The sequence below is a fragment of the Roseospirillum parvum genome (genome assembly GCF_900100455.1).
Lineage (GTDB): Bacteria > Pseudomonadota > Alphaproteobacteria > Rhodospirillales > Rhodospirillaceae > Roseospirillum > Roseospirillum parvum.
Genome location: NZ_FNCV01000001.1, coordinates 113670 through 164763, shown reverse-complemented (window position 1 = coordinate 164763; position 51094 = coordinate 113670). Strand labels below are relative to the sequence as shown.

The following is a 51094-nucleotide window of genomic DNA, read 5'->3' as shown; positions in this document are numbered from 1 at the left end:
GTCGGACGGCCAGGGCGGCACCGACACCGCCACCACCACCGTCACCGTGACCGGCAGCAATGACGGCCCGGTGGCCGAGATGGCCAGCCTGACCGCCGGCGAGGATGCGGGCAGCGTCAGCGGCCAGTTGTCGGCCAGCGACATCGATGGCGACAGCCTCACCTTTGCCCTGGTCGACGGCCCGGCCGAAGGCGCGGTCACCGTCAACGCCGATGGCTCCTACAGCTTCACCCCGGGCGAGGATTTCCAGGACCTGGGAGTCGGCGAAAGCCGCGAGGTGAGCTTCACCTATGAAGTCTCCGACGGCCAGGGCGGCACCGACACCGCCACCGCCACCATCACCGTGACCGGCAGCAATGACGGCCCGGTGGCCGAGGCCGCCACCCTGAACGCCCTTGAGGACGGCGACGCCGTCAGCGGCCAGCTCGCGGCCAGCGACGTGGAGGGCGACAGCCTGACCTTCGCCCTGGTCGACGGCCCGGCCGAAGGCGCCGTCACCGTCAACGCCGATGGCTCGTTCACCTTCGAGCCGGGCGACGACTTCCAGGACCTGGGAGTGGGCGAAACCCGCGAGGTGTCGTTCACCTACCAGGTCTCCGACGGCCACGGCGGCAGCGACACGGCCAGCGCCACCATCACCGTGACCGGCGCCAACGACGGCCCGGTGATCAGCCAGGACGCCAGCGCCGCAACCCGCCAGGGCACCCCCGTCTCCGGCAAGATCAAGGCCAACGACCCCGATGGCGACACCCTGTCCTACGGCCTGGCCGAGGGCGGCCGGGCGGCCCATGGCTCGGTGATCGTCACCCAGGACGGCGGCTACACCTACACCCCGGAACCCGGCTTCAGCGGCCAGGACAGCTTCGTCATCGAGGTGTCGGACGGCCACGGTGGCACCACCACCGAAACCGTCGAGGTCAGCGTCGCCCCGGCCGCCCAGCCGGTCAGCGGCATGACCTTCATCGTCGACAACGCGGCGACCATGACCCCGACCTACGATGGCGACAAGGCCTTCACCATCGATGAAAGCGGTGATTACAGCCGCTGGGGCGCCACCATCACCGCCGACACCGAAGGCGATGGCGGCACCGGCATCGCGGTCGACAAGTGGAACGCCGCCAAGAGCGTGCTGGCCCAGGGCGAAGGCGGCTCGGACGTCACCATCGACAACTTCGTGCGGGCCGACGTCTCGCTGGGTGACGGCGGCGACAGTCAGGTGACCATCGACGCCGCCAAGCGCGGCACCGTGGCCACCGGCGACGGCAACGACACCATCGACATCGACGCCGACACCAACGGCGCCGGCTGGGACAACACCTTCACCGTCAACAGCGGCGCCGGCGACGACACCATCGAGGTGACCGGCGACAAGGGCGTCACCGACATCGTCGCCGATGGCGGCGAGGGCAACGACAGCATCACCGTGGACGGCAACTACAACAGCGCCATCCTCGACGGCGGCGCCGGGGACGACACCCTGACCGGCGGCAACGCCGACGATGTGCTGACCGGCGGCACGGGCAACGACACCCTCTCTGGTGGCGCCGGGGACGACACCCTGTCCGGCGGCCTGGGCGACGACACCCTCTCCGGCGGCGACGGCGACGACCTGCTGCTGTTCGACTTCGGCCACGACACCATCGACGGTGGCGGCGGCGGCTGGACCGACACCCTGGACATCAGCGCCGCCATCGAGGGGCTGGCCGCCGCCGGCGGCGACTGGACGGTGGAGGTCACGGTCGACGGTCAGACCACCCAGATCACCGCCGACACCCCGGAAGGCACCATGGCGCTGGGCGACAACGCCGAGGGCACCATCACCTTCGACGATGGCAGCCAGGTCGACTTCAACAACATGGAAAACCTGGTCTGGTAGCCCGGACCGGCAGAGCCAGGGCGGGGCGGGCCTTGTTCGAGCATGGCCGGCCCGCTCCGCCCGCCGCCATCGGCGCGGCGCGGCGCGTCAGCGCAACTTGATCAGCGCAACTGGCGCAGGAACTCGATGATGTCGGCCCGATCCCCGGGATCGGGGATCTTGTAGGTCATCTTGCTGCGGGCCTCCTTGCGGCCCAGGCGCTGGCGCAGGAACAGGGTCGGATCGCGGATGTAGGCATCCAGGGTCTGCCCGGTCCACTGCCACGGGTTGAGGGCCATCGCCTGCTTGAAGTCCTCGCCATAGGGGTACGAGTCGTTGGCCGGCCCGGGGCCGGCGGCGCCGCTGCCCGGCGGCCGGTTCGTCACCCCGACCAGCCCGGGGCCAATGTCGCTGTTGCCCAGTTCGGGGGTCAGATAGTGGCAGCGGGCACAGTGCTCGGCGGCCAGCCGGGCGCCGCGCGCCGCGTCCTGGGCCAGGGCCCCGGATGTGCTCACCGGGGCGACCGTGGCCAGTGTGCCCACGATCAGCGTGGCGGTGACCATCATCACCGCTCCCGACACCGGCTCCGGGTATGCTTTCGCCGGGTATGCTTTCGGATGCTGGCACACGGCGGGCCGGCGGCGAACCGCGGACATCCCTTCTCCCTGGGTCGGAATAGGCATCGCTGGGCACGGTCCATCGCATGGCGGCTGAGGCAGGCCCGGAGCGCCCGGACCGGTCCTCCGTGGAGCGCCGCGAACAAGCGCTGGAGGGCCAGCACAGACTCTCGCCGGGGAATATGGCGAAGATATGGCGCCTGGGCCAAGCCCTTGATTTTCAAGACATCAGCACCCCGCCGCCCAACCCGCCCCGGGCCTCGGCGCCCCCTCTCGGCGGCCGGTGATCCAAACCGCGCCGCCGGACGTAGATTCAACTGATTCGAAAAAAGCTGCTCCCCGGCCGCCACAGGGCGGCACCGCCCCCCCCTCACCCCCCGAAGCCTCAACATGCTGTGAATCTTAACTAATTGAAAGACTCGGCTTTTAATCTTGACCATATCGGTCCCGGTATGCTCCCCTCAGTCAACACCGCGATGGGGGCGGAAGGCGGGAAGCGCCAACCCAACCACTGAGAGCCCAAGGAGGCCCGAAATGCGCAGCGCGAGCATTCCCATGGTCAGCGGCGAGAATGGTCTGTCGGCCTACATGGAACGCATCAAGCAGTATCCGCTGCTCACTGCCGACGAGGAATTCATGCTGTCCAAGCGCTACCTGGAGCATGACGACTCCGAGGCCGCGCACCGTCTGGTGACCAGCCACCTGCGTCTGGTGGCCAAGATCGCCATGGGCTATCGCTACTACGGCCTGCCGGTCAGCGACCTGATCAGCGAGGGCAACCTCGGCCTGATGCGGGCGGTGAAGAAGTTCGAGCCCGACCGCGGCTTCCGGCTGGCCACCTACGCCATGTGGTGGATCAAGGCGGCGATCAACGAGTACATCCTGAACTCCTGGTCGCTGGTCAAGGTCGGCACCGTGGCGGCGCAGAAGAAGCTGTTCTTCAACCTGCGCAAGCTGAAGGCCCAGCTCGGCGCCTACGAGGACACCGATCTGTCGCCCGAGCACGCCGGCCAGATCGCCCACCGGCTCGGCGTCAACGAGCGCGAGGTGGTCGAGATGAACCGCCGCCTGTCGCGCGCCGACTCGTCGCTCAACGTGACCGTCGGCGAGGACGGCGAGATGCAGCGCCAGGACCTGCTGGTCGACGACACCCCGGACCAGGAAAGCCGCCTGGGCGACCGCGAGGAGCGCGACCTGGGTCGCCGCCTGCTGGCCGAGGCCCTGGATACCCTGAACGACCGCGAGCGGCACATCATCGTCGAGCGCCGGCTGACCGAAAACCCGGTCACCCTGGAGGAACTGGGCACCCAGTATGGGATCAGCCGCGAACGGGTCCGCCAGATCGAAAGCCGCGCCTTCGAGAAGCTGCAAAGCGCCGTGCGCAAGGCCGCCAACGCCCTGGAGCGCGGCACCGAAGCGGCCCTGCTGGCCCGCGCCTGAGCGGTTGCGGCCGGCTGACCGGCGCCCTCCCCGAACCAAAGCAGCCGCGCCCCGGGCAGACCAGGGCGCGGCTGTCCTTTTGCCCCTCTCCTTTGCGCGCCCGGGGGCGCTGTGCTTCAATCACCTTCCGACTGCGCCCTGTGTCACAGGCGCCGGACTGCATCTTGGTGTAGGATGGGTCGGGGAATGGCGTTCACGCCGCCCCCGGAGGGACGTCCACGAGAGGGGTGGACGGCGCCCGCCCCTTGATAAAGAGCCCCGCAAACGGAGGGGGAAGCATGCTGAAGCATCCGGGCGCCAGACTGCGCCAAGCGGCCGGTCGGCTGGCCCGCCGGCTGGCCGGCGACGAGGACGCCGCGACGACCATCGAGTACGGCCTGATCGTCACCGGCATCGCCATGGCCCTGGTGGTCATCGTGTTCACCATGGGCGACGAGCTGGAAAACTTCTACACCGACATCCAGACCCAGATCGCCGACCGCAACGACTGAGGCCGGGGCACCGCCCCTTTCGGGCCGGACGGTCAGGGCGACGCTCAGGAGCCGAGGATCTTGCCGCGCAGCAGGTCGTTGACCATCTGCGGGTTGGCCTTGCCCTGGGTCGCCTTCATCACCTGACCGGTGAACCAGCCGAGCAGCTTTTCCTTGCCCGCCTTGACCTCGGCCACCTTGTCCGGGTTGGCGGCCATCACCTGCTCGATGGCGGCCTCGATGGCGCCGCTGTCGGTGACCTGTTTCAGGCCCCGTTCCTCGACGATGGCCGCCGGGTCCTGGCCGCTCTCCAGCATGATCTCGAAGACATCCTTGGCCAGCCGGCCGGACAGCACGCCCTCGGCCTCAAGGTCCAGCAGGCGGCCCAGGTTGGCGGCGCTGACCGGACTTTCAGCAATCGACAGGCCAAGCCGGTTCAAGGCCCCGAACAGGTTGGTGATGACCCAGTTGGCGGCCTTCTTGGCGTCGCGCCCGGCGGCCACCTGTTCGAAGTAGTCGGCGGTCTCGCGCTCCACCACCAGCACCGCGGCGTCGTAGGCGGACAGGCCCAGATCGCTCATGAAGCGGTGCTTCTTGGCGTCGGGCAACTCGGGCAGCTCGGCCCGGATGGCCTCGACAAAGGCCTCGTCGAAGGTCAGCGGCAACAGGTCCGGGCAGGGGAAGTAGCGGTAGTCGTGCGCCTCTTCCTTCGAGCGCATGGACCGCGTCTCGCCCTTGGCGGGGTCGAACAGGCGGGTTTCCTGCGCCACCTTGCCGCCGCCCTCGTAGATCGACACCTGGCGCTTGGCCTCGTGCTCGATGGCCTGCATGACGAAGCGCACCGAGTTGACGTTCTTGATCTCGCAGCGGGTGCGCAACCCCTCGCCCGGGCGCCGCACCGAGACGTTGACGTCGCAACGCAGGCTGCCTTCCTCCATGTTGCCGTCGCAGGTGCCGAGGTAGCGCAGGATGGCGCGCAGCTTGCGCACATAGGCCCCGGCCTCTTCCGGGCTGCGCATGTCGGGCTTGGAGACGATCTCCATCAGCGCCACGCCGGCCCGGTTGAGGTCGATGAACGACTTGCTGGGGTGCTGGTCGTGGATCGACTTGCCGGCGTCCTGCTCGAGGTGCAGCCGCTCGATGCCGACCATGCTGGAGGAACCGTCGGGCAGGTCGATCTCCACCTCGCCCACCCCGACGATGGGCAGTTCGTACTGGCTGATCTGGTAGCCCGCCGGCAGGTCGGCATAGAAGTAGTTCTTGCGCGCGAACACGCTGCGCCGGTTGATCTGGGCCTTGAGGCCAAGCCCCGTCTTCACCGCCTGACGCACGCAGGCGGCGTTGATCACCGGCAGCATGCCGGGGAAGGCCGCGTCGACAAAGCTGACCTGGCTGTTGGGCCCCGCCCCGAAGGCGGTCGAGGCACCGGAGAACAGCTTGGCCTGGCTGATCACCTGGGCATGGACCTCCAGCCCGATGACCACTTCCCAGTCGCCGCTTTCGCCCGAGATGAGATAGGCCATGACCTCAGCCCTCCCCGGCCAGCAGGGTGGGCAGGGGGGCGGGGCCGGCGGCCTCCTCCAGCACCCGGCCGGCGGCAAGCACGGTTTCCTCGTCGAACGGGCGGCCGATCAGTTGCAGGCCGAGCGGCAGCCCCTCGCCGCTGAGCCCGGCCGGGACGCTCATCCCCGGCAGCCCGGCCAGCGAGGTGGGCACGGTGAAGACGTCGTTCAGATACATGGTGACGGGATCGTCCTGCGGGGCGTTCTTGGGGAAGGCGGCGCTCGGCGCGGTCGGCGTCAGGATGACGTCGACCTCCTTGAAGGCGTTGTGGAAGTCGTCGGCAATCAGGCGGCGCACCTTCTGGGCCTTCAGGTAGTAGGCATCGTAGTAGCCGGCCGACAGCACATAGGTGCCGATCAGCACCCGGCGCTGCACCTCGCGCCCGAAGCCGGCGGCCCGGGTCTTGCGGTACATCTCGTTGAGGTCGCTGCCCTCGACCCGAAGGCCGAAGCGCACCCCGTCGTAGCGGGCCAGATTGGACGACGCCTCGGCCGGGGCGACGACGTAGTAGGTGGCCAGGGCGTGGTCGGTGTGGGGCAGGGAAATCTCCACCGGCTCGGCGCCGGCGGCCTTCAGCCACGCCAGGCCCTGGTCCCACAGCGCGGTGATTTCCGGGCTCAGGCCATCGGGGCGGTACTCCCGGGGCACGCCGACCTTGAGGCCCTTCACACCGCGCCCCACGGCGGCGGCGAAATCGGGCACCGGCCGCGGGGCGCTGGTCGCGTCCTTGGGGTCGTGGCCGGCCATGGCGCCCAGCATCAGGGCGGCGTCCATCACCGAGCGGGTCATCGGCCCGGCCTGATCGAGCGAACTGGCGAAGGCGACGATGCCCCAGCGCGAGCAGCGCCCGTAGGTCGGCTTCAGGCCGACCAGACCGCAGAAGCTGGCCGGCTGGCGGATCGAGCCGCCGGTGTCGGTGCCGGTGGCGCCCAGGGCGAGGCGTGCCGCCACCGCCGCCGCCGAGCCGCCGGAGCTGCCGCCGGGGACCAGATCAAGCTCGCTGCCCTGGGCCCGCCAGGGGCTGGTCACCGAGCCGTAATAGCTGGTCAGGTTGGACGAGCCCATGGCGAACTCATCGAGGTTGGTCTTGCCCAGGAAGACCGCCCCGGCCGCCTTCAGGTTGGCGCTGACGGTGCTTTCATAGGGCGGCACGAAGCCTTCCAGGATGTGCGAGCCGGCGGTGGTCTCCACCCCCTCGGTGCAGAACAGGTCCTTGATGGCCAGCGGAATGCCGGCCAGCGGCCCGGCCGAGCCGTCGGCCAGCACCTGATCGGCCGCCTCGGCGGCGGCCAGGGCGGCCTCGGCGGTTTCGGTGATGTAGGCGTTCAGCCCCCGGTGGCGCTCCATGGCCTGGACGTGGGCGGCGACCAGCTCGCGCGACGAGAAGCGGCGGGCGGTCAGGCCGTCGCGGGCCTCGGCGATGGTCAGGCGGGTCAGCTCACTCATCTATTCAACCACCTTGGGCACGGTGAAGAAGTGGTCGGTGGGATCGGGCGCGCCGCCCACCACCTTGTCCGGATAGCCGCCGTCGGTCACCGCGTCGTCGCGCCAGGCCATGGTCATGTCGACCACGCTGGCGATCGGCGCCACGCCGTCGGTATCCACCGCCGACAGTTGCTCGACCCAGGTCAGGATGCCCTGAAGCTCCCGGGCCAGGCCGTCGAGGTCGCTGTCGGGAACCTCGATGCGGGCCAGATTGGCGATGCTGCGGACCGTACTCTTGTCAAGCGACATGGATGTATGGCTCTTGGGAATGAAGGGGCGGAAGCGGCGCGGCACAGGCGCGGCCAGGTTCCTCCTGTTTTATTGATCGCCCGGGCGGCTGGCAACCATCCAGGCCCGCTTTGCCGGAACCACCGCCATGATCCTCGACGCCCTGGCCGACCTGCCCGCCGCCGCCCCGCGCGGCCGCTCCCTGATGGGACTGGACCTCGGCACGCGGACCATTGGCCTGGCCGTCTCCGATCCCGACTGGCGCATCGCCTCGCCGCTGGACACCATCCGGCGGCGCCGCCTGGCCGCCGACCTCGACGCCCTGCTGGCCGCCATGGACAGCCGCCAGGTGGGCGGACTGGTGCTCGGCTGGCCGGTCGAGATGGATGGCCGGCCGGGCAAGCGCTGTCAGGCCACCCGCCAGTTCGCCCGCGATCTGCTGACCCACCGCGAGGTGCCCATCGCCCTGTGGGACGAACGGCTGTCCACCGCCGCCGTGGAACGGGTGATGATCGCCGACATGGACCTCAGCCGCCGTCGCCGGGCCGGCAAGGTGGACCAGAGCGCCGCCGCCTGGATCCTGCAAGGGGCGCTGGACGCCCTCGGCCGCCTGCCGTGAGCCCGGAGGGCCTCCGGCCACTGCTCCAGCGCCTGCACCGACTCCAGGCGGCCGACACCCGGCACCGTCTGGCCAGGGGGCGCGACGCCGCCGCCCTGGCCCGCCTGCTGGCCGCCGCCGGGCGCCGCGCCGGGGCCGGCATCGCCGCCGCCGAAACCATCCTGCCACCCCCCGCCCCGGTGGCCTGCGGGCCGGCCTGCCCCTTCTGCTGCCACGTCCCGGTGACCGCCGCGGTGGCCGAGGTGATCATCATCGCCCGCCACCTGGACCCCACCCTGGCCCCCGAGGCACGGCGCCGGCTGGCCCGCCGGCTGGCCAACCTGACCGCCGCCGGGGCCGGCCTGGACGGCGACGCGCGCAGCCGCCAGCGCCTGCCCTGCCCGCTGCTCGACGGGGCCAGTTGCCGGGTCCATCCCCTGCGGCCGCTGGTCTGCCGGGCCGTCGCCTCGGTCGAGGTGGCCGCCTGCCGGGCCGCCCACGCCAGCCACATGGTCGAAGGCGTGCCCCAGGTCAGGGCCCACCTGCTGGCGGTAAACGCCGTCGCCGCCGGGCTGGAGGCGGGGCTTGCCGAGGCCGGCCTGGGCGGCGACATCGACCTTGCCCTGGGGCTGGCCGTGTGCCTGCTCGACCCCGGGGCGGCCACCGCCTGGCTGGCCGGCGAGCCCTCGCCGCTGGCCGACCTCGCGCGGCCCCCCCAACTGGTGGCCCCTCAACTGGACGGTTGACCCGGCGCCCCGGCCGGGGTCATCTCGACCTTTCCCTCCCCACCAACCATCCAGCCCGCCATGTCCACCGCCACCCCAGAGTCCCGCGCCGCCTTCGCCCGCCGTCTGGGCCAGGCCATCAAAAGCGGCCGCCCCCTGGGCGACACCCGCAACCAGACCGTCCTGCGCACCTGGGTGGCCATCGTCGCCCCGTTGTCCGAGGCCGACGCCCTCACCCTGGTCCCGGCCACCCTGCGCCACCTGTGGCGCGACCCGGCGATGCGCCCGGCGATGTCGGCAGCCGGCCTGCCCGACACCCCGCCGACCCGCTACGACACCCTGGGCGCCGCCGTGGCCTCGTACATCAAGCACCTGGCTGGCCTGCGCGACGACACCGGCAAGAGCGTCCTGGGCAGCGTGCAGGGCGATCTGGCCCGCCTGGAAAGGCGCACCCGCGAGCTGGAAACCGCCCTGGCCGAGATCAGCCAGACCGCCTGCGCCCTGGAAGAGGAGCGCGAACGCCAGGAAAAGCGCATCCGCGTCCTGGAAGGCGAACTGGTCCGGGTGCAGGAGATGCTGCGCGCCGAAACCCGCGAGGCAGCCAACCATCTGGCCAGACTGCTGGCCCAGGGCATCAACGACCCCAACGCCAGCGCCCTGGTCGAGGCGCGGGCCCGGCTGCGCCAGATGGTCGGCCTGATGGGCCAGGCCGGGCTGGCCGACGACGTGCCGGAGCTGACCCGGCCGGCCTCGTGACAGCGGCGCGCCCCCATCCCGGCTTCCCCAAGGACCCGTCATGCAGCCCTGGCTTTTTCTCGCCATCGCCATCGTGAGCGAGGTGATTGGCACCCAGAGCAAATCCCGAGCGATCCGGAACGGATCGCGACGACGATTTGCGGCAACACCAAGAATCTAGAGCGTTTTTCGTGCTCTATCGAGTCACGAAAAACGCTCGGGGGCCCTGAAAGCGGCCGAGGGGTTCACCCGCCCCGGACCCTCAGCGGTGGTGCTGGTCGCCTACGGGGTGGCCTTCTACTTCCTGTCGCTGACCCTGAAGAGCATCCCCATCGGCATCGCCTATGCAATATGGGCCGGGGTCGGGGTGGCCCTGATCGCCCTGGTCGGCTGGCTGGTCCACGGCCAGCGCCTGGATGCCCCGGCGCTGATCGGCCTCGGGCTGATCGTCGCCGGGGTGGTGGTGCTCAACCTGTTCTCGAAAAGCCTGCCCCACTAGAGCACGTCGTCGACGTGCTCTAAATCGTTGAATTTGCTCTCGCCTCCGCTCGGCCGGGTCAGGCTCCCAGCAGGTCCTGCAGGGCGGGGATCAGCGGTTCGTCGGCCGGCGGCATGGGATAGTCGCGCAGGCGCTGCGGGCGCACCCAGGCGATCTCCTGGCCTTCCTGCGGGGCGAGGGTGCCGCGCCAGCGGCGGCAGGCGAACAGCGGCATCATCAGATGGAAGGTGGGGTAGGCGTGGCTGGCGAAACCGATCGGGGCCAGACAGCCGGGCAGCACCTTGATCGCCAATTCCTCGGCCAGTTCGCGGATCAGCGCCTCTTCCGGCGGCTCGCCGGGGTCGAGCTTGCCGCCCGGGAACTCCCACAGCCCGGCCATGCTCTTGCCCGGCGGGCGGCGGCACAGCAGCACCCGCCCGTCGTCGTCGATCAGCGCCCCGGCGGCCACCATGACCAGCGGCCGGCGGGCCCGCTCGGCGGCCAGGAAGGCCTCGGCGGAGAGGCCGTAGCGCAGGCTTTCGATGGTCGTGCCACGGGCCGGGGCGGCCACCCGGGCCGGCCCCAGGTAGGTCATGCCCAGGCGCTGCACCACGGTCAGCGAGGCCCGGTTCTCGGCCATCAGGCGGGCCTCGACGAAGCCCACCCCAAGGTCGCGCACGGCGTGGCCGATCAGGGCGCGGGCCATCTCGACGGCGTAGCCCTGGCCCCAGTGGGCGCGCGCCACCCAATAGCCGATCTCGATGCGCGGCGCCGCGTCGTCGGGGTCGCGCTCGGTGAGCAGCCCGACGCAGCCCACCGGCGGCGCCTGGGGATGGTCGCGGCGCCGGGCGACCAGCACCAGTTCCTTGCCCTCGGCCATGCGGGCCAGGGTCTGCTCGACCCAGGCGACGGCCGTTTCCGGGGCATAGGGGTGGGGAATGTTGGCGGTGAAGCGGACCATCGCCGGGTCGTCGACCAGGGCGCGGATGGCCTCGGCCTCGGCCGGGGTCAGGCGCTCCAGGGTCAAGCGGTCGGTGGTCAGCGGGTAGACCCGGGCGCAGCCCTCGCCCGAGGCCGCCGCCAGATCGGGCACCGCCGCCCGGCGCTCAGGTCCGGTAGTCGGCATTGATGTCGATGTAGCCGTGGGTGAGGTCGCAGGTCCACACGGTGAAGGCCCCCCGGCCCAGGCCGCAATCAACCTCGATCCGGATCTCCTGGCCCTGCATGTGGGCCGCCACCGGGGCTTCGTCGTAGCCCGCCACGGGGGCCCCGTTGTCGGTGATCAGGTGGCCGCCGATGGCGATTTTCAGGCGGTCGCGCTCGACCCGCTGGCCCGACTTGCCGACCGCCATGACGATGCGCCCCCAGTTGGCGTCGGCCCCGGCGATGGCCGTCTTGACCAGCGGCGAGTTGGCGATGGCAAGGCCGATGGCCTTGGCCGCCCCCTGGCTGGTGGCGCCGCGCACCCGGATCTCGACGAACTTGGTGGCCCCCTCGCCATCGCGCACCACCTGGTGGGCGAGGTCCTTCAGAAGGTCGTCCAGCGCCGCCCGGAAGCCCTTCAGGCGACGGTCGCGGGGGTCCTCGACCGGGGCGTTGCCGGCCGCCCCGGTGGCGAACAGCATCAGGCTGTCCGAGGTCGAGGTGTCGCTGTCCACGGTGATGGCGTTGAACGAGGTGGCCACCCCGCGCTTGAGGAGGGCCTCCAGCACCGGCGCCGGCAGGGCCGCATCGGTGACCACGTAGGCCAGCATGGTCGCCATGTCCGGGGCGATCATGCCCGACCCCTTGGCGATGCCATTGATCCGCACCGGCACGCCATCGATGGCGCAGGTGCGGGTGGCCCCCTTGGGGAAGGTGTCGGTGGTGCCGATGGCGGTGGCGGCGGCCCGGTAGTCGGCGCTGCCCAGACGCCCGGCCAGCCCCTCGACGGCGGCCACGATGCGCGGCGCCGGCAGCGGCTCGCCGATGGTCCCGGTGGAGGCCACGTGGACCGCCTGGGGCGCACAGTCGAGCACCTTGGCCACGGCCTCGACACAGGTCGTCACCGCCGCCTCGCCGGCCGCCCCGGTGAAGGCGTTGGCGTTGCCGGCGTTGACCAGCAGGCCACGCGCCGCCCCCGCGCCCTCGGCCAGGGCACGGCGGCACCACAGCACCGGCGCGGCGGCGGTCTTCGAGCGGGTGAACACCCCGGCCGCCGTGGTTCCGGGATCGAAGGCGGCGAGCAGGACGTCATCGCGCCCCTGGTAGCGCACCCCGGCGGCGGCCACGGCCAGGCGCGCGCCGGCCACCGGGGGCAGGTCGGGAAAGCCGGCCGGGGCCAGCGGCGAGGGTTTGAGGCTCATCGGCGTGCGCGGCTCCGGGCGGCTACTGGGCCAGGCCCTCCGGCGGATCGAGGCGCTCCACCTTGGCCGCCTCGACCAGCTCGGCCACCACGTCGCGGTAGACCTGCCCGGTCAGCTCGCCCTTGATGCGGGCCCGCAGGCGGTTGTCCAGCTTGGGCGGCTCGGACATGCGGCGCTCGTCGACCTTGATGACATGCCAGCCGAACTGGGTCTTCACCGGCTCGCCGGTGAACTGGCCGGGCTCCAGGGCGAAGGCGGCGGCGGCGAACTCGGGCACCATCTCGCCCTGGCCGAAGAAGCCCAGGTCGCCGCCCCGGCTGGCCGAGGGGCCGGTCGAGTGTTCCTCGGCCAGGGTGGCGAAGTCGGCGCCGCCGTTCAGCTCCTCGATCAGGGCGCGGGCATCGGCCTCGGTCTCGACCAGGATGTGGCGGGCCTTCACCTCGGGCGCCGGCGGGTTGTTCTTCTTGTAGGCCTCGAAACGCTCCTGGATCATCTCCTCGGTGATCCGCGCCTCGAGCTGGCGGTCGATCCACACCCGGCCGGCCAACTGGCGCTCAATCTCGGCCAGACGCTCGGTCACCTCGGGTTCCTCGTTGACCTTCTCGGCCAGCGCCTTCTCGGCCACCGCGGTGTTGGCGATGGCCTGCTCCAGCAGGTCGCCGTAGATCTGGCCCATCGGCACCTGCTGAAGCTGCGGCAGGCTGCCCTTCAGGTCCTCGAGGTCGGACAGGTGAACCTCGCTGTCGTTGACCCGGGCGACCACCGGATCATCCTCGGCGCCGGCCGGCTGGGCGGCAAGCGGCAGGGCCAGGGCACCGGCGAGAAGAACGGCACGGAAGGAGCGCGGCATGGAAGGTCCTTACCTTGATCAAGGGGAGCGGGCGGGCGAATTGGGGCTAACAGATCATATCCCCCCCGCCCCGGCAAGGGGGCGCGCAGGGACGGGAAGCCCGTCCGGGGTGGTGCGTTGACAGCCGGACGGGTGGCGCCTATGTCTGTCCCCCTGCCGATCCCGGGGGCTTTTTTCGGGCCCGATCCGTGCCGTGCGCCCGAACTTGCCGCCGTCTTGTCCCCCTGCTGCCGCCCCCGCCCGCAACATCAAGGACCGCGCCATGTTCCGCGCCATCTCCCGGGGCCTGTTCGGCTCCGCCAACGACCGCATCCTGAAGGCCCAGAAGAAGCGCATCGCCGCCATCAACGCCCTGGAGCCCGAGATGGAGGCGCTCTCGGACCAGGCGCTGAAGGACCAGACGGCCCGCTTCCGCGACCGGCTGGCGGCCGGCGAGACGCTCGACGACCTGCTGGTGGAAGCCTTCGCCACGGTGCGCGAGGCGGCCAAGCGCACTCTCGGCCAGCGCCACTTCGACGTCCAGATGATGGGCGGCATCATCCTGCACCAGGGACGCATCTCCGAGATGAAGACCGGCGAGGGCAAGACCCTGGTCTCGACCCTGCCGGTCTACCTCAACGCGCTGTCCGGCGACGGCGTGCACGTGGTCACGGTGAACGACTATCTGGCCCGCCGCGATTCCCAGTGGATGGGCGAGGTCCACCGTTTCCTCGGCCTTTCGGTCGGCTGCATCCTGCACGAGATGCGCGACGACGAGCGCCGCGCCGCCTACGCCTGTGACATCACCTATGGCACCAACAACGAGTTCGGCTTCGACTACCTGCGCGACAACATGAAGTTCCGGCTGACCGAGATGGTGCAGCGCCCCTTCAACTTCGCCATCGTCGACGAGGTGGACAGCATCCTGATCGACGAGGCGCGCACCCCGCTGATCATCTCCGGCCCGGCCGAGGACAGCTCGGCCCTCTACATGGCGGTCGACTCGGTGATGCCGCAGCTCACCGACGAGGACTACGAGAAGGACGAGAAGCAGCGCTCGGTGACCTTCACCGAGGAGGGCATCGAGCACCTGGAAGAGCTGCTGCGCGGCATCGGCCTGCTTGAAGACGGCGGCAGCCTCTTCGACCACCAGAACGTCTCGCTGGTCCACCACGCCAACCAGGCGCTGAAGGCCCACATGCTGTTCGCCCGCGACAAGGACTACATCGTCAAGGCCGACAAGGTGGTCATCATCGACGAGTTCACCGGCCGCATGATGGAAGGCCGGCGCTACTCCGAGGGCCTGCATCAGGCCCTGGAGGCCAAGGAGAAGGTGACCATCCAGCCGGAAAACCAGACCCTGGCCTCGATCACCTTCCAGAACTACTTCCGCCTCTACCCCAAGCTGGCCGGCATGACCGGCACGGCGATGACCGAGGCCACCGAGTTCGCCCAGATCTATGGCCTGGAGGTGGTCACCGTGCCGACCAACCGGCCGATGGTGCGCAAGGACCACGACGACGAGGTCTATCGCAGCGGCACCGAGAAGTTCGCCGCCATCGTCGAGCAGATCGTCGAGTGCCAGAAGCGCGGCCAGCCGATCCTGGTCGGCACCACCTCGATCGAGAAGAGCGAGGTGCTGGCCAGCATGGTGGAAAAGGAAACCGGCATCGCCCCGCAGGTGCTGAACGCCCGCTATCACGAGCAGGAAGCCTACATCATCTCGCAGGCCGGGGTGCCCGGGGCGGTGACCATCGCCACCAACATGGCCGGCCGGGGCACCGACATCCAGCTTGGCGGCAACCTGGAAATGCGCCTCGCCCGCGAGCTGGCCGAGCTGCCCGAGGGACCCGAACGCGAAGCCAAGGCGGCCGAGATCAAGGCCGACGTCGAGGCCAGGAAGAAGATCGCGCTTGAGGCCGGCGGGCTGTTCGTGCTGGGCACCGAGCGTCACGAAAGCCGGCGCATCGACAACCAGTTGCGCGGCCGCTCCGGGCGCCAGGGCGACCCCGGCGCGTCGAAGTTCTACCTGTCGCTGGAAGATGACCTGATGCGCATCTTCGGCACCCAGCGCATGGACGGCATGCTCAAGCGCCTGGGCCTTCAGGAGGGCGAGGCGATCGTCCACCCATGGATCAACAAGGCGCTGGAAAAGGCCCAGCAGAAGGTCGAGGCGCGCAACTTCGAGATCCGAAAGAACCTTTTGCGCTTCGACGACGTGATGAACGACCAGCGCAAGGTGATCTACGAACAGCGCCGCGAGCTGATGGCCGCCGAGAGCGTGCACGACACCATCGCCGACATGCGCGACGAGGCCATCGACGCCATCGTGCTGAAGGCCATGCCGCCCAAGGCGGTGCACGAGCAGTGGGACATCGAGGGCCTGACCCGCGAGGTCGCCGAGCTTCTGACCGAGGAGTTGCCGATCGCCCAGTGGGCCGCCGAGGACGGCATCGCCGAGCCGGAAATGGCCGAGCGGGTCAAGACCCGGGCCCGCGAGAAGGCCGCCGAAATGGCCGCCGAGATGGGCCCGGACACCTTCCGTCAGGTGGAAAAGTGGCTGCTGCTCCAGGTGCTCGACCAGATCTGGAAGGAGCACCTTCTGCACCTCGACCATCTGCGCCAGGGCATCGGCCTGCGCGCCTACGCCCAGCGCGACCCGCTGAACGAGTATAAGTCGGAAGCCTTCGCCCTGTTCGAGGCGATGCTGGCCGATCTGCGCCACCGCATGACCGGGATGCTCTACCGGGTGCGCGTGGAAATGCCGCCGGCGCCGCCGGAAAGCCCCGACGACTCGAGCCTCGACGCGCACCACGACACGCCCCGCCCGGCCATCGGGGGCGGTGCCCCGGCCAGCCCCGCCGCCCAACCGGTGCCCCAGCCGGCAACCTCCACCACCACGTCGTCCACCACCCCTTCGTCCACCACCACGTCGGGCGGCGAAATCGACCCCAACAACCCCGCCACCTGGGGCAAGGTCAGCCGCAACGCCCCGTGCCCCTGCGGGTCGGGCAAGAAGTACAAGCACTGCCACGGGGCCTTCTGACAACCCCGCCGACTCCGCAGGGTTGAACACCGCGCCGGAAATTCGACCGCCCCCCTTTGCGAATCGGTTCCGGGCGCGCTATATTGGGGGTCCATGCCCGGACAGGAAGTCCGGGCCGTTGGCGCACAGAATTTGCGGGAGCCCTGTCATGATCGACGCGACCACCGGCGCCGCCACAGCCGTCGCCTTCAGCCAGACCGAAACGCAGCAGTCGGCCGGCACCGCCGCCCTCAAGTCCTCGCTCGAGACCGAGCAGGCGTCGGCCGAGGTCCTGGCCCAGGGGGCCGAGCAGACCGCCGCCTCCAACGACCAGGCCCAGCAGGCCAGCGTTGGCGGCGACAGCCGCGACAGCGCTCAGCCGTCCCCGCAGCCGGCCAGCGAGCCCGGCCGGGGCGAGAACCTCGACCTCTCGGCCTGACGCGCCCCAAGAACCGCGCCCCAAGAACCGCGCCCAAGAACCCCGGTGCGTCCCCTCGCGCGCCCCGCCACGCGACAGCGCCGTGGCGGGCGTCGTATGGTGCCTCCGAATCGGTAACGAGTCGGAGAGCCTTGCCGTGGTGACCGAACCACCCCCCGAACCACCCCCCGAACCACAACGCTTCAAGCGGCGCATTCCCGAGGGCGACGACCGCGAACGCGCCGTCTGCCAGCGCTGCGGCTTCATCGCCTACGACAATCCGCGCCTGATCGTCGGCGCGGTGTGCCTGTGGGAGGACCGCATCCTGCTCGCCCGGCGGGCCATCGCGCCGCGCCAGGGTTTCTGGACGGTGCCCGCCGGCTTCATGGAAAACGGCGAGACGCCGGCCCAGGGCGCCGCCCGGGAAGTGCGCGAGGAGGCCCTGGCCGAAGTCGAGATCGGCCCGCTGATCGGCCTCTACCCGCTGGCCCCGATCGATCAGGTGCACATGATCTATCGCGCCCGCATGACCAGCCCCCGGCACGCCCCCGGCCCGGAAAGCCTGGAAACCGCCCTGGTCGCCTGGGCCGACATTCCGTGGGACGAGCTGGCCTTCCCGTCGATCCACTGGGCCCTTGGGGACCACGCCCGGACCGCCGGTTCGACCGCCTTCCAGCCCGGCACCACCCCGCCCGACTGGGTCCCCACCCCGCTGCGCTGACCTGCCACCGCCCTTGATCCGTCGCCGGCCGGGGGCAATCATGCGCCCGTCCCGTTTCGCGTTCCCCATCCCGGAGTTGTTGCATGGAATATCGTCCCCTCGGTCGCACCGGCCTTACGGTCAGCGCGTTGTCGCTCGGCACCATGACCTTCGGCGAACAGAACAGCCAGGACGAGGCCTTCGCCCAGCTCGACATGGCGCGCGACGCCGGCATCAACTTCATCGACGCGGCCGAGCTTTATCCCATCTCGCCCAAGGCCGAGACCCAGGGCCGCACCGAGGAGATCATCGGCAACTGGCTGAAAAGCCGGGGCAGGCCCGATGACTGGGTGATCGCCACCAAGGTGGTCGGCCCCAGCCCCGCCATGCCGTGGTTCCGGGGCCCCGACCACAGCCTGGGCCGGGCCGACATCGAGGCCGCCGTGGACGCCTCGCTGCGGCGCCTCGGGGTGGAGGCCATCGACCTCTATTATCTGCACTGGCCGGCCCGCCAGACCAACACCTTCGGCCGCCTGGGCTACACCCCGGGCGACGATGCCGACGCCGTGCCCCTGGCCGACAGCCTCGCCGTGCTGGGCGAGCTGGTGCGGGCCGGCAAGATCCGCCACGTCGCACTGTCCAACGAAACGCCGTGGGGCCTGATGACGGCGCTGAAACTGGCCGAGCAGAGCGGCCTGCCGCGCCCGGCCTGCATCCAGAACCCCTACAGCCTGGTCAACCGCAGCTTCGAGGTCGGGCTGGCCGAGATCGCCTGCCGCGAGGCGGTGGGCCTCGCCGCCTATTCGCCGCTGGCCGGCGGGGTGCTGAGCGGCAAGTACCTGGATGGCGGCCAGCCGCCGGGGGCGCGGCTGACCCTGTGGCCCGGGCGCTACGGCCGCTACACCAAGCCGGCCGGCGTCGCCGCCACCCGCGACTACGTGGGGCTGGCCCGCCGGCACGGCCTCGACCCCTGCGCCATGGCCCTGGCCTATGTGATGTCGCGCCCCTTCGTGACCAGCGCCATCGCCGGGGCCACCAGCACCGACCAGTTGGCCGGCCACCTCGCCGCCTGCGAGCTGACCCTGCCCGAGGAGGTGCTGGCCGGCATCGAGGACATCCAGAGCCTGAACTCGAACCCCTGCCCGTGAAGGCGCCGCGCGGCTTCCCCGGGCGTCGTTGACGCCCGCCGCGCCGCCCCCCTACCATCGGCGGGCAGACCGCGTCCCCGGTTGCGGCCGGGAGAGACGCCTGAAGGCCGGGAAAGCTGTCCCGGAGGATCGATCCGGGAGCCCCATGCCGCCTGCCAGCCCGCCTGCCATCCTGAACTTGCGCCAGGCCCTGGACCGCCTTGAGGGCGGCGGCGTGGCCCTGCTCTCGCTCGATCTGTTCGAGACCCTGCTGTGCCGCCAGGTGGCCCAGCCGGCCGACCTGTTCACCGTGCTCGGCCGGCGCCTGGCCGAGGACCACCCCGGGCTAGAGCCGAGAGCGAAAAATCGGAACCACTTGGTGGTTCCCGATTTTTCGCTCAGATCGGCTCTACACCTGAAATCGAGAGCAGATCGTGCGAAATCTGAAGCGCTCCGCGATTCACATTTCGCACGATCTGCTCTAGAGCCGGTCTGGTTCGCCACCCTGCGCCAACAGGCCCAGGGGCGGGCACAGTGGGTTTCGGCCCACACCCGGGGTCACGCCGAGGTGACCCTGGCCGAGATCTACCACCACCTGCCCCCCTCGGCCCTGCCCGGCAACCCGACCCCCACCGCCCTGGCCGCCGCCGAGTGGGCCTGCGAGCGCGACCTGTGCCGGCCCAATCGCGAACTGGCGCCCCTCCTCGCGCGGGCCGGCGAGCTGGGCATTGCCGTCGCCGTGGTCAGCGACACCTGGCATTCGGCCGACCGGCTGGCCGACCTGCTGGCCCATCACTGGCCCGATCTCGCGCCGGCCTTCATCCTGGCCTCCTGCGACCACGGGCGCAGCAAGGCCCACGGCCTGCTCGATCTGGCCCTGCGCCGGGCCGGGGTGGGGCCGGAGGAGGCCCTGCATGTGGGCGACGATCCACGCACCGACGGCGCCGGGGCCGCGGCCAGCGGCATCCCTTTCGTCTCGCTGGCCACCCCCGGGATCGATGACCTGATCGCCAGCGAACGGCGCCCCGACTCCCATCCCGACCTGGGCGGCGGCGACGGTGGCCTGAGTTTGGCCCGCCGCCGGGCCGCCCGCGACAGCGCCGGCGATGGCTGGTTCCACCGCCACGGGGCCACCGTCCTTGGCCCGGTGGTCGGCCCCTTCCTGGCCTGGGTGGCGGCCCGGCTGACGGCGCTCGGGGTTGATCGGGTCGGCCTCTTGATGCGCGAGGGCCGGGTGCTGGGCCGGCTGGCGGCGCCCTTCCTCGATTCCGCCCTGCGCCCGGTGGAGGTCTGGGTCAGCCGCCACGCCGTTGGGCTGGCCGGCCTCGCCCCCGGTGACGGCGATGCCCTGTGGCGCTACCTGAACCGCTACACGCCGATCTCCGGGACCCAGGCCTGTCAGGAACTGGGCCTTGAGCCGCCACCGGCCGACGCCCCCCACCTCGATCAGCCGCTGACCCCGGAGCGCCTGCCGGAGTTCATCGCCTTCCTCCTCCGGCCGGCCCTCAACGCCCGGGTCATGGCGCGCGCCGAGGCCGCCCGGCAGGCCCTGCTGGCCCACCTCGAGCCGCTGCTCGACGGGGTGGCCGAGGGCGGCACCGTGGCCCTGCTCGACCTGGGCTACAACGGCACCATCCAGGCCGGCCTTCAGGCGGCGCTCGATCAGGCCGGGCGGCGGGTCCGCCTGCATGGCCTGTACCTGGCCACCACCCCCGAGGCGGCCCGTCACCAGAGGCGCGGCGGCAGCTATGAGGGCTGGCTGATGAACCTGGGCGCCGGCCCCGATCCCATGGCCTGGTTCCTGCGCGGCCCCGAGGTGCTGGAAATCGCCTGCCTGCCGGCCGATGGCGTCGGCTCGGTGCGCGGCCACCGGGCCGACGGCACCCCGATCCTCGCCGAAAGCCATCTTCCGGCCGGCCAGTTGGCCCAGATGCGGGCGGTTCAGGACGGCATGGCGCACTTCATCCGGGTGTGGCGCGAGATGGCCGGGCCCGACCCGACGGCGCCCCTCGATCCCGCCCTGACCGACTGGAGCCGGGCCATCCTCAAGCGCCTGCTGTTGCGCCCGACGGCCGAGGAAGCCCGCCACCTGGGCGACTGGCTGAACGAGGAGAACGTCGGCGCCGACCACCTGCACCCGCTGACCGAGCCGCCCCATCTGGACCGCGCCCTGCTCGCCGCCCTGCCGGCGGCGGGCTGGCTGGGCCTGCCGGCGCGCCAGGTCTACTGGCTGTTCGGCTGCGCCCGCCGGCAACGCGGCGCCGCCTTCGCCGAGCGGCTGGCCGAACTGACCGAGGGCCACCCGGCGCCGGCGGAAACGCCCCTGCCGCCGCTCACCCTGACCCCCATCGGCCCGCACGGCCCGCTGTCCGACCAGCCCCTGGCCTGGACCCGGGAAAGCGCCACCGACCTGCTGGCAACGGTCGAGGTGCGCTTCCCCGAGGGGCTGCTCGGGGTGGTCCTGGGCGGTTTTCCGGTGGGCAGCCTGATCCGCGTCAAGGGGCTGCTGCTGCGCGCCGGCGACTGGCGCCACGACCTGATGGACGCCGCCTGGCTGGACTCGCTGAGGGTCAGCGAGGGGGCCCGCCTGATCGCCCCCGGGGTGGCCCTGATCGACACCGCCGACGCCCTGCTCACCCTGCCCACCCCGCCCCTGGCGCGGGCCCAGGGGGCGGTGCTCGCCCATCCCTGGCTGGCCGTGCTGGTGGCGGACGGGTGACATCCGCCGGGCGGCATTCACCCTTCCTTCACCTTGCCGGGGTAGGGATTGGCTGTTGACCTCCCCGACGTGGACCGCCGCCGACCGCCACGCCAAGGATGCGCCGTGAGCCACCACCCAGCAGACGACCTCGACCCCGCCGATCTCGGTGCCGCGCCGCGTCGCCGGCTGGAAAAGCTGATCGACAGCGGTCGTTTCGACGTGCTGTCGCTGGATGTCTTCGACACCCTGTTGTGGCGCCGCGTCCCTGAACCCCACGACGCCTTTCACGCCATGGGCGAGCGGCTGCTCGCCGACTGGCCCCAGGCACCGCCCGATGCCGCCAGCCTGTTCGCCACCGAGCGCCGGCTGTGCGAGATCCGGGCCCGCTATTCGGTCAGTGGCGGCGAGTGCCGGCTGGGCCCGGTCTACGCCTTGATGCCCCGGGCGCTGTTCCGCGACGACGCCGGCGACCATCCCGACCTGGCCCGGGCGATCGACAACGAGATCGCGGTCGAGCGCCAGGTCTGCCAGACCGACCCCGACGTCGAGGCCCTGGCCGAGCGGGCCCGGGCTCGCGGCATGAAGGTGATCCTGGTCTCCGACACCTACTTCACGGCCGAACAGGTGGCCCAGGTGGTGGCGCCCTTCACGGCCGACGGCATCGCCACCTCGGCGGACGCCGGATGCAGCAAGGCCAACGGCCTTCTGGAGCGCGCCGTCACCGCGCTCGGGGTCGAGCCGCGCCGGGTCCTGCATGTGGGCGACACCCCGGAGCGGGACCGGGTGGGGGCCACCCGGGCCGGCACCGAGTTCGCACCCTGGCCCTACGCCACCGCGCTGATGGAGCGCATCCTCGAGGCCGAGTTGCCGCTCGGCACCTACCAGCGGCGGGGGCACCTCAACGGGGCCGGCCAGGACCTTGGCCTGACCCGTCTGCGCCGCCGTCTGGCGGCCCATCTGGAGGCTCACGGCGCCGGCTTCCATCGCCAGTACGGGGCGACCGTGCTGGGCCCGGTGCTGGCCGGCTTCTTCGAATGGCTGCTGGAGCGCCTGGACGGGGTGAAGGACGTCTTCTTCCTGCTCCGCGAAGGGCAGGTGCTGGCCGACCTGATGGCCCCGCTCGCCCCGCCCTTCCGCATCCATCTGTTGCCGGCCAGCCGTTATCTGGCGGTCAAGGCGGCCTTCGACGGCAGCGACGACGCCTGGCTTGAATACTTCATGCGCCAGCAGACCCCGGTAAGCATGGCCAAGGTGTGCCGCCAGTTCGGCATTCCGCCGGTCTATGCCCGGCTTTTTCCGCCCGGCCCCGATCAGCCGATCCAGGGCGAGGCGGCCATCCTCGAGGCCATCGGCTACCTGTGCCAGCCGAAAATCTCGATGCTGGTCGAAGCCGAGGCGGCGCACACCCGGCGCTGCCTGATCGAGCGCCTGTCGCAACATGTCGACCTGTCGGCGACCGAGGAGCTGGTGGTGGTCGACCTTGGCTATTCGGGCACCATCCAGCGGCTGTACCAACGCGCCCTGCGCCTGGAGGGCTTCGATGTCCGTTTTCGCGGCCTGTACACCCTGACCTTTGTCGGCGGCGCCGGGGTGAACCTGGAAGGCGGGCGGATCGAGGGCTTCCTGAGCGACATCGGCCAGCCGGAAAGCGAGTTGTGCGCCTTCTACCGCAGCCCCGAGGTGCTCGAGCAGGTGCTGATGCCCGACGGCATCGGCAGTTGCCTGGGCTTCGATGGCAACGGCCGACTGCTGGAGGGCCGCCTGCCCGAGGAACTGGGGCCCAACCAGCAGACCCAGCGGCAGGCCATCGCCGCCATCAAACAAGGCATCACCGATTTCCTCCTGGCTTGGCGGGCCCATCGTCCGGAGCACGGCCCGGGCCTGGCCGACCCCACCCTGCGCCGCCACCTGAGGGCCATCCTGGAGCGCTCGGTGGCCCACCCCGAGGCCGAGGAGGTCGAGCACTTCCGCCACTGGCAGCACGACCAGAACATGGGCAGCGACGACAGCGACGCGCTGATCTCGCCCGACGGCCTGGAGGAAGCCCGCTGGCTGTCGCCGGCCGCCCTCTCCGGTCTGGGGCGCGGCACGCTGTACTGGCCGCATGGCGCCGCCACCCTGATTGGCCCGTCCCACCGACGCGACCTGCACCGCGCCCTGCGCCGGACCGCCGTAACCGCCAGACCGTGCCCGGAAACCGACTGGACCGCCCAGGTCCTGTGGAACGATGGCCAGGGCTTCGGGCACCCACGACTGGTCTCGCTGCGCCACGACCTGAACATGCTGGGGCGGGCCCGCCTCTCATTCACCCTGGAACTGGACAGTGGGCTGGCCGGACTGGCCCTGTCCCTGGGTCATGCCGATGTGGTCGAGCTGTGCCGCGTGTTGGTCCGCCACCCGTCGCGCACCCTGGAGTTGGCCGGCGATGAGTTGACCGACCGGCTGACCGGCGACGGCATGACGCGGCTGGACGGCCTCCTGTGGCGCAGCCAGCGGCCCGACCTGCCGCTGCTGGTGGTGCCGCTGCCGGAAACCGCCAGCCTCCCCGGCGCCTTCGATCTGGCCTTCTACATCCGGGTGCTGCCGCGATGACCGCCCCCACCCACGATCACCGCGACCTTGACGGGCGCCGCGCCGCCGCCGCCGCCCTGGCCGAGGGTCTGTGCCAGCAGATCGCCCGAACCTCGCGCCAGGTCGCGCTGCCGCCGGCCATCCTTCAGGATCTCCACCGGTCGCTGCGCCAGACCCCCTGGCTGGCCCCCCTGGCCCTGGTCCATCTCGACCGCCAACCCGCCCCGGCCGACCCCTGGAGCCGTGATCTGGCGCTGGCCGAAATCCTCCTCGCCGCCGGCCAGACCGATCAGGCCGCCCCCCTGGCCGAGGCCTGCCACGCCGCCGATCCGGGCGACCTCAAGGCCCAGGACACGGTGTTCCGCCTGGAACACACGCGCCGCCACGGCCCGCCCGACCCCGATCGGGTGGGGCACGAGTTGGCCGGACAGTATTGCCCGCACCCGTGGAGCAAGATGGACTTCCAGGTCGATGGCGCGGTCACCCTGTGCTGCTCGGCCTGGATGCCGGCCAGCGTCGGCGACCTGTTCACCGACAGCGTCGAGAGGCTGTGGAACGGCCCGCTGGCCCAGGACATCCGGCGCACCGTGGCCGATGGCTCCTATCGCTACTGCGGCAAGCTGGCCTGCTCGTTCATCACCGGGCGCAAGCTGAAAACGCCGCCGCCGGACGGCCCGCCGCCGCCGCGACGCCAGAGCGGCCCGAGCATCGTCAACCTGTCCTTCGACAAGACCTGCAACCTGGCCTGCCCCAGTTGCCGCCCCCACCCCATCGCCGCCCGCGAGGACGAGCGGACACGCTATGACCAGGTGGTGGAAGAGAAGATCCTGCCGCTGCTTGCCGAGGCCCGGCGGGTCGAGATCACCGGCTCCGGCGACCCCTTCGCCAGCAAGACCTTCCGCCGCCTGCTGCGCCGCCTGGACGGCCCGGAACACGCCAACCTGGACATCATCCTGATGACCAACGGCGTCCTCGCCACCGAGCGCGAATGGGGCCGGCTGGGCACGGTCCGCCAGCGCATCGCCGAGGTCAACGTCTCGGTCGACGCGGCGCGGCGCGAGACCTACGATCTGCTGCGCCGGGGCGGCGATTTCGCGGCGCTCGGCCACAACCTGCGCCACATGGCCGGGCTGCGCGCCGCCGGCGAGCTGCGCCACCTGCGCCTGTGCTTCGTGGTCCAGGCCGCCAACTTCCGCGAAATGCCCGACTTCGTGCGCTGGGCCGAGGACCTGGGGGTCGACGCGGTTCACTTCCAGACCCTGCTCGACTGGGGATCGATGCCGCCCCAGGCCTATCGCGCCACCGCCATCCACCTGCCCGACCACCCGGAGCACGCCGCCTTCCTGGAGGTGCTCGCCGACCCCGCCCTGGCCCGCCCGATGGCCCGCGCGCTGGCCTGGGAATTCGCCCATCTGGTCCCCTGACCGCCGTTTCCTGCCCGAGGATTCCATGACCCCCGAGAGCCGTATCTACGTCGCCGGACACCGTGGCCTGGTCGGCAGCGCCATCGTGCGCCGCCTGAAGGCCGAGGGCTTCCATAACCTGGTGCTGCGCACCTCGGCCGAGCTGGACCTGACCGATCAGGCGGCGGTCGACGCCTTCCTGGCCGCCGAGCGCCCCGAGTACGTCTTCCTGTGCGCCGCCATGGTCGGCGGCATCCACGCCAACGACACCTATCCGGCCGACTTCATCGCCCGCAACCTGATGATAGAGACCAACGTCATCGACGGCGCCTATCGGCACGGGGCGAAAAAACTGCTGTTCATGGGCTCGGGCTGCATCTATCCGCGCGACTGCGCACAGCCGATCCGCGAGGACGCCCTGCTCACCGGGCCGCTGGAAAAGACCAACGAGTGGTACGCCGTGGCCAAGATCGCCGGCCTCAAGATGTGCCAGGCCTACCGCCTGCAACACGGCTTCGACGCGATCAGCGTGATGCCGGCCAACCTCTATGGCCCGGGCGACAACTTCGATCTGGAGACCGCCCACGTCCTGCCCGCGCTGTTGCGCAAGTTCCAGCACGCGGCCGAAACCGGGGCGCCGACGGTGACCGTGTGGGGCAGCGGCACGCCGCGCCGCGAGTTCCTGTTCATCGACGATCTGGCCGATGCCTCGCTGTTCCTGATGCGCCACTACAGCGCGCTTGAGCACATCAACATCGGCCTGGGCGAGGACATCACCATCCTTGAGCTGTGCCGGCGTCTGGCCGCCGTCACCGGGTTCAAGGGCGAGATCGTGCACGACCGCGACAAGCCCGACGGCACGCCGCGCAAGCTGCTCGACAGCCGCCGCCTGTTCGAGCTGGGCTGGCGGCCCAAGGTCAGCCTGGACGAGGGGCTACGGCAAACCCACGCGTGGTTCCTCGCCCACCGCGACAGCCTGCGCGAAGTGCGCCCGGCCTAAGACCCGGACACCGCACCGCGCCACACCCCAGGAGACCGCACCATGTCCCGCCCGTCTCCCCCCCGGGCCCTGATCACCGGCATCACCGGCATGGTCGGCTCGCATCTGGCCGAGTTCCTGCTGGCCGAGACCGACTGGGACATCCACGGCCTGTGCCGCTGGCGCAGCCCGCTCGACAATCTGGCCGGGCTGACCGGCGCCATCGACCGCGGCGAGCGGGTGTTCCTGCACTACGCCGACCTGCGCGACACTCTGGGGGTCGATCAGGTGGTCGCCGAGACCACCCCCGACGTGGTCTTTCACCTGGCCGCCCAGAGCTTCCCCAAGACCAGCTTCAGCAACCCGCTCGACACCCTCGACACCAACATCGAGGGCACCGCCCGGGTGCTCGAGGCGCTGCGCCGCCATGCCCCACAGGCGGTGATCCACGTCTGCTCGTCGTCCGAGGTGTTCGGCCGGGTGCCCCGCGACCGGCTGCCGATCGACGAGGACTGCCCGTTCCATCCGGCCTCGCCCTACGCCATCTCCAAGGTCGGCACCGACCTGCTCGGCCGCCACTACGCCGAGGCCTATGGCATGACGGTGATGACCACCCGCATGTTCACCCACACCGGCCCCCGGCGCGGCGACGTGTTCGCCGAATCCTCGTTCGCCAAGCAGATCGCCCTGATCGAGGCCGACCGCCAGCCGCCGGTGATCAAGGTCGGCAACCTCAAGTCCCTGCGCACGGTGGCCGATGTGCGCGACGCGGTGCGCGCCTACTATCTGCTGGTCACCGTCAACCCGGTGCCCGGCGCCGCCTACAACATCGGCGGCACCCATTCCTGCACGGTGGGCGACATCCTCGACGCCCTGCTCGCCCTGTCGCCGCGGCGCGACGACATCCGGATCGAGGTCGACCCGGCCCGCCTGCGCCCCATCGACGCCGACCTCCAGGTGCCCGACACCCGCCGCTTCACCGCCCACACCGGCTGGACGCCGCGCTACACCTTCGCCCAGACCATGCACGACCTGCTCGAGGACTGGCGGGCCCGGGTCCGCGCCGGGGTCCCCGTCATCAACCGCTGAGGCCCACCATGATCGTCCGCGCCCGCGCCCCCTTGCGCCTTTCCTTCGGCGGTGGCGGCACCGAACTCAGCCCCTACATGGAGCGCCACGGCGGGCTGGTGCTGAACGCCACCATCAACCTGCACGCCTCGGCCATCCTGGGCGCCGCGCCGCCGGGCGAGGTGCATCTGATCGCCGGCGACCGCGGCCACCACCAAACCCTGCCGGCCCGCCTGCCGCTGGACGAGGCCGGCCCGCTGCCCCTGCACGCCGGGGTCTACAACCACATCATGGAAACCTTCTGCGGCGGCGAGGCCCTGCCGCTGACCCTGACCACCCATTCCGAGGCCCCGGTGGGCTCGGGCCTGGGCGCTTCCTCGACCCTCACCGTGGCCATGCTGAAGGCCTTCGACGAGTACCTCAACCTGGCCCTGGGCGAGTACGAGCTGGCCCGCGCCGCCTATCAGGTGGAACGCGGCCGGCTGGGCCTGAAGGGCGGCCGCCAGGACCAGTACGCGGCGGCCTTCGGCGGCTTCAACCTGATCGAGTTCCACCGCGATGACCGGGTCATCGTCAACCCCCTGCGCATCCGCAACTGGATCGTCTCCGAGCTGGAAGCCTCGCTGATCCTCTATTTCACCGGCCTCAGCCACCAGTCGGGCGACATCATCGTCGAGCAGACCCGGCGCATGGACGACCCCGACGGCGCCATCACCCGGCACATGCACCGCATCAAGGAGCTGGCGGTGGTCATGAAGGAGGCCCTGCTCAAGGGCCGGATCGCCGATCTGGCCGGCCACCTGAACGCCAGTTGGGCCGAGAAGCGGGCCACCGCCGGCGCCGTCTCCACCGCCGGCATCGACGCCCTCTACGAGCAGATGCGCGGCCTCGGCGTGCTCGGCGGCAAGCTTTCCGGGGCCGGCGGCGGCGGCTTCATGATGCTGCTCTGCCCGCCGGAGCGCCGGGCCCGCGTCGAAGCCGCCCTGGCCGAGGCCGGGGGCCGGGTGTTCAGCGCCAAGTTCACCAGCATCGGGGCGGAAAGCTGGCGCGTCGCCGACAGTCCCTTCGCCGATCTGGCCGACCCGGCGCGGCGCACCGCCGATGGCCGGGTGCTGCCCGCCGCCCCGACCTCGGCAGCGGACGGGGGCGCGCCATGAGCCACGCCACCCCGCGGCAGGCGGTGTTCCTGGTCGGCGGCAAGGGCAGCCGGCTGGGCGACGCCGTGCGCGACCTGCCCAAGCCCCTGCTGCCGGTGGCCGGGCGCCCGTTCCTCGACCATCTGCTGGACCGCGCCGTGGCCGCCGGCTGCACCGACCTGTTGCTGCTGACCGGGCAACTGGGCGAGCTGGTGGCCGAGCGCTATGATGACCGCGCCTGGGCCGGGGCCCGGGTTCGCTGCCGGCAAGAGGCGACGCCGCTGGGCACCGGCGGTGCGGTCCGGGCGGCGCTGGACGCGCTTGAGGAGAGCTTCCTGCTGTTCAACGGCGATTCCCTGCTCACGGTCGATCTGGCGCGGCTGGCCGCCGCCCTGACCGAGACGGTCGAGATGGCCCTGGCCGTGGTCCGGGTCGACGACGGCGGGCGTTACGGCACGGTCCAGGTCGACAACGGCCGCGCCATCCGCTTTGCCGAAAAGTCCGCCGACGCCGGTCCGGGGCTGATCAACGGCGGCGTCTACGCGGTGCGTCGGAGGGCCGTGGCACGGCTGCCGGAGGGGCCGTCGTCGCTGGAGCACGACCTGCTCACCCCGCTCGCCGCCGCCGGCCGGCTGGCCGCCTGCCCCGCCGACGGCCCGTTCATCGACATCGGCACCCCGGACGATCTGGCCCGGGCCGACGCCGTGGTGAGCGCCATCGCCCCCCTCATCCCCACTCCCTCGGCCGGCAAAGGAGCCGCCCAGTGACCAACGAGTTGACCAACGAGTTGACCGCCGAGTTGACCGACGACTCCCTGCCCTTGGTGACCATCATCATGATCGACGGGCGCTTCCGCGAACGCTTCGACACCATCGACAACGTGGCGGCGCTGGACTACCCGACCGACCGTTACGAGGCGCTGTGGATCGACTATTTCGAGGTGGCCGGGGAAGCCGCCCGCCGCGCCGCGCCCCACCCCCATGTCGAGGCCATCTCGCTGGGCCATCAGGGGGTCTACCATTCCTCCTACTGCTTCAACGCCGGCATCGCCCGGGCCCGCGGCGAGATCCTGGTCATCCTCGACGCCGACGTGATGGTCGAGGCCGATTTCCTGCGCCAGGTGGTGGCCAGCCACGCCGCCTGTCCCGATCTGGCCATGTACATCCGCCGCCTCGATCAGCCGCAGAACCGCTATGTGCCGGGCTCGGAAAGCGACCTCGACCTGTTGCGCCGGACCTGCGCCCTGGTCGATCCCAGCAACTTCGGCGGCTGCCTGACCGTGCGCAAACGCTGGATGGAGGCCTTGAACGGCTACGAGCAGCACTTCATCTTCGGTACCGGCTTCCACGCCAACGGGCGGGACGTGAACGTGCGCCTGAAGAACCTGGGGCTGTGCGTGAAGTGGCACCCCGAGCTGGTGCTCTATCACGCCTGGCACCCGCTCACCCTGACCCCCAACCCGATCCACGACATCCAGAAGAAGCTGATCCGCTGGCGCGAGCTTCACCTCAACACCCGCGCCTTCGTCGGCCTGGCGCGCCAGACCACCCCCCTGCCGCCGGCCCTGGAAGCCGAAATCCTGGCCGACGTGGCACGCCACGGACTCTGAACCGACCCCCGCGAAGCCCCCCACGAGGACCCTGCCCGCCATGGCCAACGTCGCCGTCATCACCCGGACCAAGGACCGCCCCCTGCTGCTGCCCCGGGCGATCCTGAGCGTCGCCACCCAGACCTACGGCGACCTTGAGCACGTCATCGTCAACGACGGCGGCGACCCGGCCCCGGTGGAGGCCCTGATCGACGGCCAGCCGGACCCGGTGCGACGGCGCATCCGCATCATCCACAACGCCGAGAGCCGGGGCATGGAGCGCGCCTCGAACATCGGCATCGCCGCCTCGGACAGCCGCCATCTGGTGATCCACGACGACGACGACAGTTGGGACCCCAAGTTCCTGGCCCGCATGGTGCCGTGCCTTGAGGAAGCCACCTGGCCCAGCCTCGCCGGCGCCGTCTGCCACAGCGCCCGGGTCGAGGAGCGGGTGATCGACGGCCCCGAGGGACCCAGCGTCAAGACCGACAACGTGGCCGGCTGGAACACCGCCCTCAAGACCGTCGGCCTGATGGACATGCTGGCCTGGAACCAGTTCCCGCCGATCTCCTTTCTCTTCGAGCGCCGGGCCCTGGACCAGGTCGGCCCCTACCGCGAGGACCTGCCGGTGCTCGGCGACTGGGAGTTCAACGTGCGCTTCCTGAGCGCCTTCGACATCCTGGTGGTGCCCCAGGTGCTGGCCCGCTACCACCACCGCCTGACCGGCCCGCCGGGCCAAGAAACCATCTACGACAACACGGTGACGGTCGGCGCCGATCGCCACCAGTTCTACGAGACCCTGCTGCGCAACGAGTGGCTGCGGGCCGACCTCAAGGCCGGGCGCCTGGGCCTGGGGATGGCCGCCAACGTGGCCCGACAGGTGGTCGGGGCGCCCAAGATCGGCTGAGCGCCGCCCACACACCCCGCCGCTGGAAGACGAGCCATGGCACTGACCTTTCCCTCCCTGGGCCTGGCCTATTTCCCGGTCCCCAAGGTGGCCTGCGACAGCCTGAAGCAGGCCCTCTACGAACGCGACACGGGACGCCCCTTCCAGCCCTTCCAGGGGCCGAAGGGGCCGATCACCGACATCCATCAGGTGCTGACCAGCGTGCCCTTCCACCCCTCGCACCTGGAGGGCTTGTACCACTACGCCCGTTTCGCCGTGGTCCGCGACCCGGTGGAACGGCTGCTGTCGTGCTATCGCCACCGGGTGGTCGAGCTGGGCGAACTGGCCCCGGGACGCCACCCGGACTCGGTGAGCGCCGCCGCCCTGGCCGAGGCCGGGCTGCCCGCCACGCCCGATCTCAAGACCTTCATCCAGCGGCTGCCGGCCTACCGGGCGGTCTCGGTCAGCATCCGCCACCACACCGACTCGCTGGTCGCCTACCTGGGGGCCGACCCGGGGGTGTTCGACCTTCTGGTGCCGCTGTCCAGGATCGATCAGGTGGCCGACCTGATCGCCGCGCGCAGCGGCCGCGACGATCCGCTGCCGCGCAGCCACCGCTCGGCCGGCGGGGTCGATCTCGGCGACCTGGACGACGACGATCTGGCCACCGTGCTCGGCTACTATCAGGCCGACTACAAGGTTTTCGCGGCCCACATCAGCGTGCCCGGGATCATCACCGCCCACCGCTTCGCGCGGGCCGAAAAGGGCCTGTCGTAGAGGCCATTCACCAGGGCCAGTCAGAGGGGGTAAGGGCCATGAGCGCCATCCTGGTCACCGGCGGCGCCGGCTACATCGGCAGCCATGTCTGCAAGGCGCTGGCCCGGGCCGGACACCTGCCGGTCAGCCTCGACAACCTGTCGCGCGGGCACCGCGATCTGGTGCGCTTCGGGCCGCTGGTGACGGCCGACCTGGACGACCGCGCGGCGCTGCGGCACACCCTGGCCGAGCACCCCATCGCCGCCGTGGTCCATCTGGCCGGCTACACCTACCTGGGCGAGTCGGTGCGCCAGCCCGGCCTGTACTACCGCAACAACGTGGGCGGCGCGCTGGCCCTGCTGGAAACCCTGGTCGAGGATGCGGCGCAGGCCCCGCCACCGCTGGTCTTCTCCAGCACCTGCGCGGTCTACGGCACGCCCGAGCGGATGCCCCTGGACGAGACCCCGCCCCCGGCGCCGATCAACCCCTACGGCCGGGGCAAGTGGATGATCGAGCAGATGATGGCCGACTTCCGGGCCGCCCATGGCCTGGCCTTCACCGCCCTGCGCTACTTCAACGCCGCCGGCGCCGACCCGGAAGGCGAAACCGGCGAGCGCCACGACCCGGAAACCCACCTCATCCCCCTGGCCATCGCCGCCGCCCTGGGGCGTGGCCCCGGCCTCTCGGTGTTCGGCGACGACTACCCGACGCCCGACGGCACGGCGGTGCGCGACTACGTCCACGTCAGCGATCTGGCGGCGGCCCATGTGCAGGCCGTCGAGGCTTTGCTGGGCGGGGCGCCGGGGGGCGTGTTCAACCTGGGCAGCGGCCAGGGGGCCTCGGTACGGCAGGTAATCGCCGCCGTCGCGGCGGCCACCGGCTGCCCGGTGCCGGCCACCGTCACCGGGCGCCGGCCGGGCGACCCGCCGGTGCTGGTCGCCGACAGCACCCGGGCGCGGCGCGAGCTGGGCTGGCAACCGGCCCGCTCCGACCTGCCGACGGTGGTCGCCGATGCCGTTTCCTGGCACCGGCGGGACTGGGGCTGACCCGACGGCCGACTCAGCCGGCGACCTCGAGGTCCCTCAGATAGCGCTCGGCGCGGGCCAGTTGGCGCCCCAGCAGCGCCTGATGGTCGGCCGGATCGAGGCCGGCGGCCAGCCGCCGCCGCCACGCCTCGGGGCGGAACTCGTTGAGCAGGATCAGGCACCACAGCCCCACGTACAGCGGCATCAGGGCCTCAAGACGGGCGGCGAAGGTGGCATCGTCGGCGCCGTACAGCGCGATCAGGTCCGCCTTCAGGCGGGCCCGTTGGGCGGGCTGGAAGGCGCTGCCCGGGTGCAGCAGGGTGTCGCTGACCAGCTTCACCGGATCGTCGCGCCCGAAATACTCGAAATCCAGGAAGCGGGGCGCCCCCTCGGCCCCGACCAGCATGTTGTGCAGCCCCACGTCGGACGGGCTGAGGGTACTCAGGTGCGCCGGCAAGGGGGCCTGTGGATCGAAGCCGAGCTGGCTGATCCGCGCCTCGGCCTGGTCCAGCCGCGGCGCCAGCACCGCCTCCACGCGGTCGAGGAAGGCGCCCAGCGACGCGGCCCAGCAGTCATCGGGCGGCCGGCAATCGCGCAGGGCGCCCAGGCGCCCGGCCAGCCGCGCCCGGGGGGCCAGCGGCACCAACCCGGACTCGGCGGCCGGCGGCAGGGCGGCGGCCTCGGGATGATGGCGCAACCCGTGCAGGCGGGCCAGAAAGTCGACCAGCCAGCCCTCCGCCACCGCCCGCGCCGCCATCGCGGCATCGGGCGGGGCGCCGTCCAGCCAGCTGTAGGCGGCCCAGCGCCGCCGGGGCTCGCGGAGCAGCGGCCGGGGCACCGCCGCCACCCCCTGGGCGGCGAGAAAGGACAAGGCCCGCCACTCGTGGTCCAGACGGTCGCAGGGCCCGGCCTGGGCCGGCGGATAGACCTTGACCGCCACCCGACGCCCGACCCCCTCGGCCCGGAAGACGGCGTTGTTGCGGCCGCGCAGGATCGGCACCAGCCGCACCGATCCAAGCTCGAGGCCGGCCGCCAGCCAGTCGCTCAGCCCGGCCGGCGGGGCGGCGTCGGAGGAACTCACCGCCCCACCTCCGCCAACCCCAGCCACGCCCCGACCTCGGCCCAGGAGGTCGCCACCGCCACCCCGGGCGGCGGCGCACGGCCCGGCGCCGGCTGGAAGAGCAGCCGGCGGGTGGCGGCGGGGAAGGCCGGATGGGTCAGCACCTCCGGCAGGTCGTCGACGAACACCGCCGGCCCGAGGGCGGCGATTTGGGCGATCTTCCCGTCCCGGCTGTCGGCGAAGTGCAGGGCGTCGTCGGCCAGCGGACCGCCGCCGGCCGCCAGTCCGCCATGTTCGGTCAAAAAGGCGCGGGCGGCGGCGCGCAGGTCCACCCGGTCGGGGTCGAAGTGGCCGGTCGGCGTCTTGTGGCTGACGATGACCAGTCGGTGCCCGGCCTCCCGGGCCGCCCGCAGCACCGCCAGCGCCCCATCGAACAGCCGGGCCCGCCCGATCTCGGCCCCGTAGACCCGGCCCTGAAGGCGCATCCAGGCGGCCTCGCCGCCCGGGCCGGCGCGCAGCGTTTGGCGCACCTCGGCCTTGCCGCCGGCAAAGTCGGCCGGCAGCCAGCCGAGATCCACCGCCAGGGTGCGAAAGGCGGCGTCGTAGTCGATCAGGGTGTTGTCCAGGTCAAGGCCGATCAGCACGTGGGGACGATCCAGTGGCGGCGAGGGCCAGAGGCGCGGGGCTCAGGCCAGGAACCAGGGATTGCGCTCGGTATAGGTTTCCGACAACCGGAACCCGGGCAGGGCGCCGGTGCTGTACCAGGCCCGCCAACGGTCGATGTAGCGCCCCGGCGCGAAGCGTTCCGGATCGTAGAACAGCCTGACATGCTCGGCCAGCGCCTGGGCCTTGAAACGCTGCTGGACAGGGCGTTCCGGCGCCGCCGTCATGTCTGGCCCCAGGCCCAGAAACTCCTCGGTGATGGCCACCATCTCCTCGTCCGCCAGGGGGTGAACCTCAAGCCCCAGGCTGGCGAACTGCTGGTTGGTCTGCTGGTGGTAGATGCTGATATCGAGCAGTTCCTGATGGCTCAGGCAGCGCCCCCGGGCCGGCGAGAAGTACTTCAGGTAGGTGGTGAAATCGAGGCGCACCGGCGAGCGGTTATAGTGGAAGGTCCCGTTCAGGATCAGCAACGGCTTGTGAAAGAACCAACCAAGGGAACTGGGCCCGGAGTCGGTGACCACCATGAACTCGCTGCGCCACACCGCATAGGCATCGAGCACCGGGTCGTACAGCGGGCAATAGGGCAGATCAATGATCCGATGGCTCGGGTGGACCAGCATCGGCATCGGCCTGCGGCCAAGACGGATAATCCAGTAGTCGTTGGCCAGCAGGGTTTCCAGAGCTGGCAGGAACTGGTTGATCGAGCTGTTGCGGTGGGCCTGTCCCGGATTTGCCTCCCGCACATGCAGGGTAACCAGCCGGGCGTCATCCGGCACACCGAGGCGGCGCAGGATGTCATGCGCCGCCTCGGCCTGGGCCGGCGGGATGGCCAGCCGCTCGGTCAGCCCGTCGCCGAGCAGCATCTGATGGATCAGGTAGGGCGGATAGGTCTCGTCGCAGAGCAGGAAATCCACCCCCCGGTGGTGGATCAGGCCGACGTTGACCCGGGCCAGGGCGAGCAGCCGGGGGTCCTCGCTGACCACCTGATGCCAACCGGCCATGGCCATGTCGTAGACCGCCGGATTCTGGGCCACCTGGCGCGGCCGGGTCAGCATCACCCGGTGGCTGTAATGCCGGCCGAAGGCCCGGGAGACAGCCCACGGCTCGCGGATCAGGTTGCCGAACAGGTGGGCCCGATCGAACGGCCAGACCAGCAGCCGCCCGCCGCCCCGCGCCGCCTCGGCGGCGGCCGGCGGCAGTTGGGCCAGAAGCAGATCGAGCCACGGCCCCAACCGATCCGACCAATAGGTCTGCCACGCCGCCCCCGCGACGCCGGCGGCGCGGGCCTGTTCGATCTCGCGGCCGAACACCTGATGGCACAGGCGCGGCTGGAAGGGCTCCAGGGCGCCGGCCTGGGCGAGGGCGGAAAGCAGCGGGGTGGACGCCATATCAAATCCGACGCTGGAGCAGGCAGGACATGCCGATCAGAACCTCACCCGGCCCAGCTTGTCGGGGGCGGTGGCGGTCAGGCGCACGTACTGGGCCAGGGCGTGGAGCAGCGACAGGTGGGCGTCCTCGATCAGCCCGTAGTTGGTCGCCGGAACGTGCAGGTTGACCTCGGCCAGGGTGGCGGCGCGGCCACCCGAGAAGCCGGTCAGGGCCAGGGTCGACAGGCCGTTCTCGACGGCCCAGGACAGGGCCCGCACCACGTTTTCCGAATCGCCGGACGAGCTGATGGTGACCAGCACGTCCCCCGGATCGGCCAGCGACTGCAACTGATAGACAAAGATGTTTTCGTAGCCCAGGTCGTTGGCGATGGTGGTCAGGACCTGGGTGTTGGCGGCCAGACTGTGGGTGCGCGGGGCAAGGTCGGTTTCGGTGCGCACGCATTTCAGGAAATCGTTGGCGCCATGGCCGGCCAGGGCGCTGGAGCCCCCGTTGCCGCAGTAGAACAGGGTCCGCCGCTCGCGCACCGCCCGCCCGAGCAGGGTTGCGGCGGCCTCGAAGCGGGCGGCATCGACGCCGGCCAGGGCGGCGGCCAGGGCGCCCTGGTAGTCGGCCAGGAAGTCGGCCGGCGCGGCGTAGGGGCGGTCGGGAAACAGCGGCGGTGTGGCGGGCATGACGGTCCCTCCCCGGCTCAGGCGTCGACCATGGGGGGCGCCTCTTCGCACCACGCCAGGACCCGCTTGACGTTGAAATAGCGCGCGTCGTTCAGGGCATCGGGCAGCCGGCCGTCCTTCAGCGCCGCGGCCAGCTCGGCCACCGCCTGACGGATGGTGTGGTTGGCGGTGAAGCCCAGGTCGCGGGCGATGCGGGCCGAGGAGACGTGGTACGAGCGCAGATCGTCGGTCGGCTCGACGTCGATCGGCAGGGCGGGATCGACCTCGGCGCGCACCGCCTCGGCCAGTTCCATCAGCGAGTGGTTCTCGTAGCCCACGTTCCAGATGCCACCGTCGATCTTCTCCGGTGGCTGGGCCAGCAGGTGCAGGTAGGCCCGCGCCATGTCGCGGATGTGGATGTTGGGGCGCAACTGGCTGCCCCCGAACACCCGGATGCGCCGGTTGTTGACCGCGTGGTTGGTCAGGATGTTGACGATCACGTCCAGCCGCTGGCGCGGCGCGTAGCCACACACCGTGGCCGGGCGGATCACCGAGGCGACGAAGCCGGGTCGGCGGGCGGCCATCAGCTCTTCCTCGCACAGCGCCTTGAAGCGCGAATAGTCGGTCAGCGGCTCCAGCGGCAGGTCCTCGGTCACCTCGACCCCTTCCTTGATGCCGTAGACCGACGACGACGAGGCATAGATGAAGCGCCCCACCCCGGCCGCCCGCGCCGCCTCGACCAGGGGCAGAAAGCAGGTGTGGTTGATCTCGCGGCCCAGGGTCGGGTTCAGCTCGAAGGACGGGTCGTTGGAGATGCAGGCCAGATGGATCACCGTGTCGCACCCGGCCAGCGCCTGCGCCACCGTCTCCGGATGGCGGATGTCGCCCTCGATCAGGCGCAGACCGGGATGGCTGTCGAGCCCGGGAAAGACATCATGGCCAAACAGGAACAGGTCGAGCACCGTCACCCGGTGGCCGGCGGCCAGCAGCTCGGGCACCAGGACGCTGCCGACATAGCCGGCGCCGCCGGTCACCAGGACATGGGAAGGCGAGGAAGTGGTCACGACGGGCCTCCGGGTGGGGTCTCGTTTCGGGGGTCTTATTTCAACAGGGTGGTCATGTACTTCATCAACGCCACCTTCTCCACCGACTGGCGATGGCCGACGATGCCGACCTTTATGGCGCCGGCCGCGTTGCCGACGAAGACCAGGTCCTCCATGGCCGCACCGGCGGCGGCAAAGGGGGCGGTGACGGTGAAAAAGGCGTCGCCGGCGCCGACCGTGTCGACCACCGAGCGGGTGAAGGCCGGAGCGTGGGCGATCTCCTCGCCGCGTTCCAGGCCGTAGGAGCCCTTGTGGCCGTGGGTGACGACGAAGCGCGGGCAGTCGATGCGACCGGGCAGCACGTCGGACATCAGCTCGGCCACCGGGCGGCGACGGTCGGCGGTGGCCAGCCGGGCCTCCGGGGCATCGATGCAGACATAGTCGGCCCGGCGGTACTTGGTGATCAGGTTGAAGCCGGCGTTGGCGCTGTTGGTCTGGGTGTTGACGGCCAGGAAGACGCCGCTGTCCTCGACCGCCCGGACCAGTTCGGGCCCCATCAGGCCGTGCCCGAAGTCGGTGACGATCAAAAGGTCGGCGCCGGCCAGCCGCTCCTTGAGGATGGCGTGGACCCGGGCCTCGATGTCGTCCGACACCGGCCGGTCGTCCATGTGATAGACCTCGAACAGCTTGCGCATGTACGATTCGTCGATGAACCGGGTCTTGCGGGTGGTCGGCGTCCCCGGGCGCTCGATGGCGTGCAGGGTGACGTTGTCCTTCAACTGCGCGCCGGCATGCTCCATGTGCGGGCACTCGGCCCCGACCACGGTGATCAGGTCGACCTCGCGGCACAGCCCGGCGACATGGTTGGCGGCGGCGAACACCCCACCGGCGAACAGTTCGCTCGACTGGTGCAGGGTGGCGATGATGTTCTCCTTGGCCGACTTGCCGAGCGGCGAGACGTAGATGTACTCGTCGAGGATGGCATCGCCCAGGATGACCACCCGGCTGTCGGCGATGCGCTCGGCGAACTCGGTCAGGCGGTTCAGGGTGCCGCGCCCGGCGACCCCCTCCAGGTAGCGCTGCAACTGCGGGTCATGGACCCCCAGGTGGCGATTGATCAGCGAGGTCGAGGAGAAGGTGATGTCGTCGATGAAGGCCAGCTCGCCGCCGTTGGCCTCCACCGCCCCGGCCTCCAGGGTGATGCCGCCGGTGATGTCCTTGTCGGCCTCGCGATACTCCGCCCCCTTGACATAGAGGGCCGGCTTGACCGCCTCGATGGCCGGCACCGCCAGCGAGGCATGGACCACCGCCACGTGGTCCACGCAGTCCAGCCCGGCCAGCATCTCGGCCCGCATGTCCTCGGGGAAGACCGGCCGTCCCGGCCCCCGGTTGACGTAGCTGTCGGCGGTCAGGGTGACGATCAGCAGGGTGCCCAGGGCGCGGGCCTGACGCAGGTAGCGCAGATGACCGATGTGCAGCAGATCGAAGGTGCCGTGGGCCAGCACCACCCGGCCGCCGCGCGCCCGCTCGGCCTCGGCGATATCGACCAGATCGCGCAACTTGCGGATCTTGCCGCCGGGGACCTTGGCGGGGGCGCTCATGGCTGGCCTCCCGCGCCCTCGGCCCGGCCCAGGTGGTTGAACCAGGTGCGGGTCGCCTCGGCGATGCTCTCCGGGGTCCACAGCGGGGCGTCGCGCCAGGCCTCGATGTGGGCCAGCATCTCGGCCACCCCCTCGGCGAAGGGCACCTGGGCCCGCCAGCCCAGCCGGGCCTCGATGCGCCGGGTGTCGGCAAAGGTGCAATCGGGCTCGCCGGGCCGCTTGGGCACGTGGACCACCGGCCCGTCGAGCAACTCGACCAGCCGGTTGACGCTTTCCGTGCGCCCCGACCCGACGTTCATCACCTCGCCCACAAGGTCCGATTGGGCGGCCCGCACGAAGGCATCGGCGACATCGGTGACATAGGTGAAGTCGCGCGTCTGGGTGCCGTCGCCGACCACGGTGAACGGCTCGCCGGCCAGCTTCTGGGCCATGAACACCCCGAACACCGCGCCGTAGGTGCCGCGCGTGCGGACCCGGGGACCGTAGACGTTGAACAGGCGCAGGCACACCGTGGGCAGGCCATAGACCCGGTGCCAGTGGTTGACGTACTGCTCGCCCACCGTCTTGGTCAGGGCATAGGGGTACATCGGGCGGATCGGCGCCTCTTCCGGGGTTGGCACCACGTCGGGCAGGCCGTAGCAGGACGACGAGGCGGCGTACAGGAAGCGGCGCACGCCGGCCGCGCGGGCCGCCTCCAGCACCCTCAGGGTGCCTTCCACATTGGCCTGATGATAGGCCATCGGCTGCTCGATGGAGGGCACGATGTCGGCCAGCGCCGCCAGATGGAAGACCCACTCGGCGCCTTCCATCAGGGGGCCCAGGGCGGTGGCGTCGGTGACGTCGACCTGATGCACGGCGAGCCGGGGGTCCTCCCGGTGCTGCGCCAGATTGGCCGGCGAGCCGCAGGCGAAGTTGTCGATCACCCGCACCCGGTGGCCATCGGCCAGCAGCCGGTCGACCAGATGGCTGCCGATGAAACCGGCGCCACCGGTGACCACGGCGAGACCCGGGGAAGCTTGACGGATCGACACGGCCTGAACGCCCTTTCCTTACCTGTTAAAAATTTGTCAGACGACACACGTCGGCAACAGGACGTGGGCCGCCCCGGCCAGCTTGGCGGTGATCGGCCGGGCGCCGTCCGGGGCGGTGACCAGGACCCGGGCGGCGGCCAGATCGGGCAGCTCCGAGGTCGGCCGGATGGAGGGCGCCAGGCCGGGATAGCGCAGCCCGGCGCGGGCCGGGTTGTCGTCGTGGATGGCCGCCAGCATGGCCAGATCGCTGTCCAGGTGCCAGGCCAGGGTGGGCACCATCTGGCCGGCCCCGTAGCCGATCAGTGGCAGCTCGGCGGGCGCCGCCAGCAGCTCGGCCAGGGCGGCCATGCGGGCCTTGAAGGCGGCCACGGCGCGGCGCGTCTCGTCCGGGGTCGGCGGCGGCGCAACCGGCTCTTGGGCCGCGCCCTTCCCGCCACCCGGGCCGCGCCGGAAGGCGATGGTCACCGAGCCGCCCCAGTTGCGCGGATTGACCGCGTGGCCCAGCCAGCGGCCGCCGGCCTCGGCCACCATCCGCCGCAGCGAGGCCAGGGTGAAGTAATGGAAATGCTGGTGGAAGACCTGATCGAAGCGGCCGTGGCGGATCATCGTCGCGGCGTCCGGCACCTCGATGACGAACAGGGCATCCTCGGCCGCCAGCTCCAGCAGACCGGCGATCACCCCCACCGGGTCGGCCAGATGTTCCAGGTTGTGGGTCGAGTAGACCAGATCGGGCGCCCCGGGCAGGGCCGCCGGATCGAGCTCCTCGATCATGCCCGGGATGACCTCCACATTGGCCGGCGGATCGGTCGGCGCCCCGTGGCGCCACACCGGGTCGACCCCCACCGCGCGCTCGACCATGGGGGCGATCAGGCCCATCAGGACCAGATCGTTGCAGCCGATCTCCAGGGCCAGCCGGGGCCGCCGCCCGCCCAGCCAGCCGGCGATCCGCTCGGCCACGAAGCGGGCCGCCGGCGGCGCCAGATGCGAGGCCGAGGAGCGGTGGGCATAGGCCGGGTCGTACATCAGCTCGGGATCGAGGAAGCCGGTCAACTGGCCGTGCCCGCAGGCCGGGCAGACCCGATAGCCCTGGTCCCAGACATCCGCCGGCCGGGGCTCGGCGACGAAGATGCCGGTCAGCGGGAAGCGCGGCAGGTCGAGGACCGGCTCGGTTTCAGTCCCGCAGACGCGGCAGGCGGTGCCCTGCCAGATGCGGTCGCCGCTCATCCTTTGTCCCCCGACCCGCCCGCCGGCCTGAGCACCGTCGCCACGTAGTCGGCCAGGGCCTCCTCCCAGGACCTAAGGGGTGGCCGGCGCTCGCTGGCCAGGGCGTTGCGCAGCGGCTTGACCGGGGCCAGCCCCGGGAACTCGGCCTCGCGGGCCGGGGCCAGCGGCGCCGTGCTGCCAATCAAGGCGCGCAGCCGCTCGATGAAGGCGTGGTAGCTGGTCATGCCGCTGTTGGCCAGATGGTAGATGCCGCCCGGCTCGCGGTTTTCCAGCAGGTCGAGCAGGGCGCGGGCGGCGTCCAGGGCCCAGGTCGGGCTGTCCAGCTTGTCGGCCGGCACCCGGCACGGCTGCCCGGCCTCTAGCCGGGCCAGCATCTTGTCGACGAAGCCCGGAGCCTCGTTCATCCGCCGGCCGTACATGGTCGGGAAGCGGACCACGTAGGCCCCGGGACAGCGGTGCAGGGCCAACTGCTCGCCGGCAAGCTTGCTGACCCCGTAGACGTGGCCGCAGCCGGCCGGATCACTTTCCACATAGGGCGTCGGCTTGAAGCCGTCGAAGACGGCGTGGGTCGAGGTCTGGACCAGCGGAATGCCAAGGGCGCGACAGGTATCGGCCAGCCCCAGGGTGGCGCTGACGTGCAACTCAAGGCAGCCGGCCGGGTCTTCCTCGCAGGGATTGATGCCGACCACGGCGGTGGCGTTGATCACCGCGTCGGGGCACAGGTCGCGGATGGCGGCGGCGCTGGCCGCCCGGTCGGTGACATCCACCGTGGCCCGCCCGGGGGCCTCCAGGTGGTGGCCCCGCTCGGCGGCGGCGTGGGCCAGCTCGGTACCCAGACAGCCCCGTCCGCCAAAAACAAGCAGCTTCATGTCGCTCTCGCGGCCTTCATCGCCGCGCCTTTCACCACCGGATCAGATGAAGTTGATGTGGTCGGGCCGGTCGCCCAGCCTGTCCAGGAAGCGGTTGATGTAGTGCTGGCGGCAGTTGCTTTCGCAGTCGTGGTTGACGTTCACCGTCTGCACCCGCTGCTGGACCTCCCAATAGCGCTCGCTTTTCACGATCTCGGCGAAGGGGGTCTCGATGACGTTGCCCATCAGGAACTCGTCGCTGCGGTGATCGAACCAGTGGCCGCACGGGAAGACGTTGCCGTTGCCGCTGATCGCCATCAGGAACTGGGTGCCGAAGCAGACCGGGTAGTCCTTCCAGCCGGCGTTGTCCATTTTCACCCACTTGACGATGACCCGATAGCCGTCGGTCGACTGGGCCTCGGCCTGGCGCATCAGGTCGGCCATGTCGCGGTAGCCCTGATGGGGCGCTCCCAGGGTGCCGTCGTAGGTGTCCGAGCACGGCTTGATGACCAGATAGTCGACCCCCAGCTCGGCGCCGATGCGGGCCAGGGGCACCATGTCGTCCACGTTGTCGGCGGTCAGCACCATTTGCAGGCCGATGGTGGTGGCGAAGCCCTTCTCGCGCTTGCGGGCGAGAAGGGCGCGCACGTTGCCCAGCACGCGCTCGAAATGGCCGCTCTTGTGGATGCGCTGGAAGGAGTCGGGATTGCTGGCCGAGATGTTGACGCGCAGCCAGACCAGCCCGCCGAGCAGGGCGTCGAGGTCGGCCGGCTCGGGGCTGATGCGGATGCCGTTGGTGGCCAGACTGAGGTCGAGCCCGATCGATCGGCCATGCTCCAGGGCATCGGTCAGGTGCGGGTTGAGGGTGTTCTCGCCCTCGCCGATGAGGGCGATCGAGCGCACCCCGCTGTCCTTGGCGCCGCTGAAGGTGTCGAGGATGGCCTGGCGGGGCATGTGGAACACCCCCTTCTTGTCGGTGCCGTAGCCGGAGCGCCCCTGGATCACGCCATAACAGTAGGTGCAGGCCATGTTGCACCCGGTGACGATCCCCATGTCGATGTGCAACGGGGCGATCCGCTCGCCCTGCTGCCAGGCGTGCACCCGGTCCAGGTGCCAGTACAGCTTGTGGCCGTCCATGTTGAAGCGGTCGCCGCCGGTGCGCGGCGCCTGGGCGGCATCGCCGGCGGGGGGGGGTGGTGTCAGCTTGTTCACCGGTCGCGTCTCCTTGTTCGCAAGGGATCGGTGGGGGCGGCGACTTCTTCGCCGTCCGGTGGGACCACGGGCGGCCCCAACCTGCCTGATGTAAGGTGCCCTGGATACTTTGCCAAAGACTTAACGGCGGCGGCGCCGGGCCCCGGTTAACCGTTCCTTATGACCCTCATGGTAGCCAGGGCATCGACTGCCCTCGCCGGCCGGCCCGCCGGCCCCGACCGAAGCCCCACCAAGGGTCCGCCCGTGACGCGTCCTATTCCCGCCTCGCCGCCGCTGGATGCCCGCTCGCTGCACTTGCGCGCCCTGGCCATGCGCGGCCTGCTCGCCGCCGACCGCGGTCATGTCGGCTCGACCCTGTCGCTGATCGAGATCCTGCGCGTCCTTTATGACCGGATCATGCGCCACGACCCGGCCCACCCGGAATGGCCCGACCGCGACCGCTTCATCCTCAGCAAGGGGCACGGCTGTCTGGCCCTGTATGCCATCCTGGCCGACCACGGCTACTTCCCGCCGGCCGACCTGGACACCTTCTGCCGCAAGGATTCGCCCTTCGGCGGCCATCCGCCGTGCCACGGCATTCCCGGCGTCGAGGCGGCCACCGGGGCGCTCGGCCACGGCCTGTCGCTGGGCATCGGGCGGGCCCGGGCGCTGAAGCTGGCCGGATCGACAAGCCGGGTGTTCGTGGTCTGCGGCGACGGCGAGATCAACGAGGGCGCCATCTGGGAAGGGGCGATGAGCGCCGGCCGCACCGGGCTGGACAATCTGTGGGTGCTGATCGACTACAACAAGGTGCAGTCCTACGGCCCGACCGCCGAGGTGCTGGACCTGGAACCGCTGGCCGACAAGTGGGCCAGCTTCGGCTTCACCGTCGATGAGGTCGACGGCCACGACTGCGCGGCGCTGGAACAGGTGCTGTCGCGCCCCCCCAACATCGGCCGGCCGAGCGCCCTGATCTGCCACACCGTCAAGGGACGCGGCCTGGCCGAGGCCGAGGCCGACCCCACCGCCTGGCACCACAAGAGCCGCCTGGGCGAGGCCCGGGAGGTGATCGAGGCCGCCTTCGCCGCGGCGCCCCCCCAGGGCGCCCCCTGAGCCGCCCGCCGCCAAGGATCGTCCCCGCCCATGCGCCGCACCGCCCTCGACATGGTCCACGAGTTGGCCCGCCGTGATTCCCGGGTGGTCTATGTCGGCTCCGACCCGGCCCCCGGCACGCTGGCCGCCATGCAGGCCGAAATGCCCGGCCGGGTGATGATCGAGGGCATCGCCGAACAGCACGTTGTGGGCATGGCCGCCGGGCTGGCCATGGAAGGTCTGGTTCCCTACGTCAACACCATCGCCACTTTCCTGACCCGGCGCTGCTACGAGCAGAACGTCCTCGACCTCGGCCTGCACCGCACCCCGGTGCGCCTGATCGCCAACGGCGGCGGGCTGGTCTACGCCCCGCTGGGGCCGACCCACACCGCCATCGAGGACATCGCCATCATGCGCGCCATCCCCGGCATGGCCGTGCTCTGCCCCAGCGACGCCGAGGAAATGCGCCGCCTGATGCCACTCACCCTGGACTGGCCGGGGCCGATCTACATCCGGCTCGGCAAGGGTGGCGACCCGGTGGTCAGCCAGCCGGACGACGCGCCGGCCATCGGCCGCGCCCTGGTCCGCCGGCCGCCCGGCGTGGCAACCATCATCAGCACCGGCATCATGACCGCCCACGCCCTGGCCGCCGCCGAGCGGCTGGGCCAACAGGGCATCGATTGCGGGGTGATCCACCTGCCCGGCGTGGCGCCGATGGACGACGCGGCCATCGAGGCGGCGAGCCGCCACAGCCGCTTGCTGGTCACCCTTGACGAGCACATCGCCAGCGGCGGCCTGGGCTCGGCGGTGCTGGAATCGCTGAACCGGACGCGCCCCTTGAGCCCCTGCCCGGTGCTGCGCCGCGCCCTGCCCGACGACTTCGTCCACCTGCACGGTTCGCAGAACGAGCTTCTGTCCCACTTCGGCCTCGACGCTCCGGCGCTGGCCGAGGCCATCGCCCGCGCCCTGGCCGAGCTGGCCGGCGACTGACCCCTTGCCCGCGCCGGGCCCGGGCCCGCACGGGATCGATCAGGAGACACCTCCCCCATGCTGGTCTGGCTGGCCTCCTACCCGCGCTCCGGCAACACCATGCTGCGCAGCACCAACCTCTTGGCAGGCGCGGAGACCCCCTAGGATATGGATAATTTCGCCAAGCAAGCTCCGCCCGATGGAGTCAACATCCCACCAGCCGCTCGTCGCGCCCGCTTGGCCGGTTTGTTGCGAGGTCTGCCCGGAATTGGCTCCGACTTGGCAGACTTCCTGGAGAGTCCGGGCCTTCGGGGCGCTTCATGGGCCGAGGACGATTTCGCCTGGACGGTTATCCCAGTTGCCTCACGCCTTTACACCTATCGTCCGGAACCACCGCCAGATGCCCCGGCGGCCCTGTTCATGGCCAAAACCCCGGCTGTGGGAGACTTGGCCTATGAACTGCTCGGGTTGGCCGCCCAAAAAGCCCTGGAGCCGAATCTGGCCACGTTCGCGCTGCTCGACATCGACACCTATCACAAGGCGGCGCTGCTCACCCTGTGCCCCTTCATTGACTATCTGGTGGTAGCCAAACCGACAGCTTCCCTGACACTCTTCCAGTCCGCTTTCTGGCACGAAGGTACCCCTCCCGGCCCGTGGGCAGAGCGACTGCGCACGCTGGACCGGGTGTTGCTGATGGAAACGCTGGAACGCCTGGACATTCGCCTCAGGGATCTGGCCGAAAGAACGGCCTCTCCGGCATTGTTTGATGTGCCGGACTTGGAACGGCCCAAGCTTTGGAAGACGCTGAGCGATGCCGGGCTCGAGCCCGACCGATGGTTCGTCACGCTGCACGTGCGCCAGAACGCGTATCGACCGCTTCCAGGAGGGATCGCCCACCGATCAATCGAGCACCTGGAACGCTACGAAGCGCTGGTACACCACATCATCGACCATCAGGGTGGTCAGGTGGTCCTGCTCGGCGACCCTGGCATGCGATTTCCGCCCACCCTGGAACGCCCCGGCGTGGTGCCATTGTACCGCCATGCGGACAGCTTCCTGGCCCAGATGCTGGCCCTGTCAGCCTGCCGCTACATGGTCAACACCGAAAGCGGCCCGAACATTCTGGGCCTGGGGTATGACGTCCCGATGGCGATGACCAACTATGTGTCACTGCTGCCAATTGAATGGGCCGAGCATCACCTTTTCCTGACCAAGCGCATGGCCTTGGGCAGTCAATGGGTCTGCGACCGCGAGGCATTGGACATCGGTCTTCTGAGGCGCGTCCCCGACAAGGAGGTAATCAAGCTTTTCAGGCGGGGTGTCATCCGCCTGGACGAGCGGGATGCCAGCGAATTGATTGCCGCCGCCGACTGGATGCACCGCAGGACCGCCGGCCTGAAGACCGGCAAGCCGCGACCGTCACTGTTCAATCCTGACGCCCCGCCCATTGGGCAGAAGCGCCAGGCGCGCCCCACCGACTACCGCTTTCTGGGCGACGCTCTGGCCGCCGAAAAAACCGACAAAGGTGTTGCCATGCCCACGGTGCGCTCCCTCCCCGACCCCCTCGCCTGGCAAGCCATTGGCGAAGCCCACCAACGCCTTGTCATCTGCGCCACGCAGTCCTCGGGCTCCAAGATGTTGTGCAACATGCTCAAGGCCAGCGGCGTCGCTGGAGCGCCAGAGGAACACCTTTATTGGTGGATCAGGGAAAAAACATCGCTTCAAGAGGCGGTGGAGAATGGAACTCAAGATGGCGTCTTTGGCGTCAAGGTGATGGCCAGTTATGTTAGCATGCTAAGCCGACGGCTGGGCGAAATTGGCGTTCCCTGTACGGGTGGCGATCCGTTCTTTTCGATTTTCCAGAATTCTGCCTGGATCTACCTGCTGCGTAGAGATTCTCTGCGCCAAGCGATTTCCCGCTTCACCAATCGGATTTCCCGGGCCAAGGACATCGACCTCTACGACTTCTCGTCCAAGGACCGGGCGGTCACCTTCGACCATCCGACCATCTACGCCATCATCCACTTCGAGCTGGATCTGGAACGGCTGTTCTGGGACCTCTGGTTCCGGCGTCACGGCATCGCGCCGGTGGTCCTGGTCTACGAGGACATCTGCCGCGAGCCGGCGCTGATCGAACAGGCCATGGTCCGCCTCGGCCTGCCCGCGACCACCCTGCCGGCGCCGGAAACGCGGCTCGAATCCTCGCCCCTCAACGACTGGTTCCACGACCTTTATCGGGCCGTCGAGGCGCTGAAGGACACCCCGCCGGCCACCCCGGCCGCCGCCCGCGCCGCCCTTGAAGCCACCCTTGAAGCGCCCCCCCGCGACCTGCCGGCCGACCTGATCGCGCGCGACCTCGAGGCCGCCGCCGCCAATCTGATGGACCACAAGCGCCGCTGGGCCTCGCCCCAGCGGCCATGGAGTTTCTTCATGGCCGACTTCGTTCCCGCCCTGGCCGAGCTGATGGCCTGGGCCCAAACGCCGTCCCGGTCGTGAGATCGACCCCGATCACCCCCACGGTCAGCATCATCATCCCGGCCTACCGGGCGGTCGATCACCTGGGGCGCGCGGTGGGCTCGGTGGCAGCCAGTTGGGCGCGGGCCCGCCAGATGCTGGGCGCCGGGCTAAGCGGCGAATTGATCGTGGTCGACGACGCCTCGCCCGACGCCACCCGCCAGGTGGCCGACAGCGCCCTGGCCGAGCTGCCCGAGGGTCTCGCCGGGCGCCTCGTCGCCCTCGACCGCAACCGTGGCCCGGGCGGAGCACGCAACGCCGGGGCGGACGCCGCCGGCACCGCCAACCTGATGTTCCTCGACGCCGACGACCTGTTCCTGCCCGATCACATCGGGCTGTGCCTGAAAGCCCTCGGCACCCACCCGGAAGCCGGCTACGTGTGGACCAACATCCAGTTCGACGCCCCCGTCCACCCCTCCTGGCAGGCCAGCCTGGCCGCCTCCTCGCCCAGCAACCTGTGCCTGCCCCGCCTCTGGCACCAGGCCATCGAAGGCTTCCCGGAAGGCGACGACTTCCGCCAATACCGCACCGAAGACACCGTCTATCGCATGTGCCTGCGCCGCCTGCTGCCCGGCCGCGCCCTGCCCCAGACCACCGTGCGCTACACCAACCGCCCAGGCAACGCCGGCCAACGACAGGCCGCCAAACTGGCCATGCCAATGAACGAATGGCAACGCCTGCTCGACCTCGGCCAAGCCCCCGACGACGGCTTCCACCAAACCCCAACCATGCACACCGAAACCGAACGCCGCCTGAAACTGACCGAAAAACTGAAATCCGACATCGCCCACCTGCTCCCCGACTCCTGAGACGCCAGAGACCACGCAAAGGGGCGCTGCCCCTTTGAACCCCGCTGGGGAGGCCGGGAGGCCTCCCCAGACCCCACCATGAGTCAAAGCCGTGAAGAGGGGGGTATCCGAGCGCGCGCGCTCGGATACCCCCCTCTTCACGGCTTTAAGTCGCGGCGGGGGTCCGGGGGGGCCCCTGGTCCCCCCGGCGGGGGTTCCAAGGGGGCGGCGCCCCCTTGGCGTGGCCCCTGACGCCTCAGGATCGGGAGTAGGTGGCGGTGTTGGTGGTGATGTGATCGACGCGGTTGGTGATCAGGGCGTCGCGGCATTCTTGGGGGGTATTGATGATTGGTTCTTCGTGGGCGTTGAAGCTGGTGTTGACCAGCACGGGCAGGCCGGTGTGTTTCTTGAAGGCGGCGAGGATGTCGAAGTACAGCGGGTTGGTGTCGCGGTCGATGATCTGTGGCCGGGCCGTGCCGTCGACGTGGACCACGGCGGGGATGCGGTCGTGCCATTGGGGTTTGACCCCGCAGGTGATGGTCATGAAGCGGCAGGCGTAGGCGTTGGCCGGGGTGATTTCGAACACCTCGGCGGCGTCCTCGGCGGCGACCACCGGGGCGAAGGGCATGAACTCGGTGCGGGTCAGGCGGGCGTTCAGGCTGTCGTTCACCGCCCGGTCGGCCGGGTTGGCGAGGATCGAGCGGGCGCCCAGGGCGCGCGGTCCGAACTCCATGCGGCCGCTGTAGATGGCGACGATGTCGCCCTTGGCCAGCAGTTCGGCGGCGCTGTCGGCGGGCGGGCCGGGACGGCGGGTGACGCCGGGGGTGGCGGCCAGGACGCGGTCGATCTCGCCGTCGAAATCGCGCCCCAGGTAGACATCGGACAGCCGGTGGCGGTGGTCCAGCCAGGTCTTCAGGCCGTCCCGTTCGAGCAGGAACTGGAGGGCGCCGCCGACGGTGATCCCCTCGTCGCCCATGCCGGGGAAGATGAAGCTTTCCCGAACCCCGGTCGCCTCGGTGAGCAGGCGGTTGAGGCGCACGTTGGCGAACACCCCGCCGGCCAGGGCGAGGTGGCGCACCGGGTGAAGCTCGAGCAGCCGGCGCACCGAGGCGAGCACGGTGTCCTCCAGAAGTTGCTGGATGGAGGCGGCGGCATCCTCGCGCGCCGTGCTGGCGGCGAGGCGGGCGATCTCGGCCCGCATGGCGGCGTCGGAGGCGAAGTCGGAGGCCACCCGGCCGGTGTCCTCGACCCGGAAATGGGCCGCCAGCTCATCCAGCAGGGTGGGTTGGCCGAAGGCGGCGAGGCCGGTCAGCTTGCCCTCGTGGCGGTTCATGCGAAAGCCCAGGGCCTGGGTCATGTAGCCGTAGGCGAGGCCGAGGCTGTCGACCCGGCGCGGGGCGAGCAACTCGGCATCATCGCCGAACAGGGTGTCGAGCCGACCGTCGCGCACCACCCGGGCCGAGTAGTGGACGTTGTCGCCGCAGCCATCGGCGGTGTAGAGCAGGGCGTCATCCCAGTCGGTGTAGAAGAAGGCCGACAGGGCATGGGCCAGATGATGGTTGGAGAAGAACAGCGGCACCTCGGCCCTGAGACCCAGCTCGGCCTTAAGGCGCGCCCCGTCGATCAGGCGCGCCGCGTCGGGCTGGCCGAAGCGCCGTTGCAGGCTGACCAGATCGCGCAGCTTGTCCTCGCCCTTCAGCGCCCGGCCCAGCCGGTCGGCCAGACGCTTGTGGGCCGGCAGGCGGCACAGGCGGGCCGGGAACGAGGCCCGCGACAGCACCACCGCGTCGACCTGCCCGGGGGTGAGGCCGGCGATATCCAGCACCTCGTCCATGGCCGGACGGGGAATGCCGCCGCCATCGCCCTTGAGGCGGGTCAGGCGCTCCAACTGGACGGCGGCGCGCAGGCGATAGCCATCGAACAGGGCCGCCGTGCCGTCGTGCCGGCCGGTGTGCAGGGAAAGGATTATCACCGCGAGGATCACCCGATCAGGATTTGAAGGACCGCTCCCTGTACCACCCCCGCCCCCGGGCAACAACCGTCCGGGGGTGGGGGCGGGCCGGCGCCGGGCGGCGGGGCGGCGGGCTCAGTGCGCGCTGGCCCACGAGGCGCCGACCCCCACCTCGGCGATCAGCGGCACGTCGAGGCTGGCCGCCTGCTCCATGGTGGCGCGGATGACCTCGGACGCCGCGTCCACCTCGTCCTCGGGCGCTTCCAGCACCAACTCGTCGTGGACCTGCAACAGGCTGCGGGTTTTCAGGCCGTGCTCGACCAGGGCTC

General features: G+C 70.5%; 45 protein-coding genes and 1 pseudogene (1 of these 46 running past the window's edge). 26 read left to right on the top strand and 20 right to left on the bottom strand.

Going from position 1 to position 51094, the window contains the following annotated elements:
• Window positions 1–1876: calcium-binding protein (locus tag BLR95_RS00700; RefSeq protein ID WP_176787505.1), on the top strand; the 1876-nt coding region annotated here is incomplete at its 5' end.
• Between the two features lie 101 nt (window positions 1877–1977).
• On the opposite strand, the gene BLR95_RS00695 is transcribed toward BLR95_RS00700, so the two are convergent.
• The gene (locus BLR95_RS00695) at window positions 1978–2511 is read right to left on the bottom strand and encodes a c-type cytochrome (RefSeq protein WP_176787503.1); all 534 of its coding nucleotides are present in this window, start codon (window positions 2509–2511) and stop codon (window positions 1978–1980) included.
• Between the two features lie 495 nt (window positions 2512–3006).
• Between BLR95_RS00695 and rpoH the strand changes: the two genes are divergently transcribed.
• Complete coding sequence (rpoH, locus tag BLR95_RS00690) at window positions 3007–3912, top strand: RNA polymerase sigma factor RpoH (protein WP_092614014.1); 906 nt, start codon at window positions 3007–3009, stop codon at window positions 3910–3912.
• Window positions 3913–4190: 278 nt separating this feature from the next.
• Window positions 4191–4403 carry a Flp family type IVb pilin gene (locus BLR95_RS00685; protein ID WP_092614013.1) on the top strand — a complete coding sequence of 71 codons (213 nt, stop codon included), beginning with the start codon at window positions 4191–4193 and terminating at the stop codon, window positions 4401–4403.
• Between the two features lie 44 nt (window positions 4404–4447).
• Here BLR95_RS00685 and gatB read toward each other — a convergent pair whose 3' ends face one another.
• Genes gatB through gatC form a run of 3 tightly spaced genes read right to left on the bottom strand, consistent with a single transcriptional unit; the run spans window position 4448 to window position 7679 of the window.
• Window positions 4448–5905, bottom strand: a complete 1458-nt coding sequence (gene gatB / locus BLR95_RS00680; RefSeq protein ID WP_092614012.1) for an Asp-tRNA(Asn)/Glu-tRNA(Gln) amidotransferase subunit GatB — start codon at window positions 5903–5905, stop codon at window positions 4448–4450.
• 4 nt (window positions 5906–5909) lie between these two features.
• Complete coding sequence (gatA, locus tag BLR95_RS00675; protein WP_092614011.1) at window positions 5910–7391, bottom strand: Asp-tRNA(Asn)/Glu-tRNA(Gln) amidotransferase subunit GatA; 1482 nt, start codon at window positions 7389–7391, stop codon at window positions 5910–5912.
• Window positions 7392–7679: an Asp-tRNA(Asn)/Glu-tRNA(Gln) amidotransferase subunit GatC gene (gene gatC / locus BLR95_RS00670; protein ID WP_092614010.1), complete on the bottom strand. Its 288-nt coding sequence runs from the start codon at window positions 7677–7679 to the stop codon at window positions 7392–7394.
• A 127-nt stretch (window positions 7680–7806) separates the two neighbouring features.
• Here gatC and ruvX point away from each other — a divergent pair, with 127 nt between their 5' ends.
• From ruvX to BLR95_RS00650, 4 genes are all read left to right on the top strand, one after another.
• Window positions 7807–8277 carry a Holliday junction resolvase RuvX gene (gene ruvX / locus BLR95_RS00665; RefSeq protein ID WP_092614009.1) on the top strand — a complete coding sequence of 157 codons (471 nt, stop codon included), beginning with the start codon at window positions 7807–7809 and terminating at the stop codon, window positions 8275–8277.
• The gene (locus tag BLR95_RS00660) at window positions 8274–9002 is read left to right on the top strand and encodes a YkgJ family cysteine cluster protein (protein WP_092614008.1); all 729 of its coding nucleotides are present in this window, start codon (window positions 8274–8276) and stop codon (window positions 9000–9002) included. Before ruvX ends, BLR95_RS00660 begins: the two co-directional genes overlap by 4 nt.
• 60 nt (window positions 9003–9062) lie before the next feature.
• Entirely contained in the window at window positions 9063–9737 is a 675-nt protein-coding gene (locus BLR95_RS16185; protein ID WP_092614007.1) for a hypothetical protein, read from the top strand.
• A gap of 205 nt (window positions 9738–9942) precedes the next feature.
• Window positions 9943–10215: an SMR family transporter gene (locus tag BLR95_RS00650; protein ID WP_092614006.1), complete on the top strand. Its 273-nt coding sequence runs from the start codon at window positions 9943–9945 to the stop codon at window positions 10213–10215.
• Between the two features lie 58 nt (window positions 10216–10273).
• Here BLR95_RS00650 and mutT read toward each other — a convergent pair whose 3' ends face one another.
• The 4 genes and pseudogenes from mutT to BLR95_RS00635 all read right to left on the bottom strand — a co-directional run bounded on the left by mutT (window position 10274) and on the right by BLR95_RS00635 (window position 13389).
• On the bottom strand, window positions 10274–10666 hold the full coding sequence (gene mutT / locus BLR95_RS16295) for an 8-oxo-dGTP diphosphatase MutT (protein ID WP_425438429.1): 393 nt from the start codon (window positions 10664–10666) through the stop codon (window positions 10274–10276).
• A 129-nt stretch (window positions 10667–10795) separates the two neighbouring features.
• Window positions 10796–11320 (bottom strand): annotated as a pseudogene (locus BLR95_RS16290) (GNAT family N-acetyltransferase); the annotation flags it as partial.
• Window positions 11301–12539 carry a bifunctional glutamate N-acetyltransferase/amino-acid acetyltransferase ArgJ gene (argJ, locus tag BLR95_RS00640; protein ID WP_092614004.1) on the bottom strand — a complete coding sequence of 413 codons (1239 nt, stop codon included), beginning with the start codon at window positions 12537–12539 and terminating at the stop codon, window positions 11301–11303. The pseudogene BLR95_RS16290 and the gene argJ, both read right to left, overlap by 20 nt.
• A 22-nt stretch (window positions 12540–12561) precedes the next feature.
• Window positions 12562–13389, bottom strand: coding sequence for a peptidylprolyl isomerase (locus tag BLR95_RS00635; RefSeq protein ID WP_092614003.1), 828 nt, complete (start codon window positions 13387–13389; stop codon window positions 12562–12564).
• 262 nt (window positions 13390–13651) lie between these two features.
• Here BLR95_RS00635 and secA point away from each other — a divergent pair, with 262 nt between their 5' ends.
• From secA to galE, 15 genes are all read left to right on the top strand, one after another.
• Entirely contained in the window at window positions 13652–16414 is a 2763-nt protein-coding gene (secA, locus tag BLR95_RS00630) for a preprotein translocase subunit SecA (protein WP_092614002.1), read from the top strand.
• Window positions 16415–16562: 148 nt separating this feature from the next.
• Window positions 16563–16832 carry a hypothetical protein gene (locus BLR95_RS00625; protein ID WP_092614001.1) on the top strand — a complete coding sequence of 90 codons (270 nt, stop codon included), beginning with the start codon at window positions 16563–16565 and terminating at the stop codon, window positions 16830–16832.
• A gap of 139 nt (window positions 16833–16971) precedes the next feature.
• A complete protein-coding gene (locus BLR95_RS00620; RefSeq protein WP_092615185.1) occupies window positions 16972–17532 on the top strand; it encodes an NUDIX hydrolase in 561 nt (186 codons plus the stop codon).
• Between the two features lie 83 nt (window positions 17533–17615).
• On the top strand, window positions 17616–18659 hold the full coding sequence (locus BLR95_RS00615; protein WP_092614000.1) for an aldo/keto reductase: 1044 nt from the start codon (window positions 17616–17618) through the stop codon (window positions 18657–18659).
• A gap of 145 nt (window positions 18660–18804) precedes the next feature.
• Complete coding sequence (locus BLR95_RS00610; RefSeq protein ID WP_143130898.1) at window positions 18805–21357, top strand: HAD family hydrolase; 2553 nt, start codon at window positions 18805–18807, stop codon at window positions 21355–21357.
• A 105-nt stretch (window positions 21358–21462) separates the two neighbouring features.
• The gene (locus tag BLR95_RS00605) at window positions 21463–23931 is read left to right on the top strand and encodes an HAD family hydrolase (protein ID WP_092613998.1); all 2469 of its coding nucleotides are present in this window, start codon (window positions 21463–21465) and stop codon (window positions 23929–23931) included.
• Window positions 23928–25334: an SPASM domain-containing protein gene (locus BLR95_RS00600; RefSeq protein WP_092613997.1), complete on the top strand. Its 1407-nt coding sequence runs from the start codon at window positions 23928–23930 to the stop codon at window positions 25332–25334. The genes BLR95_RS00605 and BLR95_RS00600 overlap by 4 nt, the downstream gene beginning before the upstream one ends.
• 25 nt (window positions 25335–25359) lie before the next feature.
• Window positions 25360–26313 carry a GDP-L-fucose synthase family protein gene (locus BLR95_RS00595; RefSeq protein WP_092613996.1) on the top strand — a complete coding sequence of 318 codons (954 nt, stop codon included), beginning with the start codon at window positions 25360–25362 and terminating at the stop codon, window positions 26311–26313.
• A 42-nt stretch (window positions 26314–26355) separates the two neighbouring features.
• Window positions 26356–27381, top strand: a complete 1026-nt coding sequence (locus BLR95_RS00590; RefSeq protein ID WP_092613995.1) for a GDP-mannose 4,6-dehydratase — start codon at window positions 26356–26358, stop codon at window positions 27379–27381.
• 8 nt (window positions 27382–27389) lie between these two features.
• Entirely contained in the window at window positions 27390–28517 is a 1128-nt protein-coding gene (locus BLR95_RS00585; protein WP_092613994.1) for a GHMP family kinase ATP-binding protein, read from the top strand.
• Window positions 28514–29263 carry a nucleotidyltransferase family protein gene (locus tag BLR95_RS00580; protein ID WP_092613993.1) on the top strand — a complete coding sequence of 250 codons (750 nt, stop codon included), beginning with the start codon at window positions 28514–28516 and terminating at the stop codon, window positions 29261–29263. Before BLR95_RS00585 ends, BLR95_RS00580 begins: the two co-directional genes overlap by 4 nt.
• On the top strand, window positions 29260–30105 hold the full coding sequence (locus BLR95_RS00575; RefSeq protein ID WP_092613992.1) for a glycosyltransferase family 2 protein: 846 nt from the start codon (window positions 29260–29262) through the stop codon (window positions 30103–30105). Before BLR95_RS00580 ends, BLR95_RS00575 begins: the two co-directional genes overlap by 4 nt.
• 40 nt (window positions 30106–30145) lie before the next feature.
• On the top strand, window positions 30146–30991 hold the full coding sequence (locus BLR95_RS00570) for a glycosyltransferase family 2 protein (protein WP_092613991.1): 846 nt from the start codon (window positions 30146–30148) through the stop codon (window positions 30989–30991).
• Between the two features lie 36 nt (window positions 30992–31027).
• On the top strand, window positions 31028–31747 hold the full coding sequence (locus BLR95_RS00565; protein ID WP_092613990.1) for a sulfotransferase family 2 domain-containing protein: 720 nt from the start codon (window positions 31028–31030) through the stop codon (window positions 31745–31747).
• Window positions 31748–31785: 38 nt separating this feature from the next.
• Window positions 31786–32772, top strand: a complete 987-nt coding sequence (gene galE, locus BLR95_RS00560; protein ID WP_092613989.1) for a UDP-glucose 4-epimerase GalE — start codon at window positions 31786–31788, stop codon at window positions 32770–32772.
• 13 nt (window positions 32773–32785) lie between these two features.
• On the opposite strand, the gene BLR95_RS00555 is transcribed toward galE, so the two are convergent.
• The 10 genes from BLR95_RS00555 to BLR95_RS00510 are packed head-to-tail and all read right to left on the bottom strand — an operon-like array spanning window position 32786 to window position 43472.
• Entirely contained in the window at window positions 32786–33832 is a 1047-nt protein-coding gene (locus BLR95_RS00555; RefSeq protein WP_092613988.1) for an aminoglycoside phosphotransferase family protein, read from the bottom strand.
• On the bottom strand, window positions 33829–34455 hold the full coding sequence (locus BLR95_RS00550) for an HAD family hydrolase (RefSeq protein WP_092613987.1): 627 nt from the start codon (window positions 34453–34455) through the stop codon (window positions 33829–33831). Before BLR95_RS00550 ends, BLR95_RS00555 begins: the two co-directional genes overlap by 4 nt.
• A gap of 42 nt (window positions 34456–34497) precedes the next feature.
• Entirely contained in the window at window positions 34498–35862 is a 1365-nt protein-coding gene (locus tag BLR95_RS00545) for a TIGR04372 family glycosyltransferase (protein ID WP_092613986.1), read from the bottom strand.
• 36 nt (window positions 35863–35898) lie between these two features.
• On the bottom strand, window positions 35899–36534 hold the full coding sequence (locus tag BLR95_RS00540; protein ID WP_092613985.1) for an SIS domain-containing protein: 636 nt from the start codon (window positions 36532–36534) through the stop codon (window positions 35899–35901).
• A gap of 17 nt (window positions 36535–36551) precedes the next feature.
• Complete coding sequence (locus BLR95_RS00535; protein ID WP_092613984.1) at window positions 36552–37577, bottom strand: NAD-dependent epimerase/dehydratase family protein; 1026 nt, start codon at window positions 37575–37577, stop codon at window positions 36552–36554.
• Window positions 37578–37612: 35 nt separating this feature from the next.
• Window positions 37613–39157 (bottom strand): PfkB family carbohydrate kinase, encoded by a 1545-nt coding sequence (locus BLR95_RS00530; RefSeq protein WP_092613983.1) that lies wholly within the window; start codon window positions 39155–39157, stop codon window positions 37613–37615.
• Window positions 39154–40188 (bottom strand): SDR family oxidoreductase, encoded by a 1035-nt coding sequence (locus BLR95_RS00525; RefSeq protein ID WP_245689157.1) that lies wholly within the window; start codon window positions 40186–40188, stop codon window positions 39154–39156. The genes BLR95_RS00530 and BLR95_RS00525 overlap by 4 nt, the downstream gene beginning before the upstream one ends.
• A 36-nt stretch (window positions 40189–40224) precedes the next feature.
• Window positions 40225–41412 (bottom strand): class I SAM-dependent methyltransferase, encoded by a 1188-nt coding sequence (locus tag BLR95_RS00520; RefSeq protein ID WP_092613982.1) that lies wholly within the window; start codon window positions 41410–41412, stop codon window positions 40225–40227.
• Entirely contained in the window at window positions 41409–42281 is an 873-nt protein-coding gene (locus BLR95_RS00515) for an SDR family oxidoreductase (RefSeq protein WP_092613981.1), read from the bottom strand. Before BLR95_RS00515 ends, BLR95_RS00520 begins: the two co-directional genes overlap by 4 nt.
• 42 nt (window positions 42282–42323) lie before the next feature.
• On the bottom strand, window positions 42324–43472 hold the full coding sequence (locus tag BLR95_RS00510; RefSeq protein WP_092613980.1) for a radical SAM protein: 1149 nt from the start codon (window positions 43470–43472) through the stop codon (window positions 42324–42326).
• Window positions 43473–43715: 243 nt separating this feature from the next.
• On the opposite strand from BLR95_RS00510, the gene BLR95_RS00505 reads away from it, so the two are divergent.
• The 4 genes from BLR95_RS00505 (at window position 43716) to BLR95_RS00490 (ending at window position 48835) form a co-directional block, all read left to right on the top strand.
• Window positions 43716–44564: a transketolase gene (locus BLR95_RS00505; protein ID WP_245689156.1), complete on the top strand. Its 849-nt coding sequence runs from the start codon at window positions 43716–43718 to the stop codon at window positions 44562–44564.
• A gap of 30 nt (window positions 44565–44594) precedes the next feature.
• Window positions 44595–45533 carry a transketolase family protein gene (locus BLR95_RS00500; protein ID WP_092613979.1) on the top strand — a complete coding sequence of 313 codons (939 nt, stop codon included), beginning with the start codon at window positions 44595–44597 and terminating at the stop codon, window positions 45531–45533.
• A gap of 147 nt (window positions 45534–45680) precedes the next feature.
• Window positions 45681–48008 (top strand): Stf0 family sulfotransferase, encoded by a 2328-nt coding sequence (locus BLR95_RS00495; protein WP_092613978.1) that lies wholly within the window; start codon window positions 45681–45683, stop codon window positions 48006–48008.
• Window positions 48005–48835 carry a glycosyltransferase family 2 protein gene (locus tag BLR95_RS00490; RefSeq protein ID WP_176787501.1) on the top strand — a complete coding sequence of 277 codons (831 nt, stop codon included), beginning with the start codon at window positions 48005–48007 and terminating at the stop codon, window positions 48833–48835. The genes BLR95_RS00495 and BLR95_RS00490 overlap by 4 nt, the downstream gene beginning before the upstream one ends.
• A 235-nt stretch (window positions 48836–49070) precedes the next feature.
• Here the strand turns inward: BLR95_RS00490 and BLR95_RS00485 are convergent, their stop codons facing one another.
• The gene (locus tag BLR95_RS00485; RefSeq protein ID WP_176787499.1) at window positions 49071–50786 is read right to left on the bottom strand and encodes a carbamoyltransferase family protein; all 1716 of its coding nucleotides are present in this window, start codon (window positions 50784–50786) and stop codon (window positions 49071–49073) included.
• Window positions 50787–50900: 114 nt separating this feature from the next.
• Window positions 50901–51094, bottom strand: the 3' portion of a protein-coding gene (polA, locus tag BLR95_RS00480) for a DNA polymerase I (RefSeq protein ID WP_092613975.1). 2590 nt of this gene lie beyond the right edge of the window; only the last 194 of its 2784 coding nucleotides appear in the window; the start codon falls outside the window, past its right edge; the stop codon is at window positions 50901–50903.

Bases quoted from the DNA above. Each gene is read 5' to 3' on its own strand.
- BLR95_RS00695 (WP_176787503.1), bottom strand. From the start codon at position 2,511: ATGTCCGCGGTTCGCCGCCGGCCCGCCGTGTGCCAGCATCCGAAAGCA.
- rpoH (WP_092614014.1), top strand. From the start codon at position 3,007: ATGCGCAGCGCGAGCATTCCCATGGTCAGCGGCGAGAATGGTCTGTCG.
- BLR95_RS00685 (WP_092614013.1), top strand. From the start codon at position 4,191: ATGCTGAAGCATCCGGGCGCCAGACTGCGCCAAGCGGCCGGTCGGCTG.
- gatB (WP_092614012.1), bottom strand. From the start codon at position 5,905: ATGGCCTATCTCATCTCGGGCGAAAGCGGCGACTGGGAAGTGGTCATC.
- gatA (WP_092614011.1), bottom strand. From the start codon at position 7,391: ATGAGTGAGCTGACCCGCCTGACCATCGCCGAGGCCCGCGACGGCCTG.
- gatC (WP_092614010.1), bottom strand. From the start codon at position 7,679: ATGTCGCTTGACAAGAGTACGGTCCGCAGCATCGCCAATCTGGCCCGC.
- ruvX (WP_092614009.1), top strand. From the start codon at position 7,807: ATGATCCTCGACGCCCTGGCCGACCTGCCCGCCGCCGCCCCGCGCGGC.
- BLR95_RS16185 (WP_092614007.1), top strand. From the start codon at position 9,063: ATGTCCACCGCCACCCCAGAGTCCCGCGCCGCCTTCGCCCGCCGTCTG.
- mutT (WP_425438429.1), bottom strand. From the start codon at position 10,666: ATGGTGGCCGCCGGGGCGCTGATCGACGACGACGGGCGGGTGCTGCTG.
- argJ (WP_092614004.1), bottom strand. From the start codon at position 12,539: ATGAGCCTCAAACCCTCGCCGCTGGCCCCGGCCGGCTTTCCCGACCTG.
- BLR95_RS00635 (WP_092614003.1), bottom strand. From the start codon at position 13,389: ATGCCGCGCTCCTTCCGTGCCGTTCTTCTCGCCGGTGCCCTGGCCCTG.
- secA (WP_092614002.1), top strand. From the start codon at position 13,652: ATGTTCCGCGCCATCTCCCGGGGCCTGTTCGGCTCCGCCAACGACCGC.
- BLR95_RS00625 (WP_092614001.1), top strand. From the start codon at position 16,563: ATGATCGACGCGACCACCGGCGCCGCCACAGCCGTCGCCTTCAGCCAG.
- BLR95_RS00615 (WP_092614000.1), top strand. From the start codon at position 17,616: ATGGAATATCGTCCCCTCGGTCGCACCGGCCTTACGGTCAGCGCGTTG.
- BLR95_RS00610 (WP_143130898.1), top strand. From the start codon at position 18,805: ATGCCGCCTGCCAGCCCGCCTGCCATCCTGAACTTGCGCCAGGCCCTG.
- BLR95_RS00600 (WP_092613997.1), top strand. From the start codon at position 23,928: ATGACCGCCCCCACCCACGATCACCGCGACCTTGACGGGCGCCGCGCC.
- BLR95_RS00595 (WP_092613996.1), top strand. From the start codon at position 25,360: ATGACCCCCGAGAGCCGTATCTACGTCGCCGGACACCGTGGCCTGGTC.
- BLR95_RS00590 (WP_092613995.1), top strand. From the start codon at position 26,356: ATGTCCCGCCCGTCTCCCCCCCGGGCCCTGATCACCGGCATCACCGGC.
- BLR95_RS00585 (WP_092613994.1), top strand. From the start codon at position 27,390: ATGATCGTCCGCGCCCGCGCCCCCTTGCGCCTTTCCTTCGGCGGTGGC.
- BLR95_RS00580 (WP_092613993.1), top strand. From the start codon at position 28,514: ATGAGCCACGCCACCCCGCGGCAGGCGGTGTTCCTGGTCGGCGGCAAG.
- BLR95_RS00570 (WP_092613991.1), top strand. From the start codon at position 30,146: ATGGCCAACGTCGCCGTCATCACCCGGACCAAGGACCGCCCCCTGCTG.
- BLR95_RS00565 (WP_092613990.1), top strand. From the start codon at position 31,028: ATGGCACTGACCTTTCCCTCCCTGGGCCTGGCCTATTTCCCGGTCCCC.
- galE (WP_092613989.1), top strand. From the start codon at position 31,786: ATGAGCGCCATCCTGGTCACCGGCGGCGCCGGCTACATCGGCAGCCAT.
- BLR95_RS00545 (WP_092613986.1), bottom strand. From the start codon at position 35,862: ATGGCGTCCACCCCGCTGCTTTCCGCCCTCGCCCAGGCCGGCGCCCTG.
- BLR95_RS00540 (WP_092613985.1), bottom strand. From the start codon at position 36,534: ATGCCCGCCACACCGCCGCTGTTTCCCGACCGCCCCTACGCCGCGCCG.
- BLR95_RS00530 (WP_092613983.1), bottom strand. From the start codon at position 39,157: ATGAGCGCCCCCGCCAAGGTCCCCGGCGGCAAGATCCGCAAGTTGCGC.
- BLR95_RS00520 (WP_092613982.1), bottom strand. From the start codon at position 41,412: ATGAGCGGCGACCGCATCTGGCAGGGCACCGCCTGCCGCGTCTGCGGG.
- BLR95_RS00515 (WP_092613981.1), bottom strand. From the start codon at position 42,281: ATGAAGCTGCTTGTTTTTGGCGGACGGGGCTGTCTGGGTACCGAGCTG.
- BLR95_RS00500 (WP_092613979.1), top strand. From the start codon at position 44,595: ATGCGCCGCACCGCCCTCGACATGGTCCACGAGTTGGCCCGCCGTGAT.
- BLR95_RS00495 (WP_092613978.1), top strand. From the start codon at position 45,681: ATGGATAATTTCGCCAAGCAAGCTCCGCCCGATGGAGTCAACATCCCA.